The following is a 57,671-nucleotide window of genomic DNA, read 5'->3' as shown; positions in this document are numbered from 1 at the left end:
TGCGCGCCTGGGTCGAAGGCGCCACCCTGGACTGGGTCGCACTGCAGCCGGGCACCGCGGCCCGGCGCATCGGCCTGCCGCTGTACCCCTTTGCCAAGGAACGCTACTGGGCACCCCTGGGCCGGGATGCGCTCGCGCCGCTACCCGCCGCGGCGGCGGACCAGCCGATCCTGGTCCGCCGCTGGCAGGCCGCGCCCCTGGTGAGCGCGGACTTGCCCGCGGCCGAGGGTGGGCTGTTGATCCTGTGTACGGAATCGACCCTGGCCCTGGCCCGGGGCCTGTTCGCGGAGAGCGGTGTGGACAAGCACTACCTGGTGCACCAGGGCGAGCAGGGGGTGGATTTCCATGACCCGGACCGCACCCTGGCGGCCTATCGCCGCTGCCCGGGCCCACTGGCCGGGCTGATCGACCTGACGGCCCTCGATAGTGGCTATGAAGCCAGCACCGCCCTCGAACGCGGCAAGCTGGTGCTGCTCCAGGCCTTCCTCGCCGAGCAGCGCCAGCACGGACCGCGGCTGTTGCTGGTGACCCACGGCCTGCACCCCTGGAAGCGGCAACCGACGCTGCAGGGCGCGCGCACTGTCGGTCTGTACCGCATGCTCGATGCCGAGTACCGCAGCGTGCGGGCCGGGGTCCTGGACAGCGACCTGAACCTGTCGCAACAGCCCGCGCTGATTACCCAGATCGAGGCTGAGTTCGAGGCCGGACTGCAGGCGGACTGCTGCTACCGCCAGGGCGAGCGTTTTGTCGCGGCCTTCGAGCCGCTGGCAACCCGCGCCGCCGCGGTGCCGGCCTGGCAGGCCGACGATGTGCTGCTGGTGACCGGCGGCACCGGCGGGATCGGCGCGGCCCTGGTGGACCATCTGATCCAGGCGGGGGCGCGGGCCATCGCGATCATCGGTCGCGAACCCTTGCCCGACGCCGGGCAGTGGCCGCGGCTGCTGGCCGCGGAAAGCGGTCTGGACGACCGGGTACTGGCCAGGGTCCGCCGCCTGCAAGGCTGGCGGGAGCAGGGGGTACGGGTTGCCTATCAGGCCTGCGACCTGCAGGCGCCAGCGGCCATCGGCCAGGCCGTCGATGGGCTGGAACAGCAGCTGGGTCCGGTGACCGGGGTCTTCCACTGCGCCGGATCGGTGAGTGCCGCACCGGCCCTCATCAAGAAGACCCTGGACGAAATGGCGGCCGTGTGCGCGCCGAAAATCGCCGGTCTGGCGGCCTTGTACCAGCGCCTGGACAGCCAGCGGCTGCGCTTTTTCCTGATGTTTTCCTCGGTGTCGGCCAGCGTGCCGGCCCTGGCGTCGGGGCAGGGCGACTACGCCATGGCCAATGCCTATATGGATCAGTTCGCCCTGGCCAACGCCCGGCCCGGGGTGTGCTCGGTGCAATGGCCGGCCTGGGCCGAAGTCGGCATGGCCGTGGGCAACAGCGGGCCGCTGGCCGCGCAGCTGGGGCTCAAGCCCCTGGGTACCGCGGTCGGCCTGGGCCTGCTGGACCAGGTGCTGGCCCTGGCCCTGTCGCCGGACAACCCGGGGCTGTGCCTGCCTTGCCATGTGGACCTGGAGCGCTTCAGCCCGGCCGGGCTGGCCCGGCGTCCCGTCGCGGCCCAGCCTGCCCCGGCGCCGGTTGCCGCGGCGCCGTCTGCCCCGGCGCCGTTGCTGGCCGCCCTGGAAGCGGCCATGCGCCAGCTGCTGATGGAGGAACTGAAGTTCTCCGCCGAGCAACTGGCGGATCGGGACATGGCGTTCGTCGACTACGGCATCGAGTCGATCATGGTCCTGCAACTCATGGAACGCCTCGGCGCCTGGGTGGGCAACCGCCTGGACCCGTCGCTGATGTTCGAGTTCACCACCCTGGGCAGCCTGTGCGAGCACCTGGCAGGCACTTACCCCGAGGCCCTGCAGCGGCATCTTGGCCTGCTGGAGCAAAGCCCTGAACCTGTACCGCTGGCGCAGCCTGAACCAGCTCCAGCTCCAGCTCCAGCTCCAGCTCCAGCTCCAGCCCCGGCCCCGGCCCCAGTTCCAGCCCCGGTCGAGGCCTCCCGGCCGGCGGATATCGCCATCGTCGGCCTGGCCGTGCGCCTGCCCGGGGCCGAGGATGCCCAGGCGTTCTGGGCCCAGCAAGGCCGCGGCGAGTCGGCCATCGGGCCGATGCGCGAGCACCGCTGGCCGGGGGGGCATGGCCAGGCCTACGGCGGCTGGCTGGAGGCTATCGACCAGTTCGACCCGGCGTTCTTCGGCCTCAATCCCAAGGACGCGGCGGTGATGGACCCCCAGGCCCGGCTGATGCTGGAACAAGGCGTCACGGCCCTGTTCGATGCCGGCTATTCCCAGCGCGAGCTGTCGGGCCGGCCGGTGGGCGTCTATATCGGCGGCCGCCTGCGGGTCACCGCCGACGCCCGGTCGCTGGCCGAGGCCAGCAACCCGATCCTCGGCGTGGGGCAGAACTACCTGGCGAGCAACCTGTCGCGTTTCCTCAACCTGACCGGCCCCAGCCTGGTGGTGGACACCGCCTGTTCCTCGGGCCTGACTGCCATGTCCCTGGCGTTCGATGCCCTGCGCAACGGCAGCATCGACATGGCCCTGGTGGGCGCCACCAGCCTGTTGACCTCGTCCGACGCCCATGACCTGTTCTCGGCGCGCAATATCCTCAGCCCCGACGGCGCCTTCAATATCTTCGACGACCGTGCCGCCGGCGATGTGCTGGGCGAGGGGGTGGTGGCCCTGGTCTGCAAGACCCTGGACGCCGCGCAGGCCGACGGCGACCGCATCTACTGCGTGGTCAAGGGCCTGGCGGTGAACAACGACGGCCGCACCCTGGGGCCGGGTTCGCCCAGCCTCAAGGCGCAGCAGGAGGTGATGCGCCAAGCCCTGCGCCAGGCCGGCAAGACCCCGCGGGACGTCGGCTATATCGAGGTCAACGGCGGCGGTTCGGCGGTGGTCGACGCGGTGGAGATCAAGGCGCTGGCCCAGGTCTACCAACTCGACGACAGCGCCCTGGACGCCTGCTGCCTGGGCTCGGTCAAACCCAGCGTCGGCCATCTGCTGCTGACCTCGGGGCTGGCCGGTTTCGTGCGCTGCGCCTTGAGCCTGCACCATCGGCAGATCGTGCCCAGCGCCTGCGGCCTGGGGCCTTTCGAGCACTTCGATTTCGCCGCCTCGCGGGTGCATTTCAACCGGCGCACGCTGGACTGGAAAGCCGCCGACGGCCGCCCCCGGGTCGCCGCCCAGAGCTGCTTCCCGGACGGCGGCACCAATTGCCACGTGATCCTCGAAGAGTTCGTCGCCGCTCCCGGCTACGTGCCCGTGCGCCAGCCATTGCCGGCGCCAGCGTTCGAGCGCCGCGCCTTTCCCCGCCATCGCGACCCCGCGCCGGCCCCCGTTGCCCAGGTCGAACCTGCAACCGTGGCAGCGGCCGTCGCGCCTTCTTCTATCCCGTCAAGCTGGGGTGTGATTCATGAACAAGTACTTTGATCTGACGATCGGCGCCGACCATCCGCTGGTGGCCCGGCATCGCGTCCAGGGCCAGGCGGTCTTGCCGGGCCTGGCGTATATCGACCTGCTGCTGCGGGTCGCCCGCGACGGCCTGGGGCTCGATTGCCTGCGCACCCAGGTGCGCGACCTGGTGATTTACCAGCCGCTGATCGTCCAGGCCGGTTCGGCGTTGCGCCTGACCCTGGGGATGCAGCGCGAGGGCGACGCCTGGGTCGTGCACGTCGACGGCGTGGCGCTGCAAGGCGAGGCGGTCGTGGGGGCGAGTGTGAAGTACTGCTCCGCGCGCTTGCAGCCGACGCTCGAAGGAGCGGGGGCCAAGCCCGACCTGGACCTGGCCGCCCTCAGGGCCGAAGCCGACAGCCAGGTCCCACTGCAGGCGCTGTATGCCCGGGCGCGGGAGCGGGATCTGGTGCACGACGGGCTGCTGCTGGCCGAAGGCTGCGTCCATCGTTTTGCCTGGGGCTGCCTGATCGAGCTGGGCGTGGCGCCGCAATGGCGAGAGCTGATGCCCGATGCGTTGTTCCATCCGACCCTGATCGACGGCGCGGCCGTGGCCTCCGCGGTGCTCGAAGACCAGCTGCCCGCCGGCGACGACGGCCTGTACCTGCCGTTGCACTACGGCGCGTTCCAGGCCCGGGCGCTGTTGCAGGAGGCCTGCGTGGCCCGCGTCGAGCTGGCCCGGATCGTCACGGCCAACGACATCCGCAAGCTGGACATCGACTTCTACGACCTGACGGGCCGCTGGGTCGCCAGCCTCGGCGAGCTGACCGGCAAGCGCGTCAGGGCAACCCTGGGCGCGGCTGCGCCCCAGGCTTCCCAGGTACCGCAGAGCGCGCCGGCTACCGGGGGGGCGAGCCATGACGTGGCGCCGGATATCCTGGCGGTGTTCGCCCGGCACCTGCACACCCGCGCCGATCAGGTCGATCCGCAGCGCGGCTTTTTCGACATGGGCCTCAGTTCGGCGCAGATGCTGACCATCCTCAAGGACATCGAGCAACTGCTGGCCCGGCGCCTGAACCCGACCTTGCTGTTCGAGCACAACACCGTCGAGGAGCTGCTGAACCATATCCGCCAGTTGGCGCCCCAGGTCGCGCCGCCAGCGGCTGTTCTGCAAGCGCCAGCGGCCGTGGGGCAACCGGCAGCAGCGGCCGCGTACCGTTTCGCCGCCGACGAGGCCTACCTGCAGGATCACCGGGTGGACGGCCAGCCGGCCCTGATGGGCATCACCTACCCGAGCCTGGTGCTGCAGAGCGCATTGGCCGGCGCCGCCGGCTTGCCGCTGAGCCTGCAGGACATCCGCTTCCATGGCGGCCCGCTGAAGCTGCGGCCGGGGCAGACCGCCGAGGTACAGGTGCGCCTGGAAGCCGACGGCAGCGCCGGCTTCAGTGCGCATCAACGCGTGGCCGGGGCGGGCGCGAGCCTGTGCTGCGAAGGTCGCCTGCAAGCGCCGCAACACGCCGAGCCGGCCGCGCTCGATCTCAAGGCGCTGATCGGCGCCGCCCGGCCGTGCAGCCAGGAGCAGATCGACAGCTGGTACCGCGCGGTGCCGGCCTTTGCCCTGGGACCGATGCTCAAGACCCTGGTCGCCGCCTACGAGGGCGCCGACGGCAGCCTGATCTGCGAGGTCGAGCTGCCCGACACCCGGCGCGCCTTTGTCGACGGCCTGGCCCTGGACCCGCTGCTGCTCAACAGCTGCTACCTGTTCCAACCCCCGGAGCAATCGCCGTCGAGCCCGTCCGCCACCTTCGTGCCGCTGCTGATCGAGCGCCTGACGCTGTGGCGCAAGGCGGGCCGCAAGGCCTTCGTGGTGACCGGGCCCAAGCGGGTCAAGGACGGTTTCATCGCCTTCGACTCGCAGATCGTCGACCCCGAGGGGCGGGCGCTGGCGTCGCTGGTCAATGCCTCGTTGCGCCGCCTGGAACCGAGCCTGCCGGCACCAACCCAAGCCCCGGCCGGGTCCGGTCAGCGGGTGGCCGTGATCGGCATGGCTGGGCGCTTCCCCCAGGCCTACGACCTCGACGGCTTCTGGCACAACCTGCAAGCGGGCAAGGACTGCATCAGCGAGATCCCGGCCAGCCGCTGGGACTGGCGCGACTACTACAGCGACAGCGGCGAGCCGGGGACCATCTCCAGCAAGTGGGGCGGTTTTATCGACGATGCCACCACCTTCGATCCGCTGTTCTTCCAGATTTCGCCCCGGGAAGCCGAAGTGATGGACCCCCTGGAGCGCCTGTTCCTGCAGCACGCCTGGATGGCCATGGAGGACGCCGGCTACACCCGCGAAGCCTTGCAGCGCGGCGGCGCGGGGGAGGGCGCGGCCAATGTCGGGATCTACGCCGGCGTCATGGGCCAGGAGTACCCCTTGTTCGCCGCACAATCCGTGGCGCCCATGGGCCTGGGCGGCGGCACCTCGTCGGTGGCCACGCGCATGGCCTATGTCGGCAACTTCAACGGCCCGGCCATGGCCATCGACACCATGTGTTCAAGTTCCCTGGTGGCCCTCGATCTGGCCTGCCAGGCCCTGCGTTCGGGGGCGGTCGACGCGGCCTTCGCCGGCGGGGTGAACCTGAGCCTGCACCCCAGCAAGTACCTGATGCTGTCCCAGGGCCAGTTCATTTCCTCCAAGGGCCATTGCGAGAGTTTCGGCGAAGGCGGCGACGGCTACATTCCCGGCGAAGGCGTGGGCGTGCTGCTGCTCAAGCGCCTGGAGGACGCCGAGCGCGACGGGGATTTCATCTACGGGGTGATTCGCGGCACCGCGGTCAACCACGGCGGCCGTGCCAGCGGCTACACCGTGCCCAACCCCTCGGCGCAGACCCAGGTGATCCGCCAGGCCCTGCGCCGGGCGGCGGTGGCCCCGGACGAGATCAGCTACATCGAGGCCCATGGCACCGGCACCCGTCTGGGCGACCCCATCGAGATCAGCGGCCTGACCAGGGCGTTCGGCCACGACCCCGAGCAGCCGCGCGAGACGCCCTGCCTGATCGGCTCGGTCAAGTCCAACATCGGCCACTGCGAAGGCGCGGCCGGGGTCGCGGGGCTGATCAAGGTGCTGCTGCAGATGCGGCACCAGGTCATAGTGCCGTCGCTGCATTCCCGGACGCTGAACCCCAACATCGATTTTTCCCTGACCCCGTTCCAGGTCAACCAGCAACTGACGCCCTGGCCGCTCAAGGCGGGGCAGGGCCGGCGCATCGCCGGGATCAGCAGCTTCGGCGCCGGCGGCGTCAATGCCCACGCCATCATCGAGGACTATCCGGCGGCCCCGGTCCAGGCCCGGCCTGCGGCCGCCTGCCTGATTCTGCTGTCGGCCCGCGACGCTTCCCGGTTGCCGTTGATGGCCGGCAACCTGCTGGCGGCCATCGAGCGTCTGCAGCTGGGCGACGATGCGCTGCCCAGCCTGGCCTACACCCTGCAAGTGGGACGCGAAGCCATGGAGCATCGCGCCGCCGCCGTGGTCGCCTCCCTCGACGAACTCAAACAGCGCCTGCGCAGCCTGGCCGCCGCCGAGGTCGACCCGCACTGGCAGCGCGGGTCGGCCAGCCAGGGCAAGGACACCCAGGACCTGTACCGGGACGAGGACGCTCGGCAACTGCTGCAGACCTGGCTGGACAAGGCCAACCTGCCGGCGCTGGCCCGGGTCTGGGTGCTGGGCGTGGCGCCGTCCTGGGCGCGGCTGTACGGGGCGCGGCCGCCCCGGCGCCTGCCGTTGCCAGCCTATCCGTTCAAGACCGAGCGCTACTGGCTGGCCGGGCTTGGCACCGGCGGCGAGCGCCCGGCAGCGCCAGAGAAAGGCTTGCCTGCGGCCCACAGCGGGCTGTTCGAACAGCACTGGACGCTGCGCCCGGCAGCGCCGAGCGCTGCCGCGGCGCAGCGCGAACCGGGTTTCGTGCTGATCGTTTGCACCGCCGCCACCCAGGCGTTGGCGCAGCGCCTGGCGGCGAGCCTGGAGGCCACGCGGATCGTGCCGATCGATGAGCTGGCCCAGCGCGCGGAACTGCTGTGCAAACCCAATGGGCATGTGCTGCATGGGGTGCTGGACATCACCGGCTACGACCCGGCCTTCGTCGAACGTTGCGCCAGCGAGGTGGACGGCTGGCTCGAAGGCCTGCAACGGCTGGTGGAGCAGACGCGCCTGCGGGATATCCGCCTGCTGTACGTCAGCCGTTACCTGGAGGCCTTCCAGCGTCCGGCGTCCCTGGCGCCCGCGGCCCAGGCGGCGGTCCCGGCCTGCCTGTACCGCTGCCTGGGCGCCGAGTACCAGCGCTTGCGCAGCGGCCACATGGACACCGACCTGGCGGCCGACGACCCGCTGCTAGTGGCGCAGATCGTCGAGCAGCTGTATCGCACGCCCCACGAACGGCAGGTCTGCTATCGCGCCGGGCAGGCCTATCTGCCCGCGCTGCGGGCGGTAACCCCGGGCGCCGCCGGGCCGGCCTTCAGCCTGCCCGGCGGGCAAGCGCTGTGGATCACCGGTGGCACCCGGGGCCTGGGGCTGTTGTGCGCCCAGCACTTCGTCAGCCGCTACGGCGTGCGCAAGCTGGTGCTCAGCGGGCGCGAAGCCTTGCCGCCGCCGGCCCAATGGCCGGCGCTGCTGGATGGCCCGGCCAACCCGCTGCAGGAGAAACTCAAGGCGCTGTCGGCCCTGCAGCGCCAGGGCGTGGAGCTGCTGACCCTGGCGGTGGACATGAACGATGCCCGGGCGATGCAGCAGGCCGTGACGCAGATCGGCCGCGAGCTGGGCCCCGTGGGCGGGGTGATTCACTGCGCGGGCCTGGGGGACTACGACAACCCGGCGCTGATTCGCAAACAGCTGGCCGACGTACGCAATGTCCTGGCGCCCAAGACCCGTGGCCTGGACAACCTCTATCGGGCGCTGCAGGGCGCGCCGCTGTCGCTGTTTGTCCTCTACTCCTCGGTCAGCGCGCAATTGCCCGAGCTGGCGGCGGGGCAGATCGACTACGCCATGGCCAATGCCTACATGGACGCCTTTGCCGCACAGCACCAGGCCGACAAGGTGCTCAGCCTGCAATGGCCGAGCTGGACCGACACCGGCATGGGGGCCATGGACACCGAACTGTATCGCGGCACCGGCCTGCTGGGGCTGAGCGACCGGGACGGCCTGGCGCTGCTGGACCGGGCGCTGGCCAGCGCACGCTCCGGGGTGCTGTTGCCGGCCTGCTTCAACCCCGAACTGTGGCTGCGGGCCACGCCGCCCCAGGCGCCGCAGCCCCTGCCACAGACCCCGCCGCAGAGCAGCGCGGCGCCCGTGCTGGCGGCAGCCGCCGTCCCGGACGCCGCCCTGGCGGATCAGGTGCAGCACTGGTTGGGCGAACTGTTCCGCGGCGAACTGCGCATCGCCCCGGAGGATTTCGACCCGCGCCAGGATTTCGCCAACTACGGCCTGGATTCGATCCTGATGGCGCAGATCCTGCGCACCATCAATCGGCGGCTGCAGGCCGACCTGGCGCCGTCCCTGATTCTCGAACACCCGAACCTCGCCGACCTGAGCCAGTGGCTGCTGGCCCATCAGGGGCCGGCCCTGGCCCAGGCGTTTGCCGCCGCTGCGCCGGCAACCCAGGCCACGCCCGTAGCACCTGTAGCTGTGGCACCTGTAGCTGTAGCACCGGTAGCGCCGATGCCAGTGCCGGAGCCGATCGCCGAAGCGACGCCGGTCGCGCGCGGCGCCGTGGCGGAGGACATTGTCGTGGTCGGCCTGTCGGCGCGTTTTCCCGGGGCGCAGAGCCTCGATGACTACTGGCGCCTGCTCAAGGAGGGACGCAGCGCCTTGTCGCCGCTGTCCTCGCAGAGCGGCGTGCTGGACAACCGCGATCGGTTCGACCGCGAGACCTTCCACATCCCCGAGCAGGACTTCCACGCCATGGACCCCCAGGCCCTGATGGTGCTGGAGGAGTGCCTGAACCTGTGGGCCCACGCGGGCTATCGGGTCGAGGAAACCCGCGGCAGCGCCATCGGCGTCTACCTGGGCGGCCGCGCCCGCAGCAGCCTGGACCCCGAGGCCCTGCGCCAGGCGCGCAATCCGATCGTGGTGGCGGGGCAGAACTACCTGGCGGCCAATCTGTCGCACTTCTTCGACTTCAGCGGCCCGAGCATGGTGATCGATACCGCCTGTTCCTCGGCGCTGGTGGGCATGGGCATGGCCGTCCAGGCCCTGCGCAGCGGCGAGATCGACGCCGCGGTGGTGGGCGGGGTCAGCCTGCTGGACGGCGAGCGCACCCATGCCTTGTTCCAGCAGCGCGGGCTGCTCAGCGGCGACGGGCAGTTCCACCTGTTCGACGAGCGGGCCAATGGCATCGTGCTGTCCGAAGGCGTCGGCCTGGTGCTGCTCAAGACCGCCGCCCAGGCCCGGCGGGACGGCGACACCGTGTATGCCCGTCTCAGCGCCCTGGCCAGCAACAACGACGGCCGTACCGCCGGCCCGGCCACGCCCAACGTGCAGCGGCAGAAGGCGGTGATGGCCAAGGCCCTGGGCCAGTCGGGCCTGGCCGCCGGGCAGATCGACTACATCGAGGTCAACGGTTCCGGCTCCCAGGTCACCGACCTGCTGGAGCTCAAGGCCATCGATGCGGTGTATGGCCATGGCGCAGGCACCGGGCGTGCGGCCGACAGCCTCTGCGGGCTGGGGTCGATCAAGCCGAACATCGGCCATCCGCTGTGCGCCGAAGGCATCGCCAGTTTCATCAAGGCGGTGCTGATGATCCGGCATCACAGCCTGGTGCCGTTCCTCTCGGGGCAGCAACCCTTGCGCCACTTCGACCTCGAGCGCTCGGCCTTTTACTTGCCGCGCAACGCGGTGGCCTTGCCCGAGGGCCGGCCGCTGCGGATCGCCCTCAATTGCTTTGCCGATGGCGGCAACAACGTCCACGCCATCTTGCAGAGCCCCGAAACCCCCACCGTACCCGCACGGCGCCAGCCCCTGGCGGCGCCGATCCTGCAGCGCCAGCGCCAGGGGCACGGGCCGCTGGCGGGGACGATGGAACCGTTACCGGTGGCCCGCGCCAATGCGTCCGCCACCGCCATGATCTGGGAGCAACTCTGATGCGCACTCTATTGGCCGAGAGCAAGATTTCGCTGTCTTGCGCCAACCCTGTGATCGGCGCCCATTGGGTGCAGGGGCGTCCGGTCTTTCCCGGGCTGGCCTATATCGACCTGATCTACCAGGTCTGCCGGAAGCATGGCCTGGGGTTTGCCGAACACCGCTTGCAGACCCTGCGCATCCACCGTCCCCTGGCCCTCGAAGGGGCCGACGCCAGCCTGGCGGTACGGGTGGCGCTGTTTTGCGATGGGCCGGGGCATTACAGCCTGGCGGTGGAAGACCTGAATGCCCAAGCCCTGGATACCGAAGAGCCGGCCCGGCCCTATGCCACGGCGGAACTCGAACACACCGGCCCGACGCTGTTCGCCCCCGGCGAACGGCTGGCCCCCGGGGCCGCTGGCGCGACTCGGGAGGTGACCCCAGAGGCCCTCTACGGCCAGTGCCGCGACCACCAACTGGTGCATGGCGATTACCTGCAGGTGCGCGGGCGCATCGGTACCGGCCCCGACGGCTTGCTGGCCGACCTGGGCCTGGGGCCGCAGGCGCTGCCCGATGCCGGGCGGTTTCTGTTTCACCCGGCGCTCCTCGACGGCGCGGCCATCAGTTCCCAGGCCCTGGAGCTGGGCAGTAGCGAGCGTTCGGGGCCGCCCGAAAGCCTGTACCTGCCGCTGCTGTTCCAGGGCTTCAGCGCGGTAGCGCCGATCACCGGGCACTGCCGGGTGCGGATCAAGGCCGACTCGGTCAGCGTGCAGCGGGAACTGGTGGTCTTCACCCTGGAGTTCTTTGCCGACAGCGGCGAGAAAGTCGCGCAGATCGAACGCTTCACCGCCAAGCGGGTGCGTGCCGAGCAAGGCCTGCATCAAGCGCCGGCCGTACCAGCGGCGCCCGCCGCAATGTCTACCACTGCGCCGCGGGAAGCGGCGCCGGCCGGCGGCGAGCATCCGGTCATCCAGGGGCTGCGCCGGCGGATTGCCGACAAGCTGGGCATCGGCGCGTCCCAGGTGGCGACGGACAAAGGCTATTACGAGCTGGGGCTGGATTCGGCGGACCTGCTGGACCTGGTGGCCAACGCCAGCCAGGCCCTGGGGCTCGAGCTGTCGCCGACCCTGCTGTTCGAGCACACCACCCTGGGCGAGCTGGGGGCGTTCTTCCAGCAGCACTATGGCGCGGTGTCAGGCACAGCGGCGCAGCCCGTGCCGGCCCCGGCGACCCCGGCGACCCCGACCGGCGCGGCCTGGACCCAGCGCTTCGTCGCCGAGGAAGCCTATCTGCAGGACCACCTGGTACTGGGCACGCCGGCCCTGATGGGCGTGACCCACCCGTGCCTGGCCATCGAAGCCTGCCTGGAGCAGTGGGGGGCCGACAGCTTTCCGCTGAGCCTGGGGCATATCCGCCTGCTGGGGGGGCCGATCACCTTGCAGGCCGGGCAGTCGGTGGAGCTGACGGTCAGCCTGGACCCGCAGCGCGAGGCGTTCAGCGTCGGCTTCCAGCGCGAGCCCGGGGCCGGCATCGAACCGTGTTGTGTGGGGCAACTGCGGCTCAAGGAGCGCTTCGACGCCCGCCATCAGTCGCTGGCCGGCCTGCTGTCGGGGCTGACGCGGCTGTCCGCCGAGGCGATCGAGCAGTCCTACCGGCGCATCCCGCAATTCACCGTGGGGCCGCTGTTGCAGAACATCCAGGAGGCCTACACCGACGGCGTCACCCTGCTGGTGAGCAAGCTCGACCTGGGCGCGCCCCAGGCCAAGGGCGGACGTACGCATTACGGCTTCGACCCGCTGCTGCTCAACGGCTGCTTTTTCTTCCACGACCCGGACTTCGGCCAGCCCCAGTCGAGCATGTATGTGCCGCTGCTGATCGAGCGCATCGTCCAGGCCAGGCCCTTGCCGTCCACGGTGTACCTGGTCAATCGCCTGCGCACGGCCAAGGCCGGCTATATCGCGTTCGACGTCGATGTGCTGTCGCTCGAAGGCGAGCACCTGGCCAGCGTCGTCAACGCGTCGGTCAGGCAGGTGAGCGACCCGGCCCGCTTGAGCAATGCCGACTTCTCCCGCCCGGCCGCCGAGGCGGCGCCGGCGTCGGCCCAGGACGATATCGCCATTATCGGCCTGGCCGGGCGTTATCCGGGGGCCGCCGACCTGGAGCAGTTCTGGCGCAATCTGAGCCAGGGCGTCGACAGCATCAGCGCCATTCCCGCCGAGCGCTGGGACCACGAGCCGTACTTCGATGCGGACAAGGATCGCCCGGGCAAGACCTATGGGCGCTGGGGCGGGTTTCTCGACCATATCGACCAGTTCGATCCCTTCTACTTCGCCATCACCCCGCGGGAGGCGGGGTTCATGGACCCTCAGGAGCGCTTGTTCCTGCAGTGCGCGGTGCATGCCCTGGAAGATGCCGGCTACAGCCGCCAGGGCCTGCCCCGGGAGGTGGGGGTCTACGTTGGCGTGATGTATCAGGAGTATCAGCTGTACGGTGCGCAGCAGACGGTGCTGGGCAACCCCATGGCCCTGGGCGGCAGCGCCTCGAGCATCGCCAACCGGGTGTCCTACGTGTGCAACTTCACCGGGCCGAGCATGGCCGTGGACACCATGTGCTCGTCGTCGCTGACCGCCCTGTACCTGGCGTGCCGCGCCCTGGAGCGGGGCGATTGCAGCAGCGCCCTGGTGGGCGGCGTGAACCTGTCGCTGCACCCCAACAAATACCTGATGCTGGGCCAGGGCCGCTTCGTGTCCAGCGAAGGCCGTTGCCAGGCCTTCGGCGAAGGCGGCGACGGCTATGTGCCGGGCGAGGGCGTCGGCGCCATGCTGCTCAAGCCCCGCGCCCGGGCCGAGGCCGACGGCGACCATATCTACGGGCTGATCAAGGCCTGCGAGATCAACCACGGCGGCAAGTCCGCCGGTTACGCGGTGCCCGGGGTCAAGGCCCAGGCCGAGGTCATCGCCCGCACCTACGGGCGGGCCGGCATCGACCCGCGGCACATCGGCTACCTGGAAGCCCACGGCACGGGGACGGCCCTGGGCGACCCGATCGAGATCGCCGCCCTCAGCGCGGCGTTCCGGCCCCACACCGACGACCGGCAGTTCTGCGGGATCGGCTCGGTCAAGTCCAACATCGGGCATTGCGAAAGCGCCGCGGGCATCGCGGGGATCACCAAGGTGCTGTTGCAGATGCAGCACCGGCAACTGGTCCCTTCGCTGCATAGCACGACCCTCAACCCGCGGATCGACTTCGCCGCCTCGCCCTTCGTGGTGCAGCAGCGACTGGGCGACTGGCCGGCGCTGCAGCGCGAGGGCCAGGCCCTACCGCGCCTGGCCGGCCTGTCGTCGTTCGGCGCCGGCGGCTCCAATGCCCATGTGGTGTTGCAGGAGTACCCGCGGGCCGAGGACCCGCGCGACGTCTCGGCCCAGGTCTTCCTGATCCCGCTGTCCGCCGCCAGCCAGCCGCAGCTGCAGCGCCTGGCCCGGGCCCTGAGCGCCCGGGTCGCGTCCTTGCTGGACCAGGTGCCGGCCGCGGACGCCCGTCGCCGCTTGGCGGACATGGCGTTCACCTTGCAGACCGGCCGCGAGGTCCATCGGCATCGCCTGGGGCTGTTGGTGGACTCCCTGGCGCAGCTGGCGGAAAAACTGCAACTGTTTCTCGCGGCCGAGGCGCTCGATGCCCCGGCGCTGGTGCGCTTGCGCGAGCAGCAGGTGTTCGTCGGCGAACGGCCGTCGGGCGGCGAGGCGTTGCCGGGGCAACTGGCCGAAGCGGATGTCCAACTGCTGGTGAACGCCTGGCTCGCCCAGCAGCGTTTCGACGAAGTGCTGCGCTTCTGGGCCCAGGGCGCGGCACTGGACTGGCGCCTGTTGCCGCAGGCCACGGGCAACCGGGAGTACCGGCCGCGGCGCATCAGCCTGCCGGGCTACCCCTTTGCCCAGGAACGCTACTGGTTCGAGGCCGCGGCGCTGCCGAGCGCTGTCGCCGCACCGATCCAGGCCGCCGCACCGACCCTGGCCTCAGCCTCGGCCCCGGCCCCGGTCGTCGCGGCCAGGGCGGAGCCGGCGGCCCGGGCCACGGCGTTCGAGCGCCTGGCCCAGGCGCTGTTCGAGATCACCGGCATCGCCCCCGAGCGCCTCGATCCCTATGGGGACTTCGAAAGCCTGGGCCTGGACTCGGTGATGATCATGAAGCTCAACCAGCGGATCGGCGCCTGGACCGGCGAAACCGACGCGACGCTGTTCTACAAGTACAAGACCCTCAACCAACTCGCCGCGTACCTGGAGGCGCGCCCGGGCCTGACCTTGCCGGAGCCGGCGTCGATTCCGGCTGGGGCCGGGGCGCGTGAGCCGGTCCCCGAGGCCGCGCCGTTGGGCGCGGCCGCCGGCCAGCCGCCGGTCGCCGACGACAGCATCGCGATCGTCGGCATGAGCGGCCGTTATCCGCAGTCCGAGACCCTGGAGGCCTTCTGGCAGAACCTGCGCGATGGCGTGGATTGCGTGACGGAAATCCCCCTGGAGCGTTTCGACTATCGTTCGATCTTCGCCCCGGGGGCGAAAGGCCGCACGGACGCGATCTACTGCAAGTGGGGCGGTTTCCTGGGGGACGTCAGCCAGTTCGACGCGCCGTTCTTCAATGTCTCGGCCACGGACGCCGCGTTCATGGACCCCCAGGAGCGGCTGTTCCTGGAAATGGCCTGGACCTGCCTGGAAAGCGCCGGCTACCTGGCGCCGCGCTGGCAGGCCACACCCCGGGACTTCGGGGTCTTCGCCGGGGTCAGCGTCAACAACTACCAGCTGGTGGGGGCCGATGCGCTCAAGGGCCGCGCGCCGTTCTATCCGGCCGGGTCGCAAACCTTTTCCGTGGCCAACCGGGTGTCGTTCTTCTTCAACCTCACCGGCCCCAGCCTGACGGTGGACACGGCCTGTTCTTCGTCGCTGTACGCCTTGCACCTGGCCTGCGAAAGCCTGCGCAACGGGGAGACCCGAGCGGCCCTGGCCGGCGGGGTGAACCTGACCCTGCACCCGAGCAAATACCTCACCCTGTGCGCCTCAGGCTTCGCCGCCAGCGATGGTCGCTGCCGGGCATTCGCCGCCGGCGGCGACGGTTATGTGCCGAGCGAAGGGGTGGGGGTGGTGCTGCTCAAGCGCCACGCCGATGCCCTGCGCGATGGCGATCGGATACTGGCGCTGATCAAGGGCAGCGGGGTCAGCCACGACGGCAAGACCCAGGGCTTTACCGTGCCCAACCCGGTCAGCCAGACCCAGGCGATCGAGGCGGCGCTGGCCCGGGCCGGCGTCCCCCGGGACAGCATCAACTACATCGAGGCCCACGGCACCGGCACGGCCCTGGGGGACCCCATCGAGATCCAGGGGCTGATCGACGCCTATGTGAGCGGCGCCGCTGCGCCTGTCCCGCGGACCCTGGGGTCGGTCAAGGCCTCCATCGGCCATGGCGAGGCCAGCGCCGGGATCGCCCAGTTGACCAAGACCGTCCTGCAACTGCAGCACGCCACCCTGGTGCCGAGCCTGCTGCACGGCCCGCTCAACAGCGATATTCCCTTCGCCAGGGCCGGGTTCCATATCCCCGACCGGGCGCAGCCGTGGCCGGCGCTGGAGCGCGAGGGCAGGACGCTGCCGCGGCGGGCGGCGATCAGCTCGTTCGGCGCGGGCGGGGTCAATGTGCATATGATCCTGGAGCAGGCCCCCGAGGCGGCCATCCCGGCAGCCGCTGCGGACAGTCCCTGCGTGCTGCTGCTCAGCGCCCAAGCGGCGCCTGCGCTGAAGGAGCAGGCCCGGCGCCTGTTGGCGTTCCTCGACACCCCGGCCAACGACCGGCATGCCTTGGGCGATATCGCCTTGACCCTGGCCCATCATCGGGCGGCGTTGCGTTTCCGTCTGGCCCTGGTGGCGACCGACCGCCAGGAGGCGCGTACCCGTTTGCGGGCCTGGCTGGAGCGGCCGGACAGCGGCGCGCTGCCGGGCCTGTACCAGGGCGACAGCCTGGACCGTAGCCCTGCGGCCACTCCGGCCGCCGACGATCCGCACGGGCAGGCCCGGGCCTGGGTCGCCGGCGTACCCGTGCAATGGCCGGGGAGCGCCAACTCCGGGCGTTGCGTGCCGCTGCCGACGTACCCGTTCCAGACCCGGCGCCACTGGATCGCCGACCAACTGGCGGGCCTGGACCAGGCCCCGGCCGCCAGCGCGACGCCTGCGAACAACCTCGACCACTGGTTGATGCAGACCCGTTGGGTCGAGGCGCCGGCCGATTCCGAGCAGGGGGGGCCACGTCATGTGCTGGTGTTCGGCGAGGATCAGGCGATGCTGCAAGCCTGGGCGTCGCAGCCGGGCGTCACCACCTCCAGCGAAGTCTTCGACGAGCGCCGCCTCGCGCAACTGCTCGACGCCAGCCAGGCCGATACCCTGGTGCTGCTGCAGCCGTATGCGGCGCTGTCGAGCTTGTCCGGGGCGGAGCTGGATCGACGTTTCGCCGAGCAGGCCGAGGTCCTGGCCCAACGGCTGCAGGCCCTGGCCGGCCTGGCCGCGACCCGCAAGGGCCTGAAGCTGGTGCTGCTGAACCTGACCCGCGACGGCCAGACCGACGGGGTCCAGGAAAGCCTGGCGAAGTACTTCAGCTTCCTGCGCTACGAAATCCCGGAAATCGGCAGCCTGGTGCTGGACACCGACCGCCTGGACAGCCCGCGCCTGGAGCAGATTCTCCGGCAGCTGCATTGCCGGCAGCCGCACCTGCGCTTGCGCTGGCAGGGCGGCCAGTGCCTGACCCCGGCCCTGCAACCGCTGGCCATGGCCCGCGGCCCCGCGGCGGACCCGGCGCTGGACCTGTCGGGCAGCATGATCCTTACCGGCGGCTTCGGCGGGATCGGCATAACGGTACTGCGCTGGCTGGTGGGCAAAGGCTTGAAGTCGCTGATTGTCATCGGCCGCAAACCGCTGTCGGCGCCGCTGCAGCATCCCAGCCTCAGCGCCGGCACCACTGTGCAGGGGTTGATCGACAGCCTGGCGCGGGAGCAGGGCGTGCGCCTGCACTACCTGCAATCGGACCTGACCGACGAAGCGGCGTTGGCCAGGCAACTGGACGCCTTGCGCCCGCTCCTCGGCGGGCCGATCACCGGGGTGTTCCACCTGGCCGGCGTGACCACCGAGGCGGTTGCCATCCAGGCGACCTCGGCGAGGCTGCTGGCCGACATCGCCCGGCCGAAACTGGTGGGCGCGCAACTGCTGGAACGGCTGACGCTGGGCGATCCGCTGCGCTATTTCTGTCTGTTCTCGTCGATCTCGGCGGTGGAAGGCATGCAGGGCAACGGCTTGAGCGCCTATAGCGCCGCCAACGCCGGCCTGGTGGCCTTCGCCGCCGAACGTCGGCAACGGCGCTTGCCGGCGCAACTGATCCAGTGGACCGACTGGGACGGCGCCGGGATGGCGGTGGCGCACAATCACCGGGCGTTCTTCGACACCCTGGGCATGCGCATGCTGACCCCCGAACAAGGGGTGAGGTTGCTGGAACGCATCCTGGCCAATGCCATCGACGAATGCATTGTGTTCGACGCCGATTGGGAGCGGTTCGCCGCCATCAACCCGGCGATCCGCAGCCTGCCGGTGTTTGCCCATTACCGCGAACGCCTGCGCCAGGCGCCCGTGGACCAGGCCGTGGCCAGCGCCCCGGCCCCAGGGGGCGAACCGGTTGACCTCACTGCGTTGCTGCGCGACGAGTTGCAACGGCTGCTGGGGCTGGAGGATATCCATCCGGAGCAGACGTTCGCCGAGATCGGCCTGGATTCGGTCAACTCGCTGGCGTTCTTCTCCACCCTGTCCCAGCGCCTGGCTTACCAGGTGCTGCCGTCGGCGATCTTCCGTTACCCGACGATCCGCAGCCTGGCGGACTACATCGCCGCCAACCGCGAGCAGGGCCCGCTGCACGACAGCCGCGAACCGGCCCCGGCTGCCAGCGGCGAGCCGCCTGCCACCCAGCAGGGCGAGGACAACGGGGCCATCGCCATCGTCGGCATGTCCGGGCAGTTCCCCCAGGCCCCCGACCTGCCGCGCTTCTGGGAGCAGCTGTGCGCAGGCTTCGACGGGGTCGGCCACTACCCCAGGGCCCGGCGCGACCTGCTGGGGCTGAACGACAGTTTCAGCGACCAGGAGCTGCTGGGCATCCACGGCGGCTACCTGGACGACATCGAGCTGTTCGACCCGGGCCTGTTCAATATCTCGCCCCGCGAAGCGCGCTTCATGGACCCCCAGCAGCGTTTGCTGCTGCTCAATGCCCACCGAGCCATCGAGGATGCCGGGATCAAGGACCACCCGAGCTTCGCTCGGACCGGGGTGTTCGTCGCGCAGTACGCCAGCGAATACATGCAGTTCGCCAACGATTACGACAAGGACAATGCGCTGTTCATCGCCACCGGCAACGCGGGCTCCATTGCCGCTAACCGGCTGTCCTACCACTACGGTTTCCGCGGCCCCAGCCTGGTACTGGACACCGCCTGTTCCTCGACCCTGGTGGCCATCGACATTGCCTGCCAGTACCTGCGCAGCGGGCAGATCGACTTTGCGCTGGTGGGCGGCGTCAGCCTCAACCTGAGCCCGGCCCTGACCCGTCTGTTGCAGGACTCGGGCATGCTGTCGCCCTCGGGCCGCTGCCAGACGTTCGATGCCGGGGCCGACGGTTATGTCCCGGGCGAGGGCGTGGGCATGATCGTCCTGCAACGCCAGGCCGATGCCCGCCAGCACCTGGCGCGGCACCCCGAGGCGCGGCTGTATGCCTTGATCGCCGGCTCCGCGGTCAACCAGGACGGCAAGAGCAACGGCATGACCGCGCCCAACGGTCTGGCCCAGGAAGAAGTGATCCGCCAGGCCTTCCAGCGCGCCGGCCTGGCGCCTGCCCGGGCCGGCTACGTCGAGACCCACGGCACCGGCACCTACCTGGGCGACCCGGTGGAAATGGAAGCCCTGGGCAATGTCTTCAACGACGGGCGCGGCGCCGGCGAGGGCTGCATTCTCGGTTGCCTGAAAACCAATATCGGCCACCTGGAGCCCGCCGCCGGCATCGCCAGCGTGATCAAGGCCGCCCTGTGCCTGTACCTGGGGCGGGTGCCCGGCAACAACCACCTCAAGACCGTCAATCCGTTGCTGGCGCCGAGCCAACCGGCGTTCCGCCTGCCGGACCGTCCACTGGACTGGGACGGGCCGGGCCGGGTGGCCGGGGTCAGTTCCTTCGGTTTCGGCGGGGTCAACGCCCATGTGGTGCTGACCTCGGCGGATAACCGGGGGCACACGCCAACGCCGGCCGGGGAGCGCGAGCGGCGGTTCCAGGCCGACTACCCTCGGCCCGGGCTGGCCCTCAAGGCCTATTGGGCACGGCGCCCGGCCTCCGGCGCCTCTGCCGTCGCGCCCGCCGCCGTGCCCGTGACTGTCCCGGCCGCGGCCGGCCCGTTCCTCAGCGTGGAATATCAGGGCCAGGCGGGCGCCACGTCCGAAGCGCTGTTCACCCTGCCGGCGGACACCCCGGGCTTGCAGGACACCGGCAATTTCCATGTCGGCTTCTACCTGGAGGCCATCTACCAGGTGTTCCGTGAGCGTTTCGGGCGCAGCGCCCTGCATGTCAGCCGGATCGAGTTCCAGTCGCCGCTGCTGGTTTCCCACAACGGCGCTACCGAGGTGCGGATGAGCATCGAGCCGGTGGCCGCCGAGGCTTATCGCCTGCGGTTCGATTACCGGGCCGTGGCCCGGCAGCCAGGGGCCTGGATGCAGACGGCCGAAGCCCGGGTGGACTTCGCCGCGCTGGCCCAGGCCGACACCCAAGTGCAGGCCCGCCTGGCCGCGGTGTTGCAAAACCCGGGCAAGCCGAGCCGGACCCTGGACGAGGCAGCGTTTTACGCCCGTTACACGCAAATGGGCTTTCCCGCCGGCGGCTTCGTGCGGGCCATCGACGAGTGCCGGTTCCACGAGCGCTTCAGCCTGGCGACCCTGAACCCGCGGTTCGAGCCCGGCGGCTATGCCTTCGGCGCCCACCCGGGGCTGCTCGACGCCGCCTTGCAGCCGTCGATCCTGCTGGCCGACAGCGACCACGACGTGCCGTACATGACCACGGCGATGGAGGACATTTACCTCAACGGCCCGTTGCGCCGGGAGGAGGCCTATCGCCTGGTCAATCTGCTGCACGCGCAGGCCGACGACGGCGCCCCGGCCAGCGGCGTGCGCCGCTTCCAGACCGCCTGGGCGCTGCTCGACAGCCGCGGCGAAAGCCTGATCGCTTGCGCCCGCGCCAGCCTGCAGCAACTGGCGACGAGCAATCGCGAACTGTCCGCCGCCGCGCAGACACGGCTGGCCGAGGCGGGCGGGCTGTCCGGCGACGGCCTGTTGTCGATCATCGCCGAGTTGCTGGATTGCACTGCCGAGGAGATCGACCTGGACAAGGCGCTGCTGGAGCTGGGCATGGATTCGCTGATGCTGATCAAGCTGCAGAAACACCTGGACCATCAGCAGGTCGCGGTCAGCGGCCTGTTCAAGATGACCTTGCGCCAACTGCTGGAGCAGGTGCGGCCGGGCGCGGCGAACGGCGCCGAGGCAGCCCCTGCGGCCAGTCCCGTGCAACCGGCGGCGGACGGCGGGTTTGCGCCCTTTACCCAGCTTGCGCCCTGGTCCCGGGACAAGCGCCGCTGGCTGCGCGGTCAGGCGCGGCCGGGGAGCCGGATTCGCCTGTACTGCTTCCCCTATGCCCACCTGTCGAGCACGGTGTTCAAGGAGTGGCAGGCGTTGTTGCCCGATTATGTGGAAGTGCGCCCCATCGAGCTGCCCAACCGCGGCGACCGCCTGCGGGAACGGCCGTTGCAGGACATGTGGGCCCTGGCGGCGACCCTGACCGATGTCCTGGGCGATGAGCTGGACCAGCCCTTTGCCCTGTACGGCCACAGTGCCGGGGCGCTGATGGCGTATGTCTGGTGCCAGCACCTGCGGGCGGTGGGCAAGCCGTTGCCCCGGCACCTGTTCGCGGCGGCCTATTCCGCGCCGGGCCAGGAGGTCAATCCGGTGATCCGCGACATGCTCGAGGTGTATCGCCAGCACGGCCTGGAGCGGATGCCCTCCCTGGACGACATCTGCCAGCCCGGCGCCGAGCCGGTGATCGGCCAGTTGATCGACGCCCTGGAGAGTTCGATGAAACAGGCCGGGCTGTTCAATTTCAGCCGCGAGCTGATCCATGCGCAGTTGCCTTCGCTGGTGGCCACGTTCGAGATGGTCGACCGTTTCCGGCCGGGGGCGCCGGCCCCCTTGCCGCTGCCGATTTCCGCCCTGCATGGCCTGGGGGATATCCAGGTGCCGGAGGCCGATGTGCAGGGCTGGCGGCACCTGGGCAACGCGGGTTTCACCTTCAAGGCCTTCGCAGGCAACCACCTGTTTATCGAACCGGGGCAGAGCGTCGAGCAGGTCACGGCCTATGTCGGCCAGGTGCTGCAGGACATAGTCGAGAACGACCTGGATGCCCCCCACGCCGCGCACTCGGGCGCGGCCCACACACGACACCACAGGGGAGAGATCGGGGCCTGAGGGCCCCCACGCCCGCTGTCGTGCATTGATTATTTCGCATCGAGGTTAATGGATATGAAAACACTCAAGGACTTACCACAACGCCGCGGCCTGCCCTTGCTGGGCAACCTGCACCAATTGGACAAGAGCGCCTTGCACCTGTCCCTGGAGCAATGGGCGCGGGACTTCGGCCACGAACCGTTCCGCTTGCAGATGGCCCATATGCAGTTCGTGGTCTTCAGCAAGCCGGAGCAGGTCCGCTACATCCTCAAGCACCGGCCTTCGCAGTTCCGGCGCATGAAGGAGATGGCCAGGCTGTTCGACGAAGTCGGCTTCAGCAGCCTGTTCACCGATGAAGGGGAGGCCTGGAAGCGCCAGCGGCGGCTGATCATGCCGGCGTTTTCCAAGCGCAGCCTGGTGGCGTTCACCCCGCAGATCGCCAAGACCGCCCTCAAGTTGCGCGACCGCCTGCGCGGCAATCTGGAGCAACCGTTGGACCTGCGGGACGACCTGCGGCGCTTTTCGGTGGACGTCAGTTGCCTGCTGGTGTTCGGTATCGACCTCAAGAGCCTGGAGCATGGCGACAGCCAGTCGCTGCAGACCTTCCATGACGTGGTCAACACCATCAACAAGCGCATGCAGGCCGTGGTGCCTTACTGGCGCGTGCTCAAGCTGCCGGCGGACCGGCGCTTCGACCGCTCCATGGACGAGCTCAAGAACCTGGTGATCGGCATCGCCCGGGACACCCGGGAGCGCCTGCGCCGCCAGGAAGACGTGGGGGCCCATTGCATCCTGCACACCATGCTCGAAGCCGTGGACAGCGAAGAGGGCGGGCTCAGCGACGACGAGCTGTTCGCCAACATGATGATCCTGATCCTGGGCAGCGAAGGCACCACCGCGGCGATGCTCGGCTGGCTGTGTTTTTTCCTCGGCCAGGACCCGGCCTTGCAAGACCGCCTGCGCCGCGAGGTGGCGCGCCTGGACCTGCACCAGCTCGACTATCACGCCCTGGCCGACCTGCCGCTGACGGAGGCGGTGATCGAGGAAACCTTCAGGATCAAGTCCACGGTGCCCGCGCTGTTGGTGGAGACCCTGGAAGACACGGTCATCGACGATATCCAGCTGGCACAGGGCACCCGGATCTTCGCCTTGACCCGGATCGGTGGCCTGAAGGACCTGGAGCAAGACTCGCTGTTCGATCCCGATCGCTGGCTGGACGAGCAGCAGGCCCTGATCGATCTGAAAGAGGCCCGGCAAAAGCAGTTTCCGTTCGGCTACGGCCCGCGTTCGTGCCCCGGCGCGCCCCTGGCCAACGTCGAGCTGAAAGTGGCGGTGGCGATGCTGGTCAAGTACTTCGACCTGGAACTGATCGACAAGGACCAGGTGAAGGACGTCTTCACCACCTCGGCGGTGCCGGATAACCTGAAGATCCGTCTCAGCCCCCGGGCGGAGCAGGAGCTGCCCGCGGCAGCGGTCGCGGCAACCGATGCCGTCTGACGCCCAAGCCCGCGCCAGCGGGCTGTTTCCCATGCTTGTGCTGACCCAGGTACCCCTATGCGGCTATTCACCGTTTCAGATCTGCACACCGACCATCCGGAGAACTGGAACTGGCTCGAGCGGTTGTCCCGCGAGGAGTATCTCGACGACACCCTGATCGTGGCGGGGGACGTGGCCGATGAGATAGGCCGCCTCAGGGCCAGCCTCGAACAGTTGAGCAGGCGTTTCCGGCAGGTGTGCTTCGTGCCGGGCAATCACGACCTGTGGGTGATCCGCTCGGACCTGCGCTCATCGTTCGACAAGTACCGCACGGTGCGCCAGGCCTGCCGCGACGCCGGGGTGCATACCCAGGCGTGCCGGGTGGGCAGCACCCTGATCGTGCCGCTGCTGGGCTGGTATGACTATTCCTTCGGCCCGTTCAACGAGACGTTGCGGGCCAACTGGATGGACTTCAGCGCCTGCCAGTGGGACGGCCATGACGACGAGGCGGTGAGCCGGGCCTTCGACGAGCTCAACCAGCAGCCCGATACCCGGGGCGTGCAGCACATTGTGTCGTTCTCCCATTTCCTGCCCAGGATCGACCTGATGCCGGACGGCGTGCCGCTGCAGTATCGCTACCTGTATCCGGTGCTGGGTTCCGTGCGCCTGGAGCGGCAAGTGCGCCGCCTGGGCTCCCGGACCCATATCTATGGGCACAGCCACCTCAACCGCCGCGTCACCCTGGAGGGCGTGACCTACATCAACAATGCGTTCGGCTATCCATCGGAACGGCATATCGCCAACAAAGCCTTGTTATGCCTGGGGGACCTGTGAGCACGCCCGACATTCGACCTTTGCACCTGGGCCCCGGGGAAATCCATGTCTGGAGCGCCCGGGACCCGCAGATCGACGACGCAGCGCTGTTGGCGCTGTATCGCTCCTGGCTGAGCGCCGAAGAAACCGAGCGCATGCAACGCTTCATGTTCGAACGCGATCGCCATCAGTACCTGGTCACCCGGGCGCTGCTGCGTTCGACGCTGTCGCTGTATGCGCCCTGGGTGGCGCCGCAGCAGTGGGTCTTCGCCAGCAATGCCTGGGGCAAGCCGGCCATTGCCGCACCCGCGGTACCGATGGCCTTCAACCTGTCCCACACCGAGGGCCTGGTGGCGCTGGCCCTGACCCTGGAAAGCAGCGTCGGGATCGATGTCGAGCCGCGGCAGCGGCTGGCCGACCTGGATCTGGCCGAGCGGTTCTTCTCCGCCAGCGAAGTGCGCTACCTGTCCAGCTTGCCGGCCGCTGACCAGGGGGCGCTGTTCATGACCTTGTGGACCTTGAAGGAGGCCTATATCAAGGCGCGCGGCCAGGGCCTGTCGATCCCGCTGGACAGTTTTTCCTTCGAGCTGGCGACGCCGGGGCAGATCGGGTTTTCCTGTCGGACGCTGGCGCCGTCCGAGGCACAGCGTTGGCGTTTCTGGCAGTGGGAACACGGGCCCTTCGTCCTGTCCCTGGGCTGTTGCCCGCCGTCGCGGCACTCGCCCGGGATGGCCGTGCAGCTTTACGAAACGGTGCCCGGGCGGCCCCATGCGCCAAGGAGCGCCGTCATGTGTCGCCTATCCCACAGGCAGGGACAGCCCCTCGTTCCCGGCTGGCGGGCCTGATCGCCCCGGGCATTCCCCGAGCCGCGGAGCCCCGGGGGGTGCACGCCGATAGCCAATCGCAATTACCCCTGGCTTTTCATCGCCAAATGGCAGAATTGGCCCGCTTGCCATGACCTAGTATGGCGGCTGTAGGGCGTTGTAAAGCGACTGGCGCACCGAGGTAACCGGCCCGGGGCGCAGGCAGTCGGTTGTCGGCCACCGGATAAAGGACCGGCCGCGTACGGGCGTCTCCCATACAGGGATCGGTCTGCAGCACGTGCAAGGAGCAGCGCATGACACCCGTGAAGCTGATGTTGAGCATTTTCCTTCCTTTGGTGCTGCTGCAGGGTTGTGGCAGCGACACGAAAAACCCCTGTGGCGACCGACCCGGCGAGCGACTCGACGAAGCCAAGTGCGTAGGGCGCGATGCCGACAGCCTCAAGGGCGCCGACGAGGACTACTACGCCGACATGGACTACGGCGTTTCCCGGCAGCCGCAGCTGCTGGTCGAGCGCCTGTCGCCCTTCATCCCCGGCATTACCGAGCAGCAGGCGGCCCAGGCCTTCGCCCGCGGGCGCAACAACTGGATCGTCTGGACCGCCGGCAACGACGCGCTGTGGGACAAGCTCTCGCGGGACAGCGTCGGTAACCTGGACCTGCTCAAGACCATCTCCAACCACCCGAGCCTGGCCTACAACCGCGACAAACGCTGGGAAGTGCTGGGGGTGGTGAACGAGCCTTGCTACGTCAAGGGCGACGGGCCGCGCCCGGATCGCTTCGGCCTGTGGCTGGACCGCCGCGACCCGGCCTGCGGCGCCGACCCGTTCGAGAACGAAGACAAATACCCGGGCGTGAAAATCGGCGCCCGGGGCAAGAACCTGCCGGCGGGCTCCTATTACGGCTACGGCACCGGGATCGTCGGCCTGCGGTTGTTCCCCAACCCGGATTTCGACGAGCAGGCGCAGAAGAAGTGGGACGCCAAGCGCTATTACGAAGACCCCAGCTATTACAACGACAGCAAGTTGGTCAAACCCTACCGGGTCGGCATGTCCTGCGGTTTCTGCCATGTGGGGCCGAACCCGACCAAACCGCCGGCCGATCCTGAGCATCCAGCCTGGGCCAACCTCAACTCCAACCCGGGCGCCCAGTACTTCTGGGTCGACCGGATCTTCATGTGGAAACAGGATAAGAGCAGCTTCCCGTTCCAGCTGTTCCACACCTCCAAGCCGGGGGCGCTGGACACTTCGTTCGTCTCCACCGACTACATCAACAACCCGCGGACCATGAACGCAGTCTACAACCTCAAGGCGCGCATCCAGCTGGCGTCGAACCTGGGCAAGGAGCAGCTCGCCGGCGGCGGGCTGAACAACCGGCAGTTCAACGACGTGCCCGGCGTGACCCCGGACAGCCCGCTGGCCCGGTACTACAAGCAGCCTGACACGGTGTTCACCCCGCGGGTGCTCAAGGACGGCGCCGACTCGGTGGGGGCCCTCGGCGCCCTGAACCGGGTGTTCATCAATATCGGCCTGTACAGCGAGGAGTGGACCAGCCACTTCCGGCCGCTGATCGGCGGCAAGCCGATCACCCCGTTCCGCATCGACGTGGCGCGCAAGAATTCATCCTACTGGAATGCCAACGAGGTGCAGACCCCGGACCTGGCGCTGTTCTTCCTGGCGTCGGCGACCCCGGACTACCTGAAGAACGCCCCCGGCGGCGCGGCCCATATGCAAGAGCCGGCGGCAGTGCTGGAGCGCGGCAAGGAAGTCTTCGCCGACAACTGCGCCCGTTGCCACTCCAGCAAGCTGCCGGAAAAAGCCTGGAGCTTCTTTCCCGAGCATGGCTGCGTGAACAGCGGTTACCTCAAGTGCTGGAACAACTACTGGGACTGGAGCAAGACCGCGGAATTCAAGACCGCGATGCGCGCCATCGTCAAGGATGACAAGTTCCTCGCCGACAACTTCCTGTCCACCGAGCTGCGGGTGCCGGTGACCCTGCTGGAAACCAACGCCTGCAGCCCGCTGGCCACCAACGCCCTGGGCGGCAATATCTGGGACAACTTCTCCTCCGGGTCGTACAAGCAATTGCCGGCGGTGGGCTCGATGCTGGTACAGAACCCCTACACCGGCGAAGCCTGGGAATACCCGATGCCGGCGGGCGGACGGGGTTATACCCGGCCGGCATCGCTGATCAGCCTGTGGTCCACCGCGCCGCTGCTGCTCAACAACCGCCTGGGTCAATTCCACTGGAAGGGCGGGGTCGAGGACCGCATGGCGTCCTTCGACAGCTCGATCGAGATGCTGCTGTGGCCGGAAAAACGCCAGGGCTCGTTCCAGGTCATGACCCGGTCCGGCAAAACCCACCCGGGCACTGTCGACGTCACCAGCGAAACCAGCTACCTGCGGGTTAGCAGCGGCTACCTGCCGACCTTCCTGCAACGTCTGGAAGGCCTGCTCAGCAGTTGGTTGCCCTGGCTGTTCGGCGAGGACGGCATCCAGCTCGGGCCGATTCCCCAGGGGACACCGGTGAGCCTGCTGTCCAACATCGACCTGGAGAAACACGACCAGGTGCTGGACCTGCTGCTGAAGATCAAGCATGACCTCAAGCAACTGCCGGAAGGCGCCAGCGACGAAGAAGCGCGCAAAGTCTTCGCCGGCCTGGTCAAGCCGCTGCTGGCAGTGAGCAAGTGCCCGGACTATGTGGTGGACAAGGGGCATTACTTTGGCACCAGCTTCATTAAGGGCGAGCAGGGCCTGAGCGATGAAGACAAACGGGCCTTGATCGCCTTGCTGAAGACCTTCTGAGGTGACAGCGATGAACGACACAGCGGATTACGAGTACATAGTGGTCGGGTCCGGGGCAGGGGGGGGCACCCTGGCCGCCCGCCTGGCCGAAGAGGGGCACAAGGTGCTGGTGCTGGAGTCGGGCAGCGACCCGGTGGCGGCGGGCAATGCCCCGCGGCTGCCGGAGGAGTACCAGGTGCCGGCGTTTCACCCGCGCTCCACCGAGAACGAGGCCATGCGCTGGGATTTCTTCGTGCGCCACTACAGCAGCGACGTGCGCCAGAGACAGGACCCCAAGTTCACCCGGACCTACCAGGGCGAAACCGTCGACGGCGTGCTGTACCCGCGGGCCAGTTGCCTGGGCGGCTGCACCGCGCACAACGCGATGATCACCGTCTACCCGCACAACCAGGACTGGGACCATATCGCCCAGCTCACCGGCGACCCGTCGTGGCGCGCCAGTGCCATGCGCGAGCATTTCCAGCGCCTGGAGAACTGCCATCACCGGCCGCTGCAACGGTTTCTCGCGCGGTTCGGCATCAACCCGTCGCGGCACGGTTTCAAGGGTTGGCTGCATGTGGAGAAGGCGGTGCCGGAGGCGGTGATCGACGACCTGTCGCTGGTGCGCTCGATCGTCAAGTCCGCCGACCAGGCGTTCAAGAGCCTGGGCGAGACCCTCAAGCGCATCCGCTGGCAGTTGCTGGGCGTGGGCGACCCCAACGACTGGCGGCTGGTGCGCGATGCCGCCATCGGCCTGCGCTATCCGCCGCTGACCACCCGCAAGCATCGCCGCAACGGCACCCGCGAACGCCTGCTGGACGTGCAGAAGCGCTACCCGGACCGGCTGCATATCGAGCTGGATGCGCTGGTCACCCGGGTGCTGATCGACGATCAATTGCGGGCTTTCGGCGTGGAGTACATCAAGGGTGCGGGGCTCTACCGGGCCAGCACCGTGCCGCGCAGCCCGGTCAGTGAGCCGCATCATGTGCGGGCCAGCCGCGAGGTGATACTCGCCGGCGGCGCCTTCAACACCCCGCAATTGCTGATGCTCTCCGGCATCGGCCCGCGCAAGCCCCTGGAGGCCCTGGACATTCCGGTGCGGGTCGAGCTGCCGGGGGTCGGCCGCAACCTGCAGGACCGCTATGAGGTCGGGGTGGTCAACCGGATGAACTTCGACTGCTGGGAAGTGCTGGAGGGCGCGCGTTACGCCAAGGGCGACCCGCAGTACGAGCAATGGGCCAAGGGCAAGACCGGCGTCTACTGCACCAACGGCGCGGTCCTGGCGGTGATCAAGAAGTCGCTGCGGCAGCGGCCGTTGCCGGACCTGTTCTGCTTCTCCCTGCTGGCGCCGTTCCGCGGTTATTTCCCCGGCTATTCGCAACTGATCGTCGAGCACCTGAACTACCTGACCTGGGCGGTGCTCAAGGCCCACACCAACAACAGCGCCGGCTACGTCACCCTGCGCTCGAAAGACCCGGCCGACACGCCGCTGATCAATTTCCGCTACTTCGAGGAGGGCAACGACACCCGGGGCGAGGACCTGCAATCGGTGGTGGAGGGCATCAAGTTCGTCCGCCACCTGGCCCAGCCGCTGAAGGACGCCGGGCTGATCGCCGAGGAAGAACTGCCCGGCGACGCGGTGCAGAGCGACGAGCAGCTCAAGGAATTCGTGATGAACCACGCCTGGGGCCACCACGCGTCCTGCACCTGCCCGATCGGCGCCGACGACGACCCCATGGCCGTGCTCGACAGCGCCTTCCGCGTGCGCGGGGTGAGTCACCTGCGGGTGGTGGACGCCTCGATCTTTCCCAAGATCCCGGGGTTCTTCATCGTCACCTCGATCTATGTGGCGGCGGAGAAGGCGGCGCAGGTGATCCTGCGGGATGCTGTTGCAGCAGAAGCGCAGATGGTGCGAGGGGCAGGGCAGGTTATGGCCGGTGAGGACAGAGCGGCCACGGTGGAGGCGATGGTTACGCCCAGGCGCTGAATGAGTGGAGAAGGCTGAGTTATCGATAGGCTCGGCTTTCCTCGCTGCCGAGGGTACAACGACCTTCGAATAATTCAGCATCAGCATTCGGAAACAGAACGGTTGCGTGGGTCGGCCGACATCTTATCGATCGGCAGGTAGTACGCCTTTGTTCATGCCCGCCCGCTGGGAGATCGGTCGATCTTCAGAGCGGGTAAAGGGCTTTGGGTGGAATGGCCGCGGCCAGGCATTAACCCTATACAAGGTCAATGCCCAGCGTGCACGGTGTTTTTTTACAACACGACAAGCCCCTAAGCGCTCTAGTCAGTCACTAGCACACTGACCAGTTCGCTACGCGAAAAGGCGCCTGTCACCGGGCTTTCGCCCGTGACCTCCACTTGTATGGTGTACGAACCTGACACCGGAGTATCGAGTTGCGATATCAGTTGTCTTGCGCCTTGTTGAAAGTGCACTACCGACTGTTGATGCGCCAGAATGTCCCGTTCTGGTAATAGCTGTTGACGCAGTGCCGCGAGTTTCGCCTGCGATTCAGGGACGCCTCGTGAGATGTGAGCAGGGTTCGCCCGCACCGAACCGAGTTGATCGTGATACTTGATCAAGGCATTGGCTAGACTGATGGTCGGCCGAATCACGGAGGCATGGGCTCGGACATTCGTCAGGGGCTCGCCGCCCTCGTTCAGATTGAGTTTTAGCTCCAGCGGCCGACCGACATTGTGAGTCTGGGCAATATCGACGTTGAGTTGTAGCTCCGCGATTGCATTGCGTGTTGACGACGGGTACTGCAGTGCGCCCCCCGTGCAGTTGATCGCTTGACCTGCGCCAGCGAATTCCAGCTGGACCTGCCATTCCCCCGGTGCCGGGTTGTCGACGTTATAGATGACAAAACCGTTGCCGATGATGGTCGGCTTCAACGGGCTGGTGGAGCCTGAAGGGTCGACCAGAGTCACTGACAGCTGATTGCCGGAAGGGCTGCCACGCGTGTAGGTGACCTCGGCGTTGGACCATACTGCCGAGATCTGCGCGCCACCAGAACGTTGAGATACCGTCGCCGGGATTAAACGGTAGTCGTTTGTGGGAATGTCTACGAGCTGGTTCGCCAGTAGCGCAGCCGAGGCTGTGTTCGAGCGGATCTCGTTATAGACCTTCATCATGTCGGCAGCGCGCGGAGCATAGAAAAACTTTCCGCCGGTGCGCTGGGCGATTTGTTTCAGCAGGTTTTGGTCAGAATGCGGTCCCATGGCGCAGGCCATGACTGGATAGCTGGGCAGCACGTCCAGGGGAGGTGGTCCCTCATTCTGGAAACCATCGGTCAAGAGCACACAAGCCTTCGGAAGACTGGCCGAGTCAAGGAAAGTGCGTGTCTGTTGTAACCCCAGACCTATGGCTGTGCTGCCGCCGGTGAACGATAGTTTATCGACCTCACCGGCTGCGTTGGCGGTGGCCGTCAGTGCCAAGTCGACGGTGGCCAAGCCTCCATTGCCGGTATAGACATTTCTTGCCGTGGTGTCATAAGCGACGACAGCAAGCTTATCTCCAGGCTTGAGCAAACGCAGGAAGGCCTTGGTATCGATGACGGTTTGCGCCACATAACCTTCGGTGGTCATGCTGTAGGAAGTGTCGACTATAGGAACGACTGAAACACTGGTCATGCTCTTTGCTCCTTTTCCAACCCCGAGCGGTCGACGCGTACAGCCAACTGGCCGAGCGCTGACGGCGCATCGAACAAGGCCCGCCCTTGTTCGTCGATGGTCGCCCTTGCGATGGGTGCGCCGTCAGATAGCAACTCAAGGTCAAGTCCTTGGGTCGATTCACCAGTGGCCAAAGTGATTTTGATAGTGATTGACATAATCAGGCTCCTTTTCAGTTCTGACGATCGATGAACGAGGTGACACCACGGGCAACAGATCCCACGAGCGTCGGCGGGGTATTGCGAAATTGCCGAAAGATATTTCGCCCGTTGGCTTTACCCGATGGATCTTCCGGCACGTTTAACGTCGGAAAGTAACTGCCTCGCAACTCAACGAAGGCCGACCAGGGCCCGGTGTAGGATTCGTTCAGGCCATTGGTATAACTGAAGGCGTAACGCACGGCGTTACCATCCACCCAGTTGGGGGGACTGGGCGTATGGCTCTGCCAGCCATTGGGCTGAAGCACCGGCGATGCCGTTGGCGGTTCCAGATAGCCGGTTGGTTTGTTCGGGTTGTAACTGGCTTTTAACAAGGCCAGGGTGCTGGCGCCCCACCAGTCTGCCGTCCAGTGACGGTCGTTGAGGTCGTTGATGTTTTGGCGGCGAAGTACCGTCGAACCTTGAGCCACGAACAAGGGGGAATAGTTGGCCGTGCTCAGATGGTTCTGCACCGCTTGCAGGTCGGGTAACAATGAGTTTGCGGCGTACTCGTCGGGTGTCGGCGCGGTGCCATAGAGGAAACTTTCAAAGACCTCGTCCACTGAACTTTGAACGATAAATCCAACGCGGTTGCGGTTACCGACATCGACGGTATCGAAGTAGCGCTTGTCGCCATAGGCATGCCAGTTATCGTCCTGAGTGTTGTTCACATTGAGGCCAAACTTACAGTCCTCATCATGCATATAGCGCGACAGAAAAGAGCTGACAAAGCCGGACGTGACAGTGTCGTGCAGCTGCTTGCGTGGCGTGCGCATGTGTCCGCCGGAAAACAGGTCTGATAGGAAATGGTCAGCGAAGGCGTTCATTGCGTAGGCCAGCTCAAGATCCTGGCGTTGTCCGCTTTTTCCCGCTTTGATCGCCTGTTGCAGCGCAGCGGTGTGGCCAGCCTTATAAGCGAGAACCGCCCAACTGCCGAAGTGGTCCCAGTTTACGGCTGCCAGCTTGAGATAACGACCCAGAGGGATTCCGGTAATACCCCCGCCGGTGATCTGGTTCCATTTCAGCGAGAGCGTATCGCCCAACTTGTCATAGGCTTCGTGCGCGGGCAAACCATCGTTGATCGCCTGGTTGGCGGCATCAATTTCCACCTGCATTACTTGTAGAATTTCGTGCGCTTCGTCCTTGGAGGCTGGTAATGTCGCCAGGGAGTTGAACGCCGCGTTAAAGCGAGCTATCCGTTCGGCGGCGGTTGCACCATCGGAAATCGGCTTATCGGGAATGCCATAGAAGTCTCCCCCCAACGCGACGATCTGGCCGTAGGTCAGAGCCAAACCATTGGGTAGATTCAATGGAACCTGCCATGCAGGGGTGCCCGTGTCGTTACCGGAAAAGTACAACGTTGCACCGTCTCCGATCGCCATATGTTCACCACCCTCGAATAGTTCGCTAGGGCCATTGCCTCTCCTGGTAGCCACTTGTACCGGTGGTGTGACCATTTTGTGGTACTTGATGGTGTGATTACCCAGATCCACCAGTACCAACTCGGCGCCATCGCCAGGCACCGGAATACCTTCTTCGGTGAACAGATAATCCAATCTGTCGTGAATCTTGCCATCGGGGGCAACGTTTTGCGGTACGCGTACTTTTGACATGTCCTTGTCTCCTGCGTGAGGGTTATAACGCTAAAAAATGGCGTATGAACGCCACCAGCGTGCAGACGCTACAAAGCGCACTGCACTTGCTGCTCTGGGGATAAAGCCGAGCTTCGGCAACAGTTACAAAATGGGCGCGGCCACACTTACGGCCAGTAACAAGCGACCTTGTAGTGCTGGAAGGAATGGTGGGAACGTTGTGCTGAGGCGGCCTGAACCGAGGGGGGGAACTCAACCTTGAGTTTTGACATGACCTTGCCTCCATGGCATGGCGAGCACTTGTCACATTTGCGAGTGACTATCGCGATACTGATTGACAACACTGCGAATAGAGATCACCTCGATCTTAGCTAAGGGTGGAGCGCAGTCAAACGTCGTTGACACCCAAATGCCTCCATTCGTCGTCCCAGTGTCGAAGTCATGTGTATTCAGGCATTACTGCCAGGAAGGTGAACTGGATCGCAACTATGCGCTAGGAGCACGTGTTTGCCCGCTGAGCTCTTCACGCACTTCGAACGTGCAGCCAACGTGTAAAGGATGAAGATGTAGCGGTGTACCAGGGCATCGGGCCCGAGCTTGCCATTGGAGCTCATGGCACTCGATTGTGTGCCTGCGGCAATTTGAGTGGGTAGGCAGCGCTCTCAAGACTGCCAAGGGGTTCCATAGCAGTCTGGTGCTCCGCTCAATACGGGGGCGTATTTTGAGATCAATGAGGTGTGACTCCGACTTAGGTCCTGCGTGTGGAGGTTCAAGGTGGGCACAGAATGAACTGGGGATGGAGTAACCTGAGCCGCTTGTACCTCTGCGCCGATGCTGGCACTGGGTAAAGAGTCATCGGGCCGCGCAAATATATGCCTCAAGGAGGGGTGCATATGAGGTCTATCACCGATCGCTTGTCGCCTTACAAGAACGCCCTGGACGTTTGGTCCTTTCGCCAGTTGCTGATCGGGCAGGGCCTGTCCATGGCTGGCGACGCCATTTGCCTGGCGGCGCTGCCGATAGCGCTGATCCGGGCCGGCTTCGCTGGCGAAATATTCGCTTGGGTCATGGCGGCGGTCGGCGTGGGGACGGTGATCGGCGCCTTGGCCGGGGCCCTGCTGGCGGACCGCAAGTCGGCGAAACAGCTGCTGATCGGTACCGATGTGGCAAGAGGCAGCGCCCAGTTGGCCGCGGTCGCCCTGATCCTTTGCGGCGCGCCCTGGTGGGGGCTGGTCCTGGTCTACCTGCTCTTTGGTATCGGTATCGGTGTTGCCCGTCCATGCGCCCAGGTGCTGCTGGTCAAGCTGCTGCCCACGCCAGCGCTGGTGGCCGGAAACGGCGCGATGAACTTCATCGATAACCTGGTGGCCATTCTGTTCCCCGCGACGCTGGGGGTGTTCATCATCCTCTGGGACCCGGTATGGGGAATCCTGATCGATGGCCTGACCTTCTTCGGCGCCGCGATCTATACCGCCCGCTTGCCTGATGGGGGGCGTCAGCCCTCCACGCCAGGGGCTTCCATCCGCGAAGCGCTGAACGGCATCAGGGTCATCGGCGGCAACCCGGTGCTGGGGCTCGGTTTCGCCGCGACCCTGGTGCTGAATGTCCTGTGCTTCCCGATATTCCTGGTGGTGGCGCCTTACGCCATCAGCCAGCGCTTGGGCGAGGAGATGTGGGGCCTGTGCCTGGCCGCTTCGGGGGTGGGCGCCTGCCTGGGTTCCATCGTCACGGTGCTGGCGGGCGGGCATGAGCGGCTGATCGGGCTGGCCGTGACCTGCGGTCTGTTCCTGGCCGGGGCGATGGCGCTCTTGGGCATGGGCAGTTCGGCCTGGATGGCGATCCTGGGGGCGACCTGCGTGGGAATCGTCGAAGCGTCCTGGCTCACGGGCTGGGCGACCGCCCTGCAAACGCTCGCGCCGGAACAGGACCTGGGCAAGGTCGTGGCGGTCGATACCTTGGTGACCAGCGGGGTACACCCCTTCATCTACCTGGGCAGTGGCCTGGTCGGCGGTATTGTCGGCTATTCCCAGGCACTGACCCTGACCGCCGTCGTCAGTCTCGCTGGAACCTTTTTAATCGTTCTGGCTTCCGGCCTGTTCATGCCCTGGATCGCCGGAAAAGATCAAATGCAGTAAAAGGCCGACCGATCGGCTGGGCTTGAATACACGCAAGAGAGGCGAGCATTGTGATTAGCCCGTCGGGTCGCGCAACCCTGCGCGACCCGACGGGTTCGATACGGGGTTAGATCCGGTGGATCTGGGTGATGTGCGGCTTGCCTTTGATCGGCGCGTAGATTTCCACTACCGCTTGCCAGCTATCCGAGGAGCCAGGCAGGGTGGCTTTGGACAGATAACGGTAGTTGGTGCCGTTGACGACCTGGGTCGACACTTTTTCGGGGGTGTAGTGCACACCCACGAAGCCGGCCAGGGCTTCCTTGAATACTTCTTTATCCTTGGGTGTCAGTTCGTGGTAAGGAGTCCATCCGCCAACAAAATGTTCTTGAGCCGACATACGATATATCTCCATATATAAGTTCCTACTCGTCTGGCTTTTCGGAGTCCGCCCCGTTTATTGAATGGTTTCCGGCATCCATGTCTTCGTTTGATCCCTGCTCGATCCGTGGCCAAGGCTCACGTTGATCCGCCGTGAGGTGAAGAGTAGCGCGAAGTGAACCCAATCTAATGCGAAAACGATATTTATTAGTGATATTTAAGATCGTTTGGTTTTAACGGCAAAGGGTAGCCGTCGGCGAGGAAATTCGCCGTAAAAAAAGATTGACCTTCCCAATGTGTCAAGTCGGATAACCGCAACGAAAGCGGTTTCGCCTCGGCGAATCCAGGTCGACTCAAGCCCGGGAAGGCACAACGATGACAGTCAAACAGGTAACTCTTTTCACGGCGACGCTAGGCGTCGCGCTCACGCTCGCTGGGTGCAAGGAAACACAACCCTCGGCCGCCGCGGCGTCACCACCCAGCGTTCCGGTGGCCGAGGTGGTCGTGCGGCCGGTGACGCCCTTTGTCGAATTCACCGGCTCGCTGACCGCGATCAAGCAAGTCGAACTGCGCCCGCGGGTGGCCGGCTACATTCAGGAAGTCAGCGTGCCCGAGGGCCGCTTCGTGGAGAAAGGCAGCCGGCTGTTTCTCATCGATCCGCGGGTCTTCCAGGCCGCGCTGGATGCCGCGAAGGCGCGCCTGCGGGAGGCCGAAGCGGCGGCGCTGCTCGCCCAGGCGGAGCACGCGCGAGCCGAACAGCTGTTCGCCAGGAAGGTCGTGGCTCGTGAGCGCCTGGACACGACCATCGCCTCGCGCAATGCGAGCAAGGCCCAGGTCGACGCCGCCAAGGCGGCGCTGGACGCCGCGCAACTGGACCTGAGCTTCACTCGCGTCACGGCGCCGATCAGCGGGCGAGTGGGCCGCACCCTCGTCACCGAGGGCAACTACGTCACCAGTGGCGTCACCCCTCTCACCACCATCGTCTCGACCGATCCGCTGCATGTGTATTTCGATGTCGACGAGCGCACCTATCTGCGGGCGCTCGCGCCGGGCCGGGCCAAGGCGGCCGAGCAGGCACCCAAGGTGAGGGTGGCGCTGCTCACCGACCAGAGCCATTCGCGGCCCAGTCGCCTGGACTTCCTGTCCAACGCCGCCGATCGCGGCACGGGCACGGTGCGGGTCCGCGCGCTCGTCGATAACCCCGATGGGCAACTGACCCCCGGGCTGTTTGCCCGGATCAGGCTGGAGACCGGCGAGCCGCAAGCCCAGGTGCTGATCTCCGATCAGTCGATCGGCACCGACCAGGGCAGCCGCTACGTGCTGGTGGTCGGCGAGGGCGACAAGACCCAATACCGGCCGGTGGAGCTTGGCCCGCTGGTCGATGGCCTGCGGGTCATCGACCAGGGCCTGCAACCGGGCGAGCGCATCGTCGTCAAGGGGCTGGTGCGCCCGGACATGCAGATCACGCCGCAGGTGGCCGAGATCGACGGGACGCCTGTCGCCAGGGCGCAAACCGTGGGGGTGACGCCATGACTTTCCCGCGTTTCTTCATCGAGCGTCCGATCTTTGCCATCGTGCTCTCGATCCTGATGATGATCGCCGGCATCGTCGCGTTCTTCCAGTTGCCGCTGAGCGAGTACCCGGCGGTGACGCCGCCGACGGTACAAGTGAGCACCGCCTATCCGGGGGCCAATCCCAAGGTGATCGCCGAAACCGTGGCGGCGCCGCTGGAACAGGCGATCACCGGGGTGGAGGGCATGCTGTACATGGCCTCGCAGTCGACGACCGATGGCCGCATGATCCTCACCGTCACCTTCGCCCAGGGGACGAATGCCGACATGGCCCAGGTCCAGGTGCAGAACCGCGTCTCGCGGGTGCTGTCGCGCCTGCCGGAAGAAGTGCAGCGCCAGGGCGTGGTCACGCAGAAGACCTCGCCGGACATCCTGATGGTGGTCCACCTGCTGTCGCCGGACAAACGCTACGACCCGCTCTATATCTCGAACTACGCCTATCTGCAGGTGCGCGACGAGCTGTCCCGCCTGCCGGGCGTCAGCGATGTCCTGGTGTGGGGCGCGGGGGAATACAGCATGCGCCTCTGGCTCGATCCGGACCTGATCGCCGCCCGCGGGCTGACGGCGGGCGAGGTGATTGCCGCGGTGCGCGAACAGAACGTGCAGGTGGCGGCCGGCTCGGTCGGCCAGGCTCCCGATTCCACTGCCGCGTTCCAGGTCACGGTGAATACCCTGGGCCGCTTGAGCGACGAGCAGCAGTTCGGCGACATCATCCTGCGCACCGGCGACAACGGCCAGGTGACGCGCTTGCGCGATGTCGCCCGGATCGAGATGGGCGGCGATGCCTATGCCCTGCGCAGCCTGCTCGACGGCGAGCCGGCCGTGGCGTTGCAGATCATCCAGAGCCCGGGGGCCAATGCCCTCGATGTGGCCCAGGCGGTGCGGGACACCGTACTGCGCCTGGAAGGCAACTTCCCGGCCGGGCTCAGCTCGCGGATCGCCTACGACCCGACGGTCTTTGTCCACGCCTCGCTGCAAACGGTGGCCACCACCTTGCTGGAGGCGATCCTGCTGGTGGTCATCGTGGTCGTGGTGTTCCTGCGCAGCTGGCGGGCGTCGCTGATCCCGCTGATGGCCGTGCCGGTGTCGCTGGTCGGCACCTTCGCCGTCATGCACCTGATGGGCTTCTCGCTCAATACCCTGTCGTTGTTCGGCCTGGTGCTGTCCATCGGGATCGTCGTCGACGACGCCATCGTCGTGGTCGAGAACGTCGAGCGCCATATCGAAAATGGCGAGCCGCCCACCCAGGCGGCGCGGCGTGCCATGGACGAGGTCACCGGTCCCATCATCGCGATCACCTCGGTACTCGCGGCGGTGTTCATCCCGACCGCGTTCCTGAGCGGCTTGCAGGGCGAGTTCTATCGCCAGTTCGCGCTCACCATCGCCATCTCCACCATTCTGTCGGCGGTCAACTCGCTGACGCTCAGCCCGGCGCTCGCCGGACTGCTGTTGCGACCGCGCCACGCTGGGGGCGCGGCATCGCCACACAGCCTGCGGGGCCGCGCGGCCCGATGGCTGCAAACCCTCGGCCGGCCGTTCCAGCATGCGCCGCACGCCTATGGCAACACGGTGCGCAAGGTGGTGCGAGTCAGCGGGGTGGCGCTGCTGGTTTACGCCGGATTGCTCGGGCTGACCTTCCTCGGCTTCAAGGCCGTCCCGCCGGGCTTCGTGCCGATGCAGGACAAATATTACCTGGTCGCCATCGCCCAGTTGCCGAACGCGGCCTCCCTGGACCGCACCGAGGCGGTGGTCAAGCAGATGTCGGGCATGGCGCTGGCCGAGCCCGGGGTCGAAAGCGTGGTGGCGTTTCCCGGGCTGTCGATCAACGGCTTCGTCAACGTGCCGAACGCCGCGGTGATGTTCGTCATGCTCGACCCGTTCGAGGAGCGCACGAGCGCGGACCTCAGCGCGATGGCCATCGCCGGGCGCCTGCAAGCCCGGTTCGCCGGGATTCCCGACGGCTTCCTCGGGGTGTTCCCGCCGCCGCCGGTGCCCGGCCTCGGTGCCACGGGCGGTTTCAAGATGCAGGTCGAGGACCGCGGCGGCGCCGGGCTCGAGGCCCTGGCCCAGCAGACCCGGATGCTGATGATCAAAGCGACCGAGTCAGGGCAGGTGGCCGGGCTGATCACCAGTTTCGACATCAATGCACCGCAGCTCGACGTCACGGTCGACCGGACCCAGGCCAAGAGCCAGGGGGTCCGTCTGGCGGATGTCTTCGAGTCGCTGCAGGTCTATCTCGGTTCGCTCTATGTCAACGACTTCAACCGCTTCGGCCGCACCTACAAGGTCACGGCTCAGGCCGATGCGGAACACCGCATGCAGGCCGAAGCCATCAGCCGCTTGCAGGTGCGCAACGCGGCGGGGGCGATGCTGCCGTTGTCCTCGTTCGTCACCGTCACGCCGGGCTCCGGTCCGGACCGGGTGATTCACTACAACGGCTACCCCTCGGCCGACATCTCCGGCGGCGCGATGGCCGGCGTCAGTTCGGGGCAGGCGGTGGCGCTCATGGAGCGCCTGGCGAAGGAGCTGCTGCCCGATGGCATGACCTTCGAATGGACCGACCTGACGTACCAGCAGAAACTCGCCGGGGATTCGGCGCTGTTCATTTTCCCGCTGTGCGTGCTGCTCGCCTATTTGATTCTCGCCGCGCAATACAACAGTTGGCTGCTGCCCCTGGCGGTGCTGCTGATCGTGCCGATGTGCCTGCTGAGCGCGATCATCGGTGTGTGGCTGGTGGACGGCGACAACAATGTCTTCGTGCAGATCGGGCTGGTGGTGCTGGTCGGCCTGGCCGCCAAGAACGCCATCCTTATCGTCGAGTTCGCCCGCAGCCTGGAGGCCGAAGGGGCGCGCACGCTGGATGCGGTCATCGAGGCGTGCCGCTTGCGCCTGCGGCCGATCCTGATGACCTCGTTCGCCTTTATCGCTGGGGTCGTGCCCCTGGTCATGGCCAGCGGCGCCGGGGCCGAGATGCGCCAGGCCATGGGGGTCGCGGTGTTCGCCGGGATGCTCGGGGTGACGCTGTTCGGCCTGTTCCTGACGCCGGTGTTCTATGTGTTGGTCCGCGGCCTGGCGGCCCGCTTCGAGCGGCCCGCCCAAGGAGTGATGCCGCGCTTGGAGGAGAACCCATCATGAGCGGTCCCAGCCCAAAAATCCTGCTCCCCCTCAGTGCGCTGATCCTGCTGGCCGGATGCGCGGCGGTGGGCCCCGACTACTCACCGCCGGCGGCGCAGCTGCCCGCCAGCTTCGGCACGACACCCGCGGGCCTCGGCCCGGGGGCCGTCGAGGTGGAGTGGTGGCGGGGCTTCGACGAACCGGCGCTGACCCGCCTGGTCCAGCAGGCGCTGGCCGCCAACCACGACATCGCCATCGCCGCCGCGCGGCTCGACGAGGCCAAGGCCGTCCTGCGGGAAAACCGCCAGGACTTCCTGCCCCGCGGCGGGCCTGCGCTTGGCTATGAGGCGGTGCGGCGCAGTGAGGTCGAGACGCCGCCCGGGCAGCAGCGCGAAATCGAAACCTATCGCGGCGCCGTCGATGCGTCCTGGGAAATCGACCTGTTCGGTCGCGTGCGGCGCTCGGTGGAAGCGGCCCAGGCCCAGGTGGGGTCCCGCGAGGCATTGTTGCGCGGGGTGCAGGCCAGTATCGCCGCCGCGGTGGCGGCCACCTGGTTCGAGCTGCGGGGTATCGAGGCCGAACAGGCGGTGGTCGACGACATCAGCCGCAACCAGCGTGAAAGCCTGGAAATGGTCGACCGGATGCTCAGCGCCGGCTCGGCCCATGAGTTCGACCGGCTGCGGGCCGAGGCCTTGTTGCGCAATGTCGAGGCGGTCGCGCCAGGGCTGGAGCAGCGCCGCGCGGCCGCGAGCAATGCCCTGGCGATCCTCCTGGGGCAAGCGCCCCAGACGTTCAGGCCACCCGTATCCACGCCCATGGGCGAAACCCTGGCGGTGCGCACGATCAGGGTCGGCGACCCTGTGGGGCTGCTCTCGCGGCGTTCCGATATCGCCGCTGCCGAACGCAACCTCGCGGCCCAGACCGCGGGGATCGGGATCGAAACCGCCGGCCTCTATCCCGAGGTCCAGGTCCGCGGATCAATCGGGCTGGTGGCGGGAAATCTCGACGCCTTGGGCGACGCTGGAGCGACGTCCAGTTTCCTCGGCCCGGTCATTCGCTGGTCGTTGCTCGACAGAGGGCGGGTGCGCGCAAGGATTGCCGCCAGCGAGGCCCGTACCCGGGAGGCGTTGATCGTCTACGACCAGACCCTGCTGCGCGCCTTGCAGGAAACCGACGATGCCTTCAAAGGCTATGGCGCCGCGGGCCAGACCCTGGAACTGCGCCTGCTCGAGTCGGCGGCGAACCGCGAGGCGGCGAATCTTGCACGGGTGCGGTTCATGGAAGGCGAGGGCGTCTACCTGGATGTGCTCGAGGCCGAACGGTCCGACTTCACCAGCCGGCGCGCACTGACCATCGCGCGCACCCGCCAGCGCCTGGCCATTGTCGGCATCTACAAGGCCCTGGGCGGGGGCTGGGAAATCTGCTCCCAGGCGGATCGCGCCTGCGGCACGGCCGACGCGACGACGCAGTTGACGACGGCGCAGGAAATCGCCGCCAGGCCTTGACCTTGCCCTCTTGGCAAGGTCCAGGCTGTTCCGCAACCGATATCTCAAGGAGCAATTCAATGACTTCCGTTGCTGTCCAACCCTTAAACACCCACCTGAGCCTGCCGGTCGAAGGCATGACCTGCGCGTCCTGCGTCGGTCGGGTCGAACGCGCGCTGAAAATGGTCCCCGGCGTGCAGACGGCCGCGGTCAACCTCGCCACCGAACGGGCCGATATCAGCTTTGCCGGCCTGGCCGACCCGCTGACCGCGGTGCAGGCCATCGAACGCGCGGGGTACGCCGTGCGCGAAGAAACCCTCGAGCTGGCGATCGAGGGCATGACCTGCGCGTCCTGTGTGGGCCGGGTGGAGAAGGCGCTGCGGCAGATCCCGGGGGTACTCGAAGCCAGCGTCAACCTGGCGACCGAACGGGCCTGGGTACGTCACCTGGCGGGGCTGGTTTCCACGGTCGACCTCGAAGCCGCGGTCAAACGGGCGGGGTACCAGGCCCGCCGCTTGTCCAGCGCAACGACGGACGCAAGCGATCAGGACGACGCCCGGCGCGAGAGCGAGGCGCGGACGCTGCGCCGCTCGTTGCTGATCGCCGCGGTCCTGACCTTGCCGGTGTTCGTCCTCGAGATGGGCTCGCACCTGATTCCCGCCGTGCACCATTGGGTGATGGGCGTACTGGGGCAGCAGACGAACTGGTACCTGCAATTCGTCCTCGCCACCCTGGTCCTGTTCGGGCCCGGGCTGCGCTTCTTCCACAAGGGCGTACCGGCGCTGTGGCGCGGCGCCCCGGACATGAACTCGCTGGTTTCGGTCGGCACGGTGGCGGCCTACGGCTATTCGGTGGTCGCGACCTTCACGCCCCAGGTGCTCCCGCAGGGGACCGCCAACGTCTATTTCGAGGCCGCGGCGGTCATCGTCACCCTGATCCTGCTCGGCCGCACGCTGGAGGCGCGGGCCAAGGGCAAGACCTCGCAGGCGATCAAGCGGCTGGTCGGGCTCCAGGCCCGGACCGCCCGCGTCGAGCACCATGGCCATAGCGTTGAAACCCCGCTCGACCAGGTGCGGATCGACGACGTGGTCTTGGTGCGTCCGGGGGAGAAGATTCCGCTCGACGGCGAGGTGATCGAAGGCGCCTCGTATGTGGACGAGAGCATGATCAGCGGCGAGCCGGTGCCGGTGTCGAAAGGGCCGGGCGCGGAAGTCGTCGGTGGCACGCTCAACAAGACGGGCGCCTTCAGTTTCCGTGTCACCCAGGTCGGCGCCAATACGGTACTGGCGCAGATCATCCGCCTGGTGGAGCAGGCGCAGGGTTCCAAGCTGCCGATCCAGGCCCTGGTCGACAAAGTGACCCTGTGGTTCGTGCCGGCGGTGATGGCCGCGGCGACGCTGACCTTCCTGACCTGGCTGTTGTTCGGGCCGGCCCCGGCGCTGACCTTTGCCCTGGTCAACGCGGTGGCGGTACTGATCATCGCCTGCCCGTGCGCCATGGGGCTGGCCACGCCGACCTCGATCATGGTCGGGACGGGCAGGGCGGCCGAGCTTGGCGTGCTCTTTCGCAAGGGCGAAGCCTTGCAAGCGCTGCGGGACGTGAGCGTGATCGCCCTCGACAAGACCGGCACGCTGACCAAGGGCCGCCCCGAGCTGACCGACCTGATTACCGCCGAGGGCTTCGAACAGGATGAAGTCCTGGCGCTGGTGGCGGCGGTCGAGAGCCGCTCCGAACACCCGATCGCCGAAGCGATTGTGGCCGCCGCCCGGCAGCGCGACCTGGCCGCCGCCCCCCTCGAGGGCTTCAACGCCACGCCGGGCTTCGGCGTATCGGCCAGCGTCGGCGGCCGGACTGTCGCCGTCGGCGCGGACCGCTTCATGACGCAACTGGGCCTTGATGTGTCGAGCTTCCTGGCCACCGCCCGGCAACTGGGCGAGCAAGGCAAGAGCCCGCTCTATGCGGCGATCGACGGCCGCCTGGCGGCGGTGATCGCGGTCGCCGATCCGATCAAGGAAACGACGCCGGAGGCGATCAAGGCGCTTCATGCCCTGGGACTCAAGGTGGCCATGATCACCGGCGACAACGCGGCCACGGCCGCGGCGATCGCCCGGCAACTGGGCATCGACGAAGTGGCGGCCGAGGTCCTGCCCGACGGCAAGGTCGCGGCGCTGAAGGCCTTTCGCAGCCAGGGTGCCCGGGTCGCCTTCGTCGGGGACGGCATCAACGATGCGCCGGCGCTCGCCGAAGCGGACGTCGGGCTGGCCATCGGTACCGGTACCGATGTGGCGATCGAGGCGGCTGACGTGGTGCTGATGTCCGGCGACCTGCGCGGCGTGCCGAATGCCATTGCCCTCAGCCAGGGGACGATCCGCAATATCAAGCAGAACCTGTTCTGGGCCTTCGCCTACAACGCGGTGCTGATTCCGGTCGCGGCGGGGCTGCTCTACCCGCTGAACGGCACCTTGCTGTCGCCGATCTTCGCCGCGGCCGCGATGGCGCTCTCCAGTGTCTTCGTGCTCGGCAACGCGCTGCGGCTCAAGCGCTTGCAGGCCCCCCTGGCGCTCGAATCCCGCTCCGCGGCGCCACAGCCGAGCACAACGCCATGAGCAAACGTATCGAGATCCGCCAGGCCGGACGTACCCTCGCGGTACCGGAAGGCGCGACCCTCCTCGACGCGGCACTGGCCGCGGGCATCGCCTATCCCCATGGCTGCCGGTCTGGCCGCTGCGGAGCCTGCAAGTCGCGCCTGGTCACGGGGGAGGTGGAACTGCTGGATCACAGCCGTTTCGCGCTATCGGAGGAGGAGAAGGCCCAGGGGCTGATCCTCGCCTGCCGGGCCATCCCGAGAACGGATGCGCTTATCGGCTGGCTGGGCGGCGACGAAGAGCTCCCGTCCCATCCCCGGCGCCGCCTGGACTGCCGCGTCAAGGCAATAGCGGATGCCACCCACGACATCAAGCACATCCAGCTCGTTGTCGACGGCGCCGATCCGCTGGCCTTTACCCCGGGGCAATACGCCCGGCTGACGTTTCCAGGCGCTCCGCCCCGGGATTTCTCCATGGCCAGCGGCCCGGGCGGGGCGGAGCTGGAGTTCCATATCCGCCGGGTGCCCGGCGGTGCCGCGACCCAGCGCATCCATGGGCTGCTGAAACCTGGAGACCCGGTCTCGGTCGAAGGGCCCTTCGGCTCTTCCTACCTGCGGGAACAACACACCGGGCCGATCTTGTGCGTGGCCGGCGGTTCGGGCCTGGCGCCGATCAAGGCAATAGTCGAGGCGGCCATTGCCCGAGGCATGAAACAACCGATCCATCTCTATTTTGGTGCCCGCAGCCCCCGGGATCTGTATCTGGTCGAGCATTTCGAGCGCCTGGCGCAACGGCACCCCAATCTGAGGTTCACCCCTGTTCTGTCGGATGCCCCCTTTGGCGGCCGCTGGCGTAGTGGCTACGTCACAGACGCCATTGCCTGGGACCTGCAGGCTCTGGACGGCTGGAAAACCTACGTTGCCGGGCCGCTGGCGATGGTCGAGGCGGCCATGCAGCTCACCACGGCCCGTGGCTTGCGAGCCGAGGACCTGCACGCCGATGTGTTCTTTACCCCCACCGAAGTAGGTGCGGGCAAGTAACGAACAATGCTTTGGAATGGCAAGTGCATTTATTGTTGCGCGAGCAAGAGTGGCTCAGCCTATAGGCAGGCATGCTTGGGCGTTCGACGAAAGTCGATGCCCGAAGTGCAGGCTTAGTTGCATATCGCCACTATTTGATTGATGGGTAGAGAACTGCGGATTGATAAATAGTCCAGGGCCCGGCTGAGCGTTGCGCAATAGTGAAGAGCAGCAGGCTAATACTGCGAATTCTATGAACAATTGGAATAATGACCAGGCAGTCACATATAGGATCTTGCCGAATAAAAAACCTTGAAAGCATTTGACCTTGTCACGTGGGCAGGCTCCATAGTCTTCGGGCATAACCAATAACCAGGAGATCAATATGCTTCGTTTTCATATTCCCAACATGACCTGCGGCGGTTGCGCCAAGTCTGTCACCCGGGCGCTGCTGAGTGTCGACCCACAGGCGCGCATTGAAACCGATCCACCCACGCGGGAAGTCAGGGTCGAGAGCACGCTGGACGCAAACGCTTTGCGTAGCGTGCTGAGCGAGGCGGGGTATCCCGACCAGCAATAAAGGTCGGTAATACCGGGGGCGACGACGGCAGGGCGGTGCAGAGGCTGCCGTCGCTCGCGACCCGAACGCCCACGCCGCGCCCCGGATATCATTGCTCCAGCTGCCCATTAGTTCGGGGTCGAGGGGGTATTAACGTTGCGACAGTGGGAGGGTTTGAAATTGTAAATAGGTGTTTCAGCGAGAAACTTCACCTATTAACCATTCGGATAAACGCACTACCTGCCGGGACTCGTTATAGAGGGACGAGGCCTTTACAACACGCTTTTCTGTATCAACTCGACTACCGAAAGAGGGTCTTTTTCGCACGCCTGATTTTCCCACAAAAAAAACATTTTCGTGGCTTGACCTTTCCACCATGGGAAGCTTTAGGATTTTTCGCATAACAACAATGAAAAGGGTAGTTAGATGTCCTACGTTATGCGGCAAAAGCGCTGTCACTCACTCTCCGCCTTAGTTACTTACCCGGACCGACCGATCCAGGGGTTCTCTTATGCGTCACGTATCGAACATTCGATACCGGCGCTGAAAGTGAACTCCGGCGTTCATGGGGTCAGGGTCGATCTCACTACTTCGCGCACCGACTGTATCCCCGCGTAGAACTCATCAAATTCACGAGCGAGAAAATAACAGAGCCCTCGTTCATGAAGTCGATGTTTAACGTGAAGTCATTAGTAACTTGTGGAGGTTTTCATGAATAAGCTCAGCACCTATCGCAATGTAATAAAGCCGCAAGCCCTCGGTGGCCAAACGGCAGCTCGCACCGCCGACGTCTCGAACCTCTTGGCCGAGGCATTGAAACCAGGCGCCACCTATTCCCAGGTCACAGTCGCGCTGGAGTCGCTGCTGATGCTCACGGCAGCGGGTCTTGCGGGAGACGCCACGGCCTATGCGCAATACCAGTCGCTGCTCCTGGAGTTGCACCTGCCGGGAGAACCCCGTACCGAACCCACGCGCCGCTGGCTGGCCAGCCAGGTGTACCTGATGGAGGACGAATTCGCCGCCGATCTGTCCGACGCTCCGGCGTTGTCGGTAGAAGCGTTTCGCACCGCCGTCGACGCTGAAATCGAGGCCCGCACTCGGGTCAAGCACCCGATGTCGGCTCACCTGTTCCAGGGGACACCGCCTCTGGAGGACGTGCGCTTTTTCCTCGAGCACCACTGGACCCGCTCCTACAACTTCTACAGCCTGCTGGCGGAACTGGCGTTTCGCTTCGAAGCCATCGAGGACGCCTCGGTGTTCTATCGCAACCTGTATGGCGAAGCAGGGGCGGAGACTCCGGAGCGTTCGCACCCGGCACTGCTGTCCCACCTGATGACCTATTTCGATATTCCGTTGCGTATCGATTTCCCTGCGCTCCAGCCCCTGGAAAAGGCCTATCTCAACAACCGCATCCGTTGCGTGCGCCATCCGGATGTGGCCTGGGGCCTGGCCCTGTTGTATGCGGTGGAGTCGGTGAGTTGCGTCAACCACCGGCGCATCTACGAGCTGTTGCAACGCCTGGGCGTACCTGAGCAGCCCAGCGAATTCCACCGCCTGCACGGTACCCAGGACGAGATCGACACCGAGGAGATGTGGGCGCTGATTGCCAAGTTCGCATCGAACCCGTCGTTCCAGCGCACGTTCATGCAATCGCTGGCGCGCCACTTCGACATCAACAAGGCGTACTTCGACATGCTGTGGCAGGAGATGCAGAAGCAGTCCATCCAGAAAGCCTGATTCACCCCGTTGCACCTAAAACAAAAACAAGGAAGACCCATGATGAGTTCCCGTAATTTCTCCCTGCAGCAACTCCAGAACCTGCACTCGAGCGAGGCGCGCCTGGTCGCCGAGGCGCTGGTGCCCAGCGCGACATCCAGGCCCATCGAAATCGCCGCCAATGCGCTGTCCTCCCTGGCCGAGACGGCCCACGCCGGCAATGCCCGCGCCTTCGCCGAGTATCAGCAACTGCTCTATATCCTGTCGCTGAGCGACGACGTGGCGACCGCGCTCACTCGCCGCTGGCTGGCCAATGCCATCTATCGCGTGGAAGAGCGCTTCATGCCGGCCGCCGACCTGTCCTCGGCGCTGTCCGAAGCGGACTTCCAGAAACGGCTCGAACAAGAGGTCTTCTCGCAGTCCCGCGAGAAACACCCCATGTCGCAGTACGTGTTTTCCGGGTCCGCCTCCCACGGGCAACTCCAGGTGTTCCTGCGGCATCAATGGTTCCGTACCTTCCGCCTGTACCGGGACGCGGCGGACCTGCTGGTGAACCTGACCGATGTGGACGAGGCCGCGGCGCTCGGCCGCTACCTTTACGGCGAGCTGGGCGAAGAGGACGAGCAGGGCTCCCATCCGCGGTTGCTGGCGAAGCTGCTCAACGCCGTCGGCCTGGAAGCGGACTTCCAGGCCATCTCGACGATGCCCGAGGAAATCGCCTACCTGAACAACCGCGCGCGCTGCTTCCGTCAGCCTGACGTCGGTTGGGGCCTGGCGGTCTTCTACATCACCGAGCTGGTGGTTCCGGGCAATCACGAGAAGCTCTATCGCGCGCTGCTCCAGGCCGGCGTGAGCGAAGAGGCGGCCGAGTACTACAAGGTCCACATCAGCCTCGTGCCGCCCCGGGCCAAGCGTGAATGGCAGCTCATCTCGCGACGCATTCCGGACGTCGGCTTCCAGAACGCGTTCCTGACCTCGCTGGCCCAGCACTTCCGTCTGGAAAGGGCTTACTACGACGCTGTCTGGCAAGAAATGCAGACCGTGAAGTAAGCGCCCCTGGGACAACGCGAGTACTAAAACATGTCAAGTCACATTACAGAGTCTCGTATCCACGGGGGCGCTTACTCGTCCCCGGAATTCGCCACGATCTTCTCCGATACCCATCAGGTGCAGCAGTGGCTTGAGGTCGAACGGGCGCTGGCGGCGACCCAGGCCGAGATGGGCATCATTCCCCATGAGGCGGCGCGGGAGATTGCCCGCGTGGCCAACGTGGAACTGTACGACCTCGAAGCGCTGGGCCGGCAAAGCCTGGCAACCGGGCACATCCTGGTGCCGCTCATCCGGGCCATGGAGCAGTCCTGCACAGGAGGCTGGGGCGAGTACGTGCATTACGGCGTGACCACCCAGGACATCCTCGATACCGGGCTGGTCCTGCAGATCCAGGAGGCCTGGGGCCTGGTCCTCGGTCGATTGCGTTCGATCCGCCACCATTTGCTGGTGCTTGCGCTGCGCTACCAGCACACGCCGATGGTGGCCCGAACCCATGGCCAGCAGGCGCTGCCCACGACGTTCGGCTACAAGGTCGCGGTCTGGATCGATGAGATCGACCGGCACCTGCAGCGCTTCGACGAGGCGCAGGGGCGGGTGATGGTGGGCAATCTGACCGGGGCCGTGGGCACCCTGGCCTCGTTCGGCGCCCAGGGTTTCGAGCTGCAGCGGCGAACGCTGGCCAGGCTCGGGCTCGGCGCGCCCCTGACCAGTTGGCACAGCGCCCGGGATCGGGTGCTCGAGGCCGCGGGGCTGCTGCTCCAGGTCTCGGTGACGCTGGGCCGGGTCGCGAACGAAATCTACCACCTGCAGCGCAGCGAAATAGATGAGGTGCGCGAGGGCAGCCGGCCGGGGCAGGTGGGCAGCAGCACCATGCCCCACAAGCAAAACCCGTCGACGGTCGACTTGATCAGCGCGCTGTCGCGGCTGGTCCGGGCGCAGATGGTCGCCCTCACCGACGCGGCGTTTCAGCTGCACGAGCGTGACGGTACGACCTGGCGCATCGAGTGGGCGGCGTTACCGGAGCTGTTCATCTACAGCGGTGCGCTGCTCACCCGCATGCAGGGTCTGCTGGCGGCGGGCCTGGAGGTCCGGGAGGCGCGCATGCGCAGCAACCTGGACTTGCTGGGCGGGTTGATTCTGTCGGAGCGGGTCATGCTCGCGCTGGCGGATCGACTGGGCAAGCAGACCGCCCACGAGCTGGTGCATGAGGCCGCCCTGGCGGCGCGGCGAGACGATATTCCGTTCCGCGACGCACTGCTCGGGCACGAACGCCTGCGCGGCTGCTTCACCCCGCAAGCGCTCGAAGCGCTGCTCGACCCCACGACCTACACCGGGCTGGCCGCGGACATGGTCGATCTCGTCGCCCGTAGCCCGCTACCCGGCTCATCGAGCGATGAGCGTGAAAGGCCAATATCAAACCAAGGAAGTCCCAATCAGTCTCAGTGCGTGATGGAGGGTATGTGATGGATTCGCAATCGCTGGAAACGCTGGCCCGTGCTGCTTGCACCGTACGTTCGCAAAGCCTCGGTACCGATCGGGCCGAGGCGGGGTGCCGGCATGAACACAGCCACATCCTGGACTCGAAAACCCACGGGGGAGGTTACGCAGGCCCTGTGAGCCGGAAAATCTTTTGCAGCCACTGCCGCCTGCAGCGCTGGCTCGATGTGGAGGCGGCCTTGGCCCTGGCCCAGGCGGATGTCCAGATCATCCCCAGGCAGGCCGCGCTGGAAATCGAGCAAGCCGCGAACCTCTCGGCCATCGACTGGCATCAGATCGCCGATGGCGTGGCCAGTACCGGGCACTCGCTGATGCCGCTACTGAGCGCCTTGCAGAAAAACTGCAGCCCGAGTGCCCGGGAATACGTGCACTACGGCGCCACCACCCAGGACATTCAGGACACCGCCCAATCCCTGGAAATGCGCGATGTGCTCGATGCCCTGGACCAGGCCCTGGAGACCCTGCTGGAGAAGCTCTCGGTGCTGGCCGATGCGCAACGCGGCTCGCTCATGGTCGCCAGGACCCACTCGATCCCGGCGTTGCCCACCACCTTCGCGCTGAAGGTGGCCGGCTGGATCGACGAGCTGCTGCGGCACCGCGATCGCCTGGGCGAGGCGCGCAAGCGAGTGCTGGTGGTGCAGCTGTTCGGTGGCGTCGGCACGATGGCCGCCTTCGGTACCGAGGCCATGGGCATGCTGGAGAGTTTTGCCCGCCGTCTGTCCCTGGACGTGCCGCTGGCGGGCTGGCATGTCTCCCGCGATCGCGTCGCCGAGTTCGTCGGCACGCTGGCCATGGTCACCGCGTCCCTGGCCCGCATCGCGGATGAGATCCGCACCCTGAACCGCTGGGAAATCGGCGAGGTGGCGGTGGGGTGGACGGAGCAGCAGATCGGCAGCAGCACCATGCCCCACAAGCGCAATCCCGAGGGCTGCGAACAGGTGGTCGTACTGGCGCGGCTGGCCAAGGCCCAGGTCATGCTGGCGCTGGACGCGATGATCCTGGAACACGAACGGGACTACCGCGGCACCCGCCTGGAATGGTGCGCCGTGGCGGATGTCTCGCACTACACGCTGATGGCCTTCTCGTTGCTGACCGACACGATCAGCGGACTCACCGTCAACGACCGGACCATGGAGCGCAACGCCACTGCCTTCAGCGAGGCCATCTGCACCGAGGCCTTCGTGTTCGAAATGGCGAAAAAGCTCGGCAAGAGCAGCGCCTACGAAATCATTTTCGAGATCACCCAGGCCTGCCAGCGGGACCAGGTATCGATGCGCGAGGCGATCGAGTCCGACCCGCGGGTCATCGCGGTCATGCAGGCGGAAACCCTGGCCCGGCTGTTCGAACCCCGGGCCCATCTGGGCATGGCCGAAAAGATCGTCGACAACGTACTGGGCAAGGCAGCCAGCCATTAACCGATTACCGCTATGCGGTTGTTCTGTAAATCATGGAGAGATACATGTCTAAGGCTATCGAAATAGAGAAGGCGAAGGTCGAACAGTTTTCTGCGCGGATCATGGAGGACTACGGCAACACCTTGCGCGGCGCCATGCTCTACATCGGCGATCAACTGGGCCTGTTCAAGGCGCTGGCCCACAGCGAGTGGGTGACCCTGGAAGAACTGGCGCAGCAGACCGGCTTCAACACGCGGTACCTGCGGGAATGGCTGGGCAGCATGGCGACCGGCAACTATGTGACCTACGACGCGCAGACCAGGCGCTATCGGCTGCCTCCCGAGTTCGTCCCGGTGCTCGCCGATGAGGATTCACCTTACTTCGCCGGTGGGATCATCCAGCTGAGCGTGCCGTTCGTGAGCATGGCCCCGAGGGTCATCGACGCCTTCCGCCACGGCGGCGGCTGCCCGGAAGAAGCCTTCCCGATCGAGACCTGGCAGGGCATGGAGCGCATGACGATGCCCTGGTACAAGCACTATCTGGTCCAGCACTGGATCCCGTCCCTGGACGGGGTCAAGGAAAAGCTCGAGACCGGGGGCAGCGTGCTGGATTTTGGCTGTGGCAGCGGCCTGGCGGCGATCACGATCGCCAAGGCGTTCCCCGAGGCCCGGGTCTTTGGCTGCGATTTCCATCCACCGTCCATCGAGCGTGCGCGGGCTAACGCCGAGGCTGCCGGGGTCGCTGACCGGGTCCGGTTCGAGGTCAGCGATTCGGATGCGCTGGTAGGCCAGAAATTCGACTTCGTCACCACCTTCGTGGTGATCCACGACGCGACCGACCCCCAGCAAATGATGACGGATCTGCGCCAGTCGACCGCGGACGATGGGACCTACCTCATGGTGGAACTCAACCTGTCGGAAGACCTCCACGAAAACATGAACCTGTTCGGTCGGGTGATGTACCCGCAGAGCACGCTGTATTGCATGACCTGTTCGCTGTCCCACGGTGGCGCGGGAATCGGTGCCTTCATGGGTGAAAACCGCGCCAGGCTGATGGCCGAGGCCGCGGGCTTCAACCGCTTCCGCAAGGTGCCTTCGGACAAGCCGGCCTTGCCTGCCTTGTTCGAACTGCGGCCTTGAGGCCGTACTGCCCGGGGTTGCGCAAGCGATCCCGGGCAGTCTCCAGCGGATGAGGCGATATGGGCCGGCTAGATCGACAATTAACTTTCGTTTTTTGAAAGGGCTTTGTGCAAAACGCTCAACATGTTTGGCCGGTCGGTTTGAACATGGCTGATCAACACAATCTCTCGGTCATACCGAGCATTGCCTACCCAGTCCACCGCGCACTTATGGCCCCAATGTTCAAAGCCTGACCAATACGGCACAAGGCTGACGCCAAGACCTTCGGTTACCAGCATGGCAATTGTCTCGAGTGCGTCCAGGTCCACCAGTGGCGTCGGTATAAGGCCGTTGTCTGCCAAGTAATGCTCGGCATGGCGTCCGCCCCACGAATCTGGATCGTAGCGAATATAGGCATGGGTTTGCAGTTGAGCCGGGATACTGTCCGAGGACTTCTCCTTCGACAGGAAAACCAGCGGCTCCTTGCGTAGTGACACCATGTGCAACGCTTTTGGCAATTCAAAGGGCGGAGCTACCAATATGGCAGCGTCCAGTTCGCCTGAGAGAAGGGCTTGATACAACGAGCGCGATGTTCCCGGCACGATGACCGGTTTGAGGCCTGGCGCTAACTCGGTCAGTGCCCGCAATGCTCCGGGTAGCAGACCGGTCAGAACGGTCGAAACTGCGCCTATTCTCAACTTTCCTGTAAGCCCCTCTACGTCGGCGTCTCCAGCCAGTAGTTCAACCTCGCGAACGATGCGTCTAGCCCTGGGCAACAGAGCAAGACAGGCCTCACTCGGCTTGGCTGCGTGCCCGACGCGAGACAAGAGCTCAAAGCCGAGTTGCCGTTCGAGCGCGAGAATTCGCTGACTGACCGCTGCTGCCGTCAGCCCTTCCACGCGCGCGGCATGAGCGATGGAGCCGCATTCCACAACGGTGATGAGGCTTTTCAGATAACGCGCATCCATAAGAAATTCTTTCGATGAAAGATAGAATTACATGCTATCTCTTTTCATGAAAACAGTACAGGCTTGGTCCTGTCCCATCACTTCCACCCACCTGTGCTTGTTTGGAGCAACCGATGCAGTCGATTTTTCACTTTGCTTATCACGTCCGCGATTTGGAGCTTTCCCGCCAGTTCTACTGCGATTTGCTGGGTTGTGAGGAAGGTCGTAGCACCGATACATGGGTAGACGTCAATTTTTTCGGGCATCAGTTATCGCTGCACTTGGGCGAACCATTCCCTGTAACTAATACAGGAAAGGTTGGCGACCACATGGTGCCGATGCCCCATCTTGGCGTGATCTTGAAAATGTCGGACTGGGTTGCTTTAAAAGACCGCCTGATCAAAGCCGATATGAAATTCGTTCTTTCACCTAACATCCGTTTTCCAGGACAGCCCGGTGAGCAAGCAACGATGTTCTTCCTGGATCCAGCCGGGAATCCTATCGAGATAAAAGGTTTCGCTGACTTGGAATCAGTTTACGCAGTTTGAATTTATTCATGACATTGCAACTCCAATAAATATCAATCCTTCAAGATGGTGATTAACACTCAGATGAACTCATACGGTTAATTCGTCGAATGCTTTCCAGAATTTGGCGACACTCAAGCTCCTGATAAAAACAACAACGATATATAAACTTGAGGTATTGGAATGAATATTTTCAAACTTGCCTGGGTTGCACTAACTGCAGCTTCCATGATTGGCGTCAGCAGCGCAGCTTTGGCAGGCTCCACGCTGGATGCCATTCAGAAGAAGGGTTTCATTCAATGCGGCGTCTCCGATGGGTTGCCAGGTTTCTCCGTTCCGGATGCCACGGGCAAGATTGTTGGTATAGACGCCGACGTCTGTCGTGCCGTAGCCGCTGCAGTGTTCGGTGACGCAACCAAAGTGAAGTTCAGCCAGTTGAACGCCAAGGAGCGTTTTACTGCTCTTCAGTCGGGCGAAATTGATGTGCTGTCGCGCAACACGACCTGGTCCAGTTCTCGAGACGCGGGCATGGGCCTGGTGTTCGCCGGAGTGACTTATTACGACGGAGTAGGCTTCCTGGTGAATAACAAGCTCGGCGTCAAGAGTGCCAAGGAGCTCGACGGCGCGACCCTCTGCATTCAAGCCGGTACCACGACCGAGCTGAATGTTTCCGATTACTTCCGCGCCAATGGCCTGAAGTACATCCCAATCACCTTTGACACCTCTGACGAAAGTGCCAAATCGCTGGAAAGCGGTCGTTGCGACGTCTTGACCTCCGACAAGTCGCAACTCTACGCACAACGCAGCAAGCTGGCCTCGCCGAAGGACTACGTGGTACTGCCGGAAACCATCTCCAAAGAGCCTCTGGGACCGGTCGTTCGTAAAGGCGATGAGGATTGGTTCAGCATCGTCAAGTGGACGCTGTTCGCCATGCTCAACGCCGAAGAGGCCGGTATCACTTCGAAGAACGTCGAAGCCGAAGCCAAATCCACCAAAAACCCGGACGTCGCGCGTCTACTGGGCGCAGAAGGTGAATACGGTAAGGACCTGAAGCTGCCAAATGACTGGGTCGTGAAGATCGTCAGTCAAGTTGGCAACTACGGCGAAATCTTCGAACGCAATCTCGGTAAAAGCACCCCACTGGAAATTGCTCGTGACCAGAATGCCCTGTGGAACCTGGGTGGTATCCAGTACGCACCTCCAGTGCGCTGATCAATCCACCCCCTGGCAATCTTTGCCAGGGGTGTTCCAAAGCATTTTCACTGGGGCACCTCATGCCAAATAATATCGTCGCACTCAATGGGCTTTCCCTGTCAGATCCACGTGTGCGTGCATGGCTATTCCAGATCATCACCGTTGTGGCGGTGATCTCGCTTGGCTGGTACTTGTTCGACAACACTCAAACCAACCTTCAGCACCGGGGCATCACCTCCGGCTTCGACTTCCTCGAGCGCAGCGCCGGCTTCGGCATCGCTCAACACCTGATCGCCTACACCGAAGCGGACAGTTACGCCCGGGTGTTCGTGATCGGCCTGCTCAACACCCTGCTGGTGACCTTCATCGGCGTGATCCTGGCGACCATCCTCGGTTTCATCATCGGCGTGGCGCGCCTGTCGCAGAACTGGATCATCAGCAAACTGGCGACCGTGTATGTGGAAGTATTCCGCAACATTCCGCCGCTGCTGCAGATCCTGTTCTGGTACTTCGCGGTGTTCCTGACCATGCCGGGGCCGCGCAACAGCCATAACTTCGGCGACACCTTCTTCGTCAGCAGCCGTGGCCTGAACATGCCGGCGGCCCAGTTGGCCGACGGCTTCTGGCCGTTCGTGATCAGTATCGTGGTGGCGCTGGCCGCCATTGTGCTGATGGCGCGCTGGGGGACCCGGCGCTTCGAAGAAACCGGCGTGCCGTTCCACACGTTCTGGGCCGGCCTGGCGCTGTTCGTGGCGATCCCGGCGCTGTGCATGCTGCTCTTCGGCGCGCCGGTGCATTGGGAAATGCCGGAACTTCGGGGTTTCAACTTCGTCGGCGGCTGGGTGCTGATCCCGGAACTCTTGGCCCTGACCCTGGCCCTGACCGTCTACACCGCGGCGTTCATCGCCGAAATCGTGCGTTCGGGGATCAAGTCGGTCAGCCACGGCCAGACCGAAGCGGCCCGTTCCCTCGGCCTGCGCAACGGTCCGACCCTGCGCAAGGTGATCATCCCGCAGGCCCTGCGGGTGATCATTCCGCCGTTGACCAGCCAATACCTGAACCTGGCGAAGAACTCGTCCCTGGCGGCCGGTATCGGCTACCCGGAAATGGTTTCGCTGTTCGCCGGCACCGTGCTCAACCAGACCGGGCAGGCCATCGAAGTCATTGCCATCACCATGAGCGTGTACCTGGCGATCAGTATCAGCATTTCCCTGCTGATGAACTGGTACAACAAGCGCATTGCGCTGATCGAGCGGTGAGGAAACGCGCATGAGCACTCATATTTTCAAACCCGACATGCCCCCACCGAGCAGCAGCATCGGCGTGCTGGCGTGGATACGGGCCAACATGTTCTCCAACTGGCTCAATGCCCTGCTGACGCTGTTTGCCTTCTACCTGATCTGGCTGGTGGTCCCGCCCCTGTTGCAGTGGGCGATCTTCGACGCCAACTGGGTCGGCACCACCCGCGCCGACTGCACCAAGGAGGGCGCCTGCTGGGTGTTCATCCAGCAGCGTTTCGGCCAGTTCATGTACGGCTACTACCCGACCGAGCTGCGCTGGCGCGTGGACCTGACCGTGTGGCTGGCGGTGATCGGCGTGGCGCCGCTGTTCATCCCGCGCATCCCGCACAAGGCGATCTACGGCCTGGGCTTTCTGGTGCTGTACCCGATCATTGCCTACACCCTGCTGCACGGCGGCTATCTCGGCCTGAGCAACGTGGCGACCAGCCAATGGGGCGGCCTGATGCTGACCCTGGTGATCGCCACCGTCGGCATCGCCGGCGCCTTGCCGCTGGGCATTCTGCTGGCGTTGGGGCGGCGTTCGAACCTGCCGGCGATCCGGGTGGTCTGCGTGACCTTCATCGAGTTCTGGCGCGGCGTGCCGCTGATCACCGTGCTGTTCATGTCCTCGGTGATGCTGCCGCTGTTCCTGCCCGAGGGCCCTGGAGCTGACGCTCTACGCCTACGCCCCCACCGGGCAGCC

General features: G+C 65.8%; 29 protein-coding genes (1 of these 29 running past the window's edge). 24 read left to right on the top strand and 5 right to left on the bottom strand.

Going from position 1 to position 57,671, the window contains the following annotated elements:
• The 8 genes from ACQKQA_RS03375 to ACQKQA_RS03340 all read left to right on the top strand — a co-directional run.
• On the top strand, positions 1-3,470 hold the end of the coding sequence (locus ACQKQA_RS03375; RefSeq protein WP_427553516.1) for an SDR family NAD(P)-dependent oxidoreductase. Its footprint begins 14,743 nt before the window's first position; 3,470 of the gene's 18,213 nt are visible here — the last part of the coding sequence; its start codon lies beyond the left edge, outside the window; it ends in the stop codon at positions 3,468-3,470.
• Complete coding sequence (locus ACQKQA_RS03370) at positions 3,454-10,551, top strand: beta-ketoacyl synthase N-terminal-like domain-containing protein (protein ID WP_427553513.1); 7,098 nt, start codon at positions 3,454-3,456, stop codon at positions 10,549-10,551. Before ACQKQA_RS03375 ends, ACQKQA_RS03370 begins: the two co-directional genes overlap by 17 nt.
• A complete protein-coding gene (locus tag ACQKQA_RS03365) occupies positions 10,551-22,085 on the top strand; it encodes a beta-ketoacyl synthase N-terminal-like domain-containing protein (protein WP_427553510.1) in 11,535 nt (3,844 codons plus the stop codon). Before ACQKQA_RS03370 ends, ACQKQA_RS03365 begins: the two co-directional genes overlap by 1 nt.
• A 54-nt stretch (positions 22,086-22,139) precedes the next feature.
• Entirely contained in the window at positions 22,140-23,561 is a 1,422-nt protein-coding gene (locus ACQKQA_RS03360; RefSeq protein WP_427553507.1) for a cytochrome P450, read from the top strand.
• A 57-nt stretch (positions 23,562-23,618) separates the two neighbouring features.
• Entirely contained in the window at positions 23,619-24,374 is a 756-nt protein-coding gene (locus tag ACQKQA_RS03355) for a metallophosphoesterase (protein WP_427553504.1), read from the top strand.
• A complete protein-coding gene (locus ACQKQA_RS03350) occupies positions 24,371-25,198 on the top strand; it encodes a 4'-phosphopantetheinyl transferase family protein (RefSeq protein ID WP_427553501.1) in 828 nt (275 codons plus the stop codon). Before ACQKQA_RS03355 ends, ACQKQA_RS03350 begins: the two co-directional genes overlap by 4 nt.
• A 272-nt stretch (positions 25,199-25,470) precedes the next feature.
• A complete protein-coding gene (locus ACQKQA_RS03345; protein ID WP_427553498.1) occupies positions 25,471-27,978 on the top strand; it encodes a hypothetical protein in 2,508 nt (835 codons plus the stop codon).
• 10 nt (positions 27,979-27,988) lie between these two features.
• Complete coding sequence (locus tag ACQKQA_RS03340; RefSeq protein ID WP_427553496.1) at positions 27,989-29,944, top strand: GMC family oxidoreductase; 1,956 nt, start codon at positions 27,989-27,991, stop codon at positions 29,942-29,944.
• Between the two features lie 299 nt (positions 29,945-30,243).
• On the opposite strand, the gene ACQKQA_RS03335 is transcribed toward ACQKQA_RS03340, so the two are convergent.
• The 3 genes from ACQKQA_RS03335 to ACQKQA_RS03325 are packed head-to-tail and all read right to left on the bottom strand — an operon-like array spanning position 30,244 to position 33,442.
• Positions 30,244-31,593 carry a vWA domain-containing protein gene (locus ACQKQA_RS03335; protein ID WP_427553493.1) on the bottom strand — a complete coding sequence of 450 codons (1,350 nt, stop codon included), beginning with the start codon at positions 31,591-31,593 and terminating at the stop codon, positions 30,244-30,246.
• Positions 31,590-31,790, bottom strand: a complete 201-nt coding sequence (locus tag ACQKQA_RS03330; protein ID WP_427553491.1) for a hypothetical protein — start codon at positions 31,788-31,790, stop codon at positions 31,590-31,592. The genes ACQKQA_RS03335 and ACQKQA_RS03330 overlap by 4 nt, the downstream gene beginning before the upstream one ends.
• 14 nt (positions 31,791-31,804) lie before the next feature.
• Positions 31,805-33,442 (bottom strand): phospholipase, encoded by a 1,638-nt coding sequence (locus tag ACQKQA_RS03325; RefSeq protein ID WP_427553488.1) that lies wholly within the window; start codon positions 33,440-33,442, stop codon positions 31,805-31,807.
• Between the two features lie 872 nt (positions 33,443-34,314).
• Here ACQKQA_RS03325 and ACQKQA_RS03320 point away from each other — a divergent pair.
• Positions 34,315-35,556, top strand: coding sequence for an MFS transporter (locus ACQKQA_RS03320; RefSeq protein ID WP_427553486.1), 1,242 nt, complete (start codon positions 34,315-34,317; stop codon positions 35,554-35,556).
• Between the two features lie 106 nt (positions 35,557-35,662).
• Here ACQKQA_RS03320 and ACQKQA_RS03315 read toward each other — a convergent pair whose 3' ends face one another.
• Positions 35,663-35,932 (bottom strand): hypothetical protein, encoded by a 270-nt coding sequence (locus ACQKQA_RS03315; protein WP_427553484.1) that lies wholly within the window; start codon positions 35,930-35,932, stop codon positions 35,663-35,665.
• A gap of 356 nt (positions 35,933-36,288) precedes the next feature.
• On the opposite strand from ACQKQA_RS03315, the gene ACQKQA_RS03310 reads away from it, so the two are divergent.
• The 11 genes from ACQKQA_RS03310 (at position 36,289) to ACQKQA_RS03260 (ending at position 53,041) form a co-directional block, all read left to right on the top strand.
• A complete protein-coding gene (locus ACQKQA_RS03310; RefSeq protein WP_427553482.1) occupies positions 36,289-37,446 on the top strand; it encodes an efflux RND transporter periplasmic adaptor subunit in 1,158 nt (385 codons plus the stop codon).
• Entirely contained in the window at positions 37,443-40,619 is a 3,177-nt protein-coding gene (locus tag ACQKQA_RS03305) for an efflux RND transporter permease subunit (protein WP_427553480.1), read from the top strand. Before ACQKQA_RS03310 ends, ACQKQA_RS03305 begins: the two co-directional genes overlap by 4 nt.
• Positions 40,616-42,103: an efflux transporter outer membrane subunit gene (locus ACQKQA_RS03300; protein ID WP_427553478.1), complete on the top strand. Its 1,488-nt coding sequence runs from the start codon at positions 40,616-40,618 to the stop codon at positions 42,101-42,103. Before ACQKQA_RS03305 ends, ACQKQA_RS03300 begins: the two co-directional genes overlap by 4 nt.
• Before the next feature lie 59 nt (positions 42,104-42,162).
• Positions 42,163-44,688, top strand: a complete 2,526-nt coding sequence (locus ACQKQA_RS03295) for a heavy metal translocating P-type ATPase (RefSeq protein WP_427553475.1) — start codon at positions 42,163-42,165, stop codon at positions 44,686-44,688.
• Positions 44,685-45,707: a 2Fe-2S iron-sulfur cluster-binding protein gene (locus tag ACQKQA_RS03290; RefSeq protein ID WP_427553473.1), complete on the top strand. Its 1,023-nt coding sequence runs from the start codon at positions 44,685-44,687 to the stop codon at positions 45,705-45,707. Before ACQKQA_RS03295 ends, ACQKQA_RS03290 begins: the two co-directional genes overlap by 4 nt.
• A gap of 364 nt (positions 45,708-46,071) precedes the next feature.
• Entirely contained in the window at positions 46,072-46,266 is a 195-nt protein-coding gene (locus ACQKQA_RS03285) for a heavy-metal-associated domain-containing protein (RefSeq protein WP_427553471.1), read from the top strand.
• Positions 46,267-46,956: 690 nt separating this feature from the next.
• Entirely contained in the window at positions 46,957-47,982 is a 1,026-nt protein-coding gene (locus tag ACQKQA_RS03280; RefSeq protein WP_427553469.1) for an HOASN domain-containing protein, read from the top strand.
• Between the two features lie 42 nt (positions 47,983-48,024).
• Positions 48,025-49,011, top strand: coding sequence for an HOASN domain-containing protein (locus ACQKQA_RS03275; RefSeq protein ID WP_427553467.1), 987 nt, complete (start codon positions 48,025-48,027; stop codon positions 49,009-49,011).
• Between the two features lie 30 nt (positions 49,012-49,041).
• On the top strand, positions 49,042-50,475 hold the full coding sequence (purB, locus tag ACQKQA_RS03270) for an adenylosuccinate lyase (protein ID WP_427553465.1): 1,434 nt from the start codon (positions 49,042-49,044) through the stop codon (positions 50,473-50,475).
• On the top strand, positions 50,475-51,923 hold the full coding sequence (locus tag ACQKQA_RS03265; protein WP_427553462.1) for a class-II fumarase/aspartase family protein: 1,449 nt from the start codon (positions 50,475-50,477) through the stop codon (positions 51,921-51,923). The genes purB and ACQKQA_RS03265 overlap by 1 nt, the downstream gene beginning before the upstream one ends.
• A gap of 44 nt (positions 51,924-51,967) precedes the next feature.
• Positions 51,968-53,041, top strand: a complete 1,074-nt coding sequence (locus ACQKQA_RS03260; protein WP_427553460.1) for a methyltransferase domain-containing protein — start codon at positions 51,968-51,970, stop codon at positions 53,039-53,041.
• Positions 53,042-53,121: 80 nt separating this feature from the next.
• Here the strand turns inward: ACQKQA_RS03260 and ACQKQA_RS03255 are convergent, their stop codons facing one another.
• Positions 53,122-53,988 carry a LysR substrate-binding domain-containing protein gene (locus ACQKQA_RS03255; RefSeq protein ID WP_427553458.1) on the bottom strand — a complete coding sequence of 289 codons (867 nt, stop codon included), beginning with the start codon at positions 53,986-53,988 and terminating at the stop codon, positions 53,122-53,124.
• A gap of 113 nt (positions 53,989-54,101) precedes the next feature.
• On the opposite strand from ACQKQA_RS03255, the gene ACQKQA_RS03250 reads away from it, so the two are divergent.
• From ACQKQA_RS03250 to ACQKQA_RS03235, 4 genes are all read left to right on the top strand, one after another.
• Entirely contained in the window at positions 54,102-54,515 is a 414-nt protein-coding gene (locus ACQKQA_RS03250; RefSeq protein ID WP_427553456.1) for a VOC family protein, read from the top strand.
• A gap of 162 nt (positions 54,516-54,677) precedes the next feature.
• Complete coding sequence (locus ACQKQA_RS03245) at positions 54,678-55,706, top strand: amino acid ABC transporter substrate-binding protein (RefSeq protein WP_427553454.1); 1,029 nt, start codon at positions 54,678-54,680, stop codon at positions 55,704-55,706.
• Between the two features lie 62 nt (positions 55,707-55,768).
• Positions 55,769-56,947 (top strand): amino acid ABC transporter permease, encoded by a 1,179-nt coding sequence (locus tag ACQKQA_RS03240; RefSeq protein WP_427553452.1) that lies wholly within the window; start codon positions 55,769-55,771, stop codon positions 56,945-56,947.
• Between the two features lie 10 nt (positions 56,948-56,957).
• The coding region (locus ACQKQA_RS03235; protein ID WP_427553450.1) for an ABC transporter permease subunit at positions 56,958-57,671 on the top strand (714 nt) is incomplete at its 3' end.

Origin of the sequence: Pseudomonas sp. NPDC089530 (assembly GCF_050280705.1) — a bacterium.
In the GTDB taxonomy this organism is placed as follows: domain Bacteria; phylum Pseudomonadota; class Gammaproteobacteria; order Pseudomonadales; family Pseudomonadaceae; genus Aquipseudomonas.
This window is presented reverse-complemented; position numbering and strand designations above follow the sequence as displayed.

Bases quoted from the DNA above. Each gene is read 5' to 3' on its own strand.
- ACQKQA_RS03345 (WP_427553498.1), top strand. From the start codon at position 25,471: ATGACACCCGTGAAGCTGATGTTGAGCATTTTCCTTCCTTTGGTGCTG.
- ACQKQA_RS03315 (WP_427553484.1), bottom strand. From the start codon at position 35,932: ATGTCGGCTCAAGAACATTTTGTTGGCGGATGGACTCCTTACCACGAA.
- ACQKQA_RS03335 (WP_427553493.1), bottom strand. From the start codon at position 31,593: ATGACCAGTGTTTCAGTCGTTCCTATAGTCGACACTTCCTACAGCATG.
- ACQKQA_RS03330 (WP_427553491.1), bottom strand. From the start codon at position 31,790: ATGTCAATCACTATCAAAATCACTTTGGCCACTGGTGAATCGACCCAA.
- ACQKQA_RS03290 (WP_427553473.1), top strand. From the start codon at position 44,685: ATGAGCAAACGTATCGAGATCCGCCAGGCCGGACGTACCCTCGCGGTA.
- ACQKQA_RS03300 (WP_427553478.1), top strand. From the start codon at position 40,616: ATGAGCGGTCCCAGCCCAAAAATCCTGCTCCCCCTCAGTGCGCTGATC.
- ACQKQA_RS03360 (WP_427553507.1), top strand. From the start codon at position 22,140: ATGAAAACACTCAAGGACTTACCACAACGCCGCGGCCTGCCCTTGCTG.
- ACQKQA_RS03275 (WP_427553467.1), top strand. From the start codon at position 48,025: ATGAGTTCCCGTAATTTCTCCCTGCAGCAACTCCAGAACCTGCACTCG.
- ACQKQA_RS03245 (WP_427553454.1), top strand. From the start codon at position 54,678: ATGAATATTTTCAAACTTGCCTGGGTTGCACTAACTGCAGCTTCCATG.
- purB (WP_427553465.1), top strand. From the start codon at position 49,042: ATGTCAAGTCACATTACAGAGTCTCGTATCCACGGGGGCGCTTACTCG.
- ACQKQA_RS03320 (WP_427553486.1), top strand. From the start codon at position 34,315: ATGAGGTCTATCACCGATCGCTTGTCGCCTTACAAGAACGCCCTGGAC.
- ACQKQA_RS03340 (WP_427553496.1), top strand. From the start codon at position 27,989: ATGAACGACACAGCGGATTACGAGTACATAGTGGTCGGGTCCGGGGCA.
- ACQKQA_RS03305 (WP_427553480.1), top strand. From the start codon at position 37,443: ATGACTTTCCCGCGTTTCTTCATCGAGCGTCCGATCTTTGCCATCGTG.
- ACQKQA_RS03310 (WP_427553482.1), top strand. From the start codon at position 36,289: ATGACAGTCAAACAGGTAACTCTTTTCACGGCGACGCTAGGCGTCGCG.
- ACQKQA_RS03260 (WP_427553460.1), top strand. From the start codon at position 51,968: ATGTCTAAGGCTATCGAAATAGAGAAGGCGAAGGTCGAACAGTTTTCT.
- ACQKQA_RS03295 (WP_427553475.1), top strand. From the start codon at position 42,163: ATGACTTCCGTTGCTGTCCAACCCTTAAACACCCACCTGAGCCTGCCG.
- ACQKQA_RS03325 (WP_427553488.1), bottom strand. From the start codon at position 33,442: ATGTCAAAAGTACGCGTACCGCAAAACGTTGCCCCCGATGGCAAGATT.
- ACQKQA_RS03255 (WP_427553458.1), bottom strand. From the start codon at position 53,988: ATGGATGCGCGTTATCTGAAAAGCCTCATCACCGTTGTGGAATGCGGC.
- ACQKQA_RS03265 (WP_427553462.1), top strand. From the start codon at position 50,475: ATGGATTCGCAATCGCTGGAAACGCTGGCCCGTGCTGCTTGCACCGTA.
- ACQKQA_RS03285 (WP_427553471.1), top strand. From the start codon at position 46,072: ATGCTTCGTTTTCATATTCCCAACATGACCTGCGGCGGTTGCGCCAAG.
- ACQKQA_RS03355 (WP_427553504.1), top strand. From the start codon at position 23,619: ATGCGGCTATTCACCGTTTCAGATCTGCACACCGACCATCCGGAGAAC.
- ACQKQA_RS03370 (WP_427553513.1), top strand. From the start codon at position 3,454: ATGAACAAGTACTTTGATCTGACGATCGGCGCCGACCATCCGCTGGTG.
- ACQKQA_RS03240 (WP_427553452.1), top strand. From the start codon at position 55,769: ATGCCAAATAATATCGTCGCACTCAATGGGCTTTCCCTGTCAGATCCA.
- ACQKQA_RS03250 (WP_427553456.1), top strand. From the start codon at position 54,102: ATGCAGTCGATTTTTCACTTTGCTTATCACGTCCGCGATTTGGAGCTT.
- ACQKQA_RS03280 (WP_427553469.1), top strand. From the start codon at position 46,957: ATGAATAAGCTCAGCACCTATCGCAATGTAATAAAGCCGCAAGCCCTC.
- ACQKQA_RS03365 (WP_427553510.1), top strand. From the start codon at position 10,551: ATGCGCACTCTATTGGCCGAGAGCAAGATTTCGCTGTCTTGCGCCAAC.